The organism is Pseudomonas sp. EB271-G4-1, from assembly GCF_058791355.1.
This window is the reverse complement of record NZ_JBYTEO010000016.1, coordinates 57,672-114,408: the sequence shown is the minus strand read 5'-3', so window position 1 is coordinate 114,408 and position 56,737 is coordinate 57,672. Positions and strand designations below refer to the sequence as shown.

Here is a 56,737-nt window from a genome sequence, read left to right as displayed (position 1 = left end):
ACGGCTCAATTAACGCGTCGTCAGTGGAACGCAGAGCGTCCCTGGCGGCATTCCCACGCAGAGCGTGGGAACGATCAACCATAAGCCGCCGTTACCGCAGCAATGGATATGTACGCAGGCAACCAATTTCACACAGGGCTTCCTGTGACGCCCCGCATCACCGTCGCGCACGGCTCAATTAACGCGTCGTCAGTGGAACGCAGAGCGTCCCTGGCGGCATTCCTTTGCTGCGCGTGGGAACGATCAAACCCAATCTGTCGCATCGACCGGTTGAATTCACAATCAGGAGCGGCCCTTCGTGACATGCAAAAATCGGCCTTGGCAGTTGGTCGCAGGTGCTAACTGAATAAAATACGACCCAGGCAACGCGAGAGTCACTGGGTCTGGTTCGTCGGATAGAGACCGGCAAGCCGCGCTATCACCACGCCAACGTAGAAGACCCCTGAAAACTCCTCGACCATCACCAGTGAGCGGGCGTGGTTGGTCAACGGGAGCACATCACCGAAACCTGTGGTCGTGAGCGTCGTGAGGCTGAAATAGATCAGTTTGAAAAAAGTGCCGGGCTGTTCGAAGTCGAGGTGCGCAGGGCCGAATGAGCCAGCGCTGGAGATCTCGACCAGGGCATAGACGAAGGACCAGACAAAGGCCAGCATGATGTAACCCGCAAGCGCGCCATGCAGCTTGTCGGCTGTGATGGGGCCGCGCTTGAGGATATAGCGAAGCACTCCTGTGAACGAGACAGCAAGAGACGCCGCAAACACTATCCCGGCAACGAAAAGAATCGCGATACTTCCAGCCCACAACGCCGACCATTGAAGACCAACCCCAAGCAACGCCAGGCCCAGTTTGAGGATGAACCCCCGCCGCGTCTGCCTGGTGGCGAAAGCGCCCACGAGCAGCACGATTGAAAACAGAGTGCCGAGCAACGTGCGAGCAACTATGCCGTCCTCAAGAAAGGGAAACAGGAGGATCAATCCTAGTAGGAGCAGCAATAGATAGGTACAGGGTCCTCGCCCTATCACCATCTGACCTAAATCCTCGTCGGATTCGCCTTTATCTTGCGGATTCGTCATAGATGTTTCCCATGGACCGAAGCAACGCTCGAGACCTGTCGCTGCACGGTGGACAATCTGACCTGGCTTTTGGAGGGCCGACAGTGAAATTCTAGTCGCGAATGCCTGTGAGAGGCGTCAGCCTGACAGCTATGGGTTGATGCCTGCGGCTCGACAGAACTCGCCATTCAATCCCGGCAATCTTGTCATTTGCCAAGGCTTAGGGCAGGGTCGATACCAATGACATCTCTGCCAAAGGAGTCACTTCATGTCAAAGCTATATCCCAGTATCGATCCTGAGGGGCTGGTCGAGTACTCAGTGGTCTACACCGACCGCTCGCTCAACCACATGTCGCAGTCGTTTCAAGGCGTGATGAAGAACATTTCCAAGACCCTGAAACAGGTCTACAACGCCCAGGCTGTTGCGGTGGTCCCGGGCAGCGGCACATTCGGCATGGAGGCGGTGGCGCGACAGTTTGCCACCGACCAGCAGTGCCTGGTGATACGCAATGGCTGGTTCAGTTATCGCTGGAGCCAGATCCTTGAGATGGGCAACATCCCGGCAGCCACCACGGTGCTGAAAGCCCGACCGGTCGAGACGGGTCGCCAGGCTGCCTACGCCCCACCCCCTCTGGACGAAGTGCTGGCAGCCATTGCGGCGCAAAAGCCGCAGATTGTCTTCGCCCCCCACGTCGAAACCTCATCCGGGATTATCCTGCCCGACGACTACCTGCGGGCCGTCGGCGACGCCGTGCACGCGGTGGGTGGCCTATTCGTGCTGGACTGCATCGCCTCTGGCACGCTTTGGGTCGATATGCACAAATGCGCCGTCGACCTGCTGATCAGCGCACCGCAGAAAGGCTGGAGCGCGTCCCCTTGCTGCGCCCTGGTGATGTTCAGTTCCCTGGCCCTCGAGCGCATCGAGCAAACGCAAAGCAGCAGCTTCGCCTGCGACCTGAAAAAGTGGCTGCAGATCATGCAGGCCTACGAACAGGGCGGACATGCCTACCACGCGACCATGCCCTGCGATTCCCTGGCGCGATTCAACGAAGTGATGAAAGAGACGCAAGCCTACGGTTTCGACAAGGTCCGCGACGAACAACAGGCGCTGGGCGATCGGGTGCGCGCCATGCTGACCGGCAAAGGCATCAAGAGCGTGGCCGCAGCCGGCTTCCAGGCCCCTGGCGTCGTGGTGAGCTACACCGATGATGCCGACATCAAGAGCGGCAGGAAATTTGCCAACCACGGCCTGCAGATCGCCGCCGGAGTGCCGTTGCAATGCGACGAGCCGGCCGACTTCCAGACCTTCCGCATCGGCCTGTTCGGGCTCGAAAAGCTGAACAATATCGAGCGCACGGTCAATATCCTCGAGCAAGCACTGGACGAAGTGATCGTTAACTAAGCCCTCGCCTTGCCTGCAGCATTTACCGGTTTTGTGAATGCCAGGCAGTCATCCTGCCCTGGGCCCTGCCGGCCCAGGGCGTTGATCTTTGACCAATATGACCCTGTAACCCTGGGCAGAAATCGGCCAGGAGCAGATTAATCTCGAGAAGCGTTACTTGCCGCTGGCGTCGAGATAAAAGGTGGCCGAGAGCAGGCACTTTGGTCACGACTTCATCTTAAAAACAAGTGTTTTAATGGATCACCCTGACATCCATCTGATACGGTTTATTTTCGACCCCCTGAGCCGTTTTTCGTTAAGCAACAGTCTATAAAGTGCAAGCCCGATATACTTTAAAACAACAAAAAGCAGCCAAATGATTTTGGCGCTTGGGCACACTGACGCGCCCAAGAACTTAATTATCCAGGATCAGCAATAGAACCTGTTTCATCAGAAAGAAATGGGAAAAACTACTATTCACCCAATGTGGAGAGAGTGCCGTGCGAAAGCTTGGCTTGGGCTTCCTGGTCACTGGCGTTTTTGGGCAACTATCAGTACTCCTATGGACCTACACGTCCACAGGACCCACTTGTCAAAATAACGTCGACAATTCATACATCCAGCAAAAAGTGACACAGCTCGAACAACTACTCGATGAAACCAGTCATAAAGTGGCGAAAGAGCTCAGTACAAAACAGTTCAATGAGCTCGCCCCCATTGCGAAAAACGGATTCGATATACCCGATTCAACGGAGGCTGACGCCTTACAGCCGTTGTTCGAAAAACCAGCCGAATCACCCGTACTTACGCTGCCTTCATTGCCCACACCGTCTCACAAATGGACGATTGTGCTCAGCGGCCTGATTACGTTTACCGGCCTGCTCCTGGCACTCTTTGCCCGCAAAAAAACGTTTGACCCGCAATGGCATGTCTTTCGCACCGTGCCAGGATCGCTAATCACGCTGGAACGCCCGTGCTTGACTTGCGGCGGCTATATTTCCCACGCTGAAAAACCTGCCTTGGCCACGTCTTCATCCGGCCTGTGGGTGATTGAAATTGCGTTGAACACACCCAGCCGACATCGCGCCAAAGAAGCCATTCAACAGCTGGAGTTGCCGGTAGCGCGTAAAGAACACAACTTTGTAGTCATCGGCCCTTATAAACAGAAGCAGGACGCGGCCCGAGTCATGAAAGAGCTGAGTGAACATCATGGTGTGAGAGGATGGATGATGGCGGGAAATTGATAGCGTTCTATTAGCGCCTCATCGACCTCGAACAATCGGCTACTTATTTCAGGGCACAAGCGAGCATCGCAAAGGACGGTAGAGCCGAACTCGCCCGTGAAGAATTTCCTGACCGCCCATTACAAATTCAATTTGAACTCAGCGAGTCAAACTCCTGACTCGCTGAAAACTGCGAACTCTCAGAATAAAATTTGAGTTGAAGCGTGAAGTACACATAAATGAGATTGATGACTTCCCGAATGAGTGGCAGACCCAATAACGCCTGCAACTATCCAAGCTACTAACCCTCAATATTCAAACCCAACTTCAACACCGGGAATTATTTCCCAAAATACCCACCACCCTCCTCCCGGTTCAAACCGGCGCGTAACAATCCACTACACGCCGATACTGGCTGGGAGAAGCACCAATATGCTGACGGAAAAACCGTGTGAAATGACCTTGCTCGGAGAACCCGAGGTTCTCCGACAACAGGCCCAATGTTCCACTGCGCTCACGCTCAAGCCAGGCAAAAGCCCGGCGCATGCGCGCGTCGTTAAGCAAAAGGGTCGGCGTCATGCCAGTGTCTTTCTTGAACAGCGCAAAGAAGTGCGCCCGCGACAGTCCACACGCCCGTGCGGCGTTGTCGATCGGGTTCGGATCATCGAGGTGCTCAAGCAGCCAGGCGATGCCACGGCGCACGCGCGCGTCCCGGAATTCACCTGAGCTCGGCGCCCCCAGTTGCGACAAATGCCGCCAGCTGGAAAAGTCCTCGATCAGTTCGATCAGGAAATCGAACAGCATGAATTCCATGCGCTCTTTCGGCACGATCCCGCAACCATGCGCTTCGGCGACCAGGATGTCGGCCAGGGTGCGATTACGGCTCGACAGCTCAATGCACGGCTGGGCAAAAAAGTCCGGCCGACCGCTCAGCGCCAGCGACTGCTGGGCAGTGGCCAGCCAGGCGGGCTCGATGTAGAGCGCCAGAATGACGGTAGCACCGGCACCCGGCTGCGGATCATAGAAATGCGGCTCCCATGCGTTGACCAGCACCGCCGTGCGATCACTGAGCGGAACCCGCCGACCGTTAACGTTGAAGTAAGTGTCCTCGCCAGACACTTTGACCAGCACATGGCATTCGGAATGGGTATGGGTGACCAGCGAATGATCCATATTCAGCAAGGCGACCCGGCCAAACCTGCCGTGGAAAACCCGTTGGGCTATCGACATCAGATTCCTCCGCTCGCTTGAAGCGATATTGTTATCGGCCTCAATGCATTTCATCAGGGCGTCTATCTATTTCTCAAGCCCGTCGATCGGTCCATGGTTCAGCAACACTTGGCTGGCCACTATCGCGCGCGAATGACCAAGCGTCTACCTCGACTTTCGCAGCCCCCTCGTTCGTCGGAAAAACCGCCCTACAAGGCATGGCGTTCTTTGCCGTGATAAACGCGCAGGATATCGGCCACCACCGCCAGGGCAATTTCCGCCGGGGCCTTGCTGCCCAGATCGAGCCCGATGGGCATGTGCAAACGGGCGATCTGTTCATCCGTCAGACCACCGATGCGCTTGAGCCGCTCGGCGCGCTTGGCGGAGGTTGCCTGGGACCCCATGGCGCCAATGTAGAACGCCGGGGTGTGGACCGCTTCCATCAGCGCCAGATCATCGATTCGCGGATCGTGGGTCAGCGCCACCACCGCGGTCGCCGCGTGGCAACCCCCCGCGGCAATGAACATCGAGGGCAGCACGCGCTGCATCTCCACGCCTTCGAGCTGGACATGCAGCATCTCTTCCCGGGGGTCGCAGGCGATGACTTCGCAGCCGATGGCGCGGGCAAAACTGGCGCAAACTTCAGCGACCGGCGAGAGCCCTGCCAGAATCAGTCGCAAGGCCGGTCCAACGCTGATACGCACCCTTTCGTCGACGACTTGTACCCGTTCGCTGCCGTGTCCGGTGTCCGGGTCCAGGCGCAAGGCACCGCTGCTCAACTCGACGTGACGCAGCAGGCGGCGCTGCCCCAGTAACGCCGCTTGTAGACTCTCCAGGTGTGCGATCCATTCGAGACTGGCAGCGCGGTGCTCGACCAGCACAATCAGCACACCCCCACAGGGCAATCGTAGACGGTGGCGTTGCTCGACGCTGTCGCCATAACTGACGATCTGCGCCGGTTCGCGTAATTCACCACGCGTCAGGCTTTCGAGAAACTCCTCTTCGACGCAGCCACCCGACAGCGAGCCGACGTGTTCACCTGCACCATTGGTCACCAGCATCGCACCCGGCGCACGCGGCGCCGAGCCATAGGTGGAGAGCACCGTGCACAGCCACTGGGACTGTCCGGACCGTGCCCATTGCAGTGCCTGGTCGATCACCTGAACATCGAGATGGCGCATGTTTTCAGTACCTCAAGTAATGCGTGGTGCTGCATGCAGGGTTACGTTTACGGTAACCTGCGAGCAATCCTGTTCAATTGTTGGTTCAACATGTCGCCACAACAATTTTTGCAACTTGGGCCGGTGCAGCTGGAATATCGCCAACTGCCTGGGGCTGACCCATCGCGACCGACGCTGGTGCTGTTGCACGAAGGCCTGGGCAGCGCCAGCCAATGGAAAGACTTTCCCCTGCGCCTGGCCCAGACGAGCGGTTGCGGTGTGGTCACTTACAGCCGTCAGGGTTATGGGCAATCGAGCCCGGTGACCCTGCCGCGTCCGCTGGACTACCTGAGCAGCGATGGCCCTCGTGAACTGCGGCAATTGCTCGATGCCTTGCAACTGCCGCAAGTGGTCTTGCTCGGTCACAGTGACGGTGCATCCATTGTCCTCGCCTATGCCGCCGCCAACGATCCGCGCGTGTTGGGCAGCATCGCACTGGCGCCTCACGTGATTGTCGAGGCGCAGAGCCTCGATGGTATTCGCCACACCACTGAGGTCTGGCACCAGGGCGAATTGCGCGAACGCCTGGCACGCCACCACGGGACCAATGTCGACGGCGCTTTTCACGGTTGGAGCGACAGTTGGTTGCACCCGGACTTTTCCCTGGTCGATCTCGAAGCGCAGTTGGCTTGTATCGAAAAGCCGCTGCTGGTCATTCAGGGTCGCGAAGACCACTACGCCACACCCGAGCAACTGCTGGTCATCGAGCGACAGGTGCCTGGGCCGTGCCGTTGTGTGTTGCTGGATAACTGCCGGCACTTTCCCCAGACCGAAGCAACCGAGCGGACCTTGCAGCTGATCTGCGAATTCCTGGAGCGCCTCCCCGCCTGAATGCACCGAGCGTGACTTAATCATCGACCACCTCATCCAGCGTTGCTACGCGCTCCGGCAGTTCGCGCCAGCGACGCACGACCCCCAGTTCGATATCGAACATGTCCAGCACCCTTCCTACAGTGTGATCGACCATGTCTTCCAGGCTGGTCGGCCTGGCATAGAACGCTGGCACTGGCGGAGCGATCACTGCGCCGAGTTCAGATAACTCGGTCATGCTGCGCAGGTGATTGCGGTGCAATGGCGTCTCGCGAACCATCAACACCAGGCGCCGGCGCTCCTTGAGCACCACGTCGGCGGCGCGGGTCAGCAGTGTCGAGGTCACGCCGCTGGCGATCTCCGACAAGCTGCGTATCGAACATGGCGCGATGATCATGCCCATGGTCTTGAACGAGCCGCTGGCAATGGCCGCGCCGATGTCCTGATTGACGTAGCTGACGTCAGCAAGGGTTTTGAGCCGAGACCAGGACATCTCGGTTTCATGGGCCAAAGTAATCAGCGCTGACTTGCTGACCACCAGATGGGTTTCAATCGGCGTGTCGCGCAACAGCTCCAGCAGACGCACGCCATAAACGGCGCCAGAGGCACCGGAAATTCCTACGATCAGCCGCTGCGGCCGGCTACTTCCCGGAGCGCCCATGGTCGCCCTCCTCTATCGGACCTTCTTTGAAGAAATGGATGGTGTCGAGCGCGGTGGTCATGGTTTTGCCGATCATCTCGATGAACAGCATTGCCGCCGGGGTCAGTGGTCGACGCGCGTCGTGCACACACACCATGCGCCGGCTGATCCCGGGTGCGGCCAGCGGATAGGCGCGCAACGCGCCTTCGTGCAATCCGCGATGCAGGACGGTTGCCGGCAGCACGCTGACCCAGTCGCTGCGACGCAAGAAGTCCTCGATGACCGCCAGATCATCCACCTCCAACTGCGGGGTGACTTCAACGCCTTGGGCGGCAAGGTGTTGGTCGATCACCCTGCGCAACCCGTGACGACGCGAGGGCAGCACCAGTTTGAACCCCGCCAGACTGGTCAACGGCAATGGCAGCGCTCCGCTGAGGCGATTGGCTGCACCGGTGGCGACCAGTAATTCCTCATCGAAGATGTCGTGGCCGATCAGGTGCTCATACTGGAAGCTTTGGTTGATGACCGCGAAATCCAGCATGCCGTTCAGGACCTTCGCGATCAGTTCCTGGCTATAGCCCGAGGTGACGCAAAGTTCGACCTGCTGGTGATGCTCGACAAAATGCGCCAGGGTACTGGCCAACGCATTGTTGGCGGCAGACGCGATCAGCCCGGCGCTGATGCGACCGCCAATCTGGCCACTACGGTCGATCAGAGTCTGACGCGCCGCCAGCAGCTGGCCAAGGATCGGCATGAACAAGCGATAAGCCTGATCTGCGGCCTCGGTCGGCGCCATGCCTTTGGAGCTGCGCTCGAACAATGTCTGCCCGAGTTCTTCCTCAAGCCTGGCGATCTGCATCGACAACGCCGGTTGCACGATATTCAAGCGCTGCGCCGCCCGGGTGACGGAGCCCTCTTCGTAGAGGCAGGTAAAATACTTCAGATGGCGCAGCTCCATGATCACCCCCGCGTTCGCGCTCAACCAAGCGTGCCGACGTTCTGATAAATGTGTTTGAGCTCGCTGAAATCCAGCAGCGCATCGACGCCATGCAAGCGCCCCAGACCGCTCTTTCGGTAGCCACCGGTTTCCGCCTCGGCGAACAATTTGTTGTGGTCGTTGAGCCACACCGTACCGTTGCGCAGTGCCCGAGCGACACGCCAGGCGCGAGCGCCCTGCTCGGTCCAGACACTCGCGGACAGACCGAACTCGGTATGGTTGGCGCGCGCTACAGCCTCGGTTTCGTCTTCGAAGGACTCCAGTACCAGCAACGGGCCAAAAATTTCTTCCTGGCAAAAGAATGCGCTGCTGTCGCGATGGGCGATCAGCGACGGCGCGAGAAATGCGCCTTTGCTGAGTTCACCCTGCGGGCGACCTCCGGCCAGCAGCACTTCGTCACAGCTGTCCAGCGCCTCGCCAATGCGCCGCTCAACGCTGTCCCGCGATTGCCAGTCGATCAGCGGTCCCATGTTGTTCGCTGGATCGAGGCCATTACCCAAGCGGATCTGCCCCAGTGCGGCGCTCAGCGCGGTTTTCATTTCAGCAAAACGGCTGGCATGCACCAGCACGCGCCGGGCAGCAGTGCATTGCTGGCCAGAGATAATGGTGGCCGCCGCTGCCAGTTTCGGCGCGATGGCGGCAATATCGGCATCTTCAAAGACCAGGCAGCAAGATTTCCCGCCCAGTTCCAGCGAGAGCTTCTTCATAGTCGCCGCGCAGTCGCGCATGATGCGCTGGCCTGTCGCGGTCGAGCCGGTGAAGCTGAGCACGTCCACCCGTGGCGAAGCCACCAGATGCGCTGCCCCGGCATGCCCGCTCTCGGCAAATAGATTGACCGCCCCGGCCGGCAGGCCTGGCAATGCGAACAGTGGCTCGAGCATCGCCGCATTGAACAGCGCGGTTTGCGGCGCGGGTTTGATCACCACTGTGCAACCCGCCGCGATCGCTGGCGCCAGAGCACGAACCAGCAGCACCGCCGGGGCATTCCATGGAATGATCAGCCCGGCCACCCCGGCGGGTTCGCGCAGCATGCTGGAGAACTCACCGGGCGCGACTTCGAGCATGTGCCCCGGGTTGTGCCGGGCCAGGCCGGCGTAATAAAGAATCTCGGAAATCGCCCCGCCGATCTCCCCTCGGGACTGCGCCAATGCCTTGCCGTTCTCGCGGGTCAGCAATTGCGCGAGTTGCTCCTGACGCGCCTTCAGGGCGGCAGCCCACTCCAGCAATAGCTGCTGACGCAGGCGTGGATTCTGCGCCCATTGCGGGTTGTTGAAGGCTCGGGCAGCCGCTGCCACCGCTGCTTCAGCTTCGGCCTCGCCGCCGTCGGCAAAGCACCCGATCAGTTCGCCGTTTGCCGGGTCGAGACTGTCGGTCCAACGATCCGCTGAGGTCCATTGTCCATCGATGAAGTGTTGGCTTTGCATGAATCCTCCTTCAATCAATGGGTCACCGAACCGCCGTCGACCACAAGGGTCTGGCCGCTCATGAAATCACTGTCGGTGCAGGACAGAAACAGCAGCGCGCCGATCAGATCCTGTGGCACTGCTTCGCGTTTGATGCAGCGGCTGGCAATGTTGTTGCGCACAATATCCCCGGCCCAGGCGGCATTGGCCTGGACGTTGGCGCTCATGGTCAGGCCAGGCGCCAGGCAGTTGCAGCGGATGCCGGCGTCGCCGACTTCTCGCGCTATCGAGCGTGTCAGGGCAATCACCGCGCCCTTCGACGCGACATAAGCCGCCATCATCGGCGCGCCTTTGAAGGCCGTCGCCGAGGCAATGTTGACGATCTTGCCGTAGCCCTGACGGCGCATCACCGGCATAACCGCCTTCGCGCACTCGAAGGAACCGCGCACATTGACCGCCATGATCCGATCCCATTCCGCCGAGCTGGTCTGCTCGAACGGTTTGAGCTCCAGGGTGGCGAACAACGCGGCGTTGTTGATCAGCACGTGCACACCGCTGAACTGCGCAACGGCTTCCTCGACCATCGCTTGCACGGCGGCACCGTCGGTCACGTCACAAGCGATCGCCAGGGCCGTACCGCCCTTGTTGCGGATCGCGGCAGCGGTTTCGTCAGGCGCGTTCAAATCGCAAAGCACCACCGTCGCACCCTCGGCCGCCAAGGCCTGGGCATAAGTGGCACCGATGCCTTGCGCGGCACCGGTAATGATCGCGACTTTTCCATTCAATCTGCTCATTGCGTTTTCCTTTACTTGAAGTTGCCTTGGGTTTCCGGAATCACCACGCTGCCGATCAGGTAGATCACCGACAGGCCGGCGGCGAAAATCGCCAGCACCATCGGGATCTGCGCGGGACTGCTGCTGAACAGGGACACAAAGGTCGGCATGGTTCCACCGAGGGCGAAACCGATGTTCCAGGACAATCCTGTGCCGCTGGCGCGCAGCTCGGTGCTGAAGCGTTCGTTGAGGAAGATCAGGATCGGCGCGATGATCGCCCCGCCCATGAAGGCGATGCCCACGCAATACAGCGCAGTGCGGGTCAGCGAACCCGGCTCGGCGACACCGAGGAACATCATCGGCAAGCTCACCAGGTTAATCACACCCAGTAGCATGAAGGTCTTCTTGCGACCGATCAGGTCACTCAGGTAACCGAAGGCCAGTGCTCCGACAATGGTTGCCACCGACCCGTACATGAGCATCTGCGAAGTTTGCGTATGGGGCACTTTGGCGACCACGTTGAGCAAGGTCGGCAGATAACCGCAGGCCAGGTAATACGTTGCTCCGCCGCCGAATGTAATCAGCAGATTGACCAGCATCACGCTGCGGTACTCGCGACCAAACAGACGCTTGAGCGGCGACACGACCACTACCGCCGGCCCCTTGGTCTTGCGCGCTTGTTGCAGTTGCTGCCAGACCGGGGTTTCTTCCAGATAGCGGAACATCACCAGCCCGAAAAACGTGCTGAGCAGCCCGCAGAAGAACATGAAGCGCCAGCCCCAGACGTCAAATTCACCCCCGGGGAAAATTTCCGACAACACCAGGTAAGTGAACGACGCCAACAGCGCGCCCATGCCGGCACCGGCACCACCGATCAACCCGGACATCAGGCCGCGATAGCGCGGCGAGATGGATTCGGTGCCGATGGTGTGAGTGGAGGCCACGATGCCGCCAACGAAAATGCCCTGAATCACCCGCAATAGCAGAAACAGTATCGGGGCCAATATGCCGGCCTGATGAATGGTCGGCAGCGCGCCAAACAGTGCCGTGGAAATACCGACGCCGACCATCGACACCATCAACGCTCGCTTGCGGCCGTGCTTGTCGGCATACGCGCCGAAGATTGCCGAACCCAGGGGGCGCACCAGCAGGGCCACGGCGAATGAGGCGTATACCGCGGCCAGCGACAGTGTCGGGGTGTCCGAGGGGAAAAACATGCGGCCGATGATCGGCGCCACGTAGAGCAGAATGAACAGGTCAAACAAATCCAGCGCCCAGCCGAATGTCGAGGCAAATGCCGCCAGTAAGGCCTTGCCCGGTGGAATCTGCGGTGTATCGATAGCGGCGCTGGTTGGCGATGCAATTGTTGTTGTCGTGGTCATGGTTGCCTCACGCAAGACGTGTCTTGAGTTGGTTGGAACTATCGGAAACAGGCCGCCGAACTCCAGCGGCCACCGGGTTCAATCGTGCATCTGGAGCACGCGCTGCCAGTCCTGCGGCGCCGCGTGCGCCACCGTGTCGAGTTCGACTTCCTGTTGGCCTGGCACCTGGATTCGTTTGAAGCGCATGGTCGGTGCCGACAGCGGCACCGTGGCGTCATAGCCCATCTTCGAGCCGACACCGTCACGGGTGGAGGGGTCGAGCTTCGAGCCCTGGGACTCGTGGATCAGCACCAGGTCGCGGTCGGCCTGGAAACGGGTGGCAATCGCCCACTCGACTTCGGTGGGGTCATGAATGTCCACATCCAGATCCACCACGGTGACGTGCTTGATGTCGTAGTGACCGCCCAGCGCGCCGAGGATGACGTTCTTGCCCTCACCCTCGGAGCGTTTGTCGATCTGCACATAAAGGTGATAACGACACACTCCGCCCTTGCTCAGATGCACGTCACGCACGCACGGAAAGCTGCGGCGCAAGTGCGCGAGCATGGTCGCTTCGCGCGGGATGCCGCCGAGCAGCAAGTGCTCCAGGCCGCCGCCGACGATGGTGTGAAAAATCGGGTTGTGACGATGGGTCACGGCGTCGACTTCGATCACATGGCGCTCGGCGCGCTCGCCGTAGTACTGCGGAAACTCGCCAAACGGCCCTTCCATTTCCCGCGCCTTGGCCAGCAACCGGCCTTCGATGACGATCTCGGCATCGGCAGGCACGCGAATCTGGTTGGTGACACAGCGCGTCACCGCCAGCGGCCGGCCATGCAGCGCACCGGCAATTTCCAGTTCGTCGTGATCGATCGGCACGATGGCCTGGGACGCCAGCAAGGTCAGCGGATCAGCGCCAATGACCACCGCCACGTCCAGATCCTCTCCCAGCGCCTCGACTTCCTGAAAGAAGGCCAGCGCATGGCGTGGCAGCAGCAGTGCGCCCAGGCGATTTGGGCTGCTCACTTGCAAGCGGTGAATCGAAACGTTCTGTACCCCGGTGCGCGGGTTTCGGGTAATCAGCAGGCCAGCGGTGATGTAAGGGCCGCTGTCGTGCTCGTTGTGGGTGGGAATTGGCAGTAGTTTGTTCAGGTCGATCTCGCGATGCACCACTTGCTGACAAGCTGCATCGCCGACTTCGCGCCACGGCAGCGGATTGAGGCTGGCGACTTCGAAACGCGCCAACACTTCAGCGGACTCCACGCCCATGGCTTCGGCCATCCACTGCCGGTCGGACAGCAGGCCGGACACCACCGCAATCGAGTGGCCGCCAGGCTGGGGAAACAGTGAAGCGCTCTTGCCGTCCAGGCGATTGGCAATCGCTGCAACGCCGAAACGCAGGTCCACGCCGGGGCGTATCATTGCCAAGCGCTGCTGGCGCTGCAAATGGTCGAGCCAACCACGCAGGCTGGCGCCTGCTGGCAGGTCCCCGGCCATGTCGGCTTCGGGGGTGGAAAGAGTCACAGGCTGCATGGCCTTACCTCGTCATTATTGTTCTGGTGGCATGCCCGGTCACCCGACGGCACGCCCGTTGAAATCGCTGGGGTTCAGCTTCCGGTTGCGCTCGCACCGATGGGTTTGGCGCTGTCGGCTCGCTCGGGCTTGCCACCCCGCAGCAAGTGGCTCAGGGTCATGATCACGAGTGGCGTGGCCAGTGCGATGTAGGCGTTGTCGATGCCGTAGGGATTGCCCATCAGGAACCAGCCGATGGTGATGATCAGTGACGCGATGATGCTGATGAACGCACCCTGCCGCGTGCCGAATGTCGGCGCGTAAAACACCATCAGCACCAGTACCGCGAGTGAGGCACGCAAGGCCTTGGCGAGGAAAGTCACCACCAGAACGTCGGAGGCGTACAGCGCCAGCGTGATGGGCAGCAGGCCGGCGATGATGGTCGCGGTCCGGGCAAAATTGAGGTTCTTGCGATCATCACGTTGTGGGTTGAAGAACGGTTGATAGAAGTCCTTGAGCAACAACGTGGCGATGCCCATGGTGAGCGCGGCCATGGTGCCGAACAGCGCCCCGGCCAGTCCCGCAACGACGATCCCGGCCATCCATTCGTGCATGTGCCCGAGGATTTGCGGAAAGGCCTGCAACGAGGGAATCTGCGGAAACAGCACCGCACTGCACATCCCCACCATCGCGGCGATCAGGCCGTAGGGAATCAACATCAAGGCACAGTAGAAACTCGCGTGCTGGGCCTTGCGCCCGTCGCTGACGGTATTCACCGCCTGCACCACGTACTGGGTGGCGAACGTCGCGCCGATACCGGCCACCAGCCAGGCGAAAATCTTCGGCCAACCGACGTTACCGACTTCGAACATCGGCGCTGGCAGTCGCGCCACCAACTCGCCCATGCCGCCGACCTGGCTCAAGGCAAAACCCAAGGCGAGGATGATCCCGGCGTACATCATCAATGCGTGCAAGACATTGGTATAGATCACCGAGCGCATGCCACCGATGCCGACGTACAGCACCGAAACAATACCGACGATGATGATTGCCGACGTCCGCTCGATGCCCAGCAAGGTCGCCAGCACTGCCCCGCCGCTGGCATAAATCGAGACCGCAACGATCGATAGCGCGCAGATCATGATCACTGACGTGGCAAAGCGTACCGGCTCGCCGTAAGTGCGGGCCAGCGCCCCGGAAATGGTGTTCTCGCCGAGGTCCTTGTACTTCTTCGCCAACAGCATGGAGAAGATCACGAACCCGACGCCCAGGGCCGCGATGTTCCAGGCGGCGGAAATGCCATAGGTGTAGCCCGCCTGGGCTGTACCAATGCTCGCGGTGGTGCCGATGAACTCGGACATCATCAGAAAACCGATCAGCACCGCCGGGAAGTCCTTGCCTCCTGTTGTAAAGTTTTTTGCGCTTTGTGTAGAGCGTCGAACCCACAAACTGATCAACGCCAAGACCACCATGTAGGCGGCGACGATGGTTAGTACCAGCCAGCTAGAAGCCATAAGTGGAACTCCGATTTTTATATTTATTGGACGGATTTCGGTGCAGCCGATCTCACCCTAAGAGCCTCGCTACAGGTTTTCCATTAACGAATATTGATGCGCCCTATCAGTTTCAATGAAGGGGCGGCAGGCCCTGCTGCGCAGGGGCGCACGCCGTTACCGACGTGCTCCCGGGCCTGCTCGCCGGTACGCATTTACTCGCCGGTGAACACTGCCGCACGCTTGCTGTGAAACGCTTCCACGCCTTCCTTGAAGTCCTTGGAGCTACGCAGGCGGCTGTAGCAGTGACCTTCCATTTCGATCGCGACAGTCAGCGGCGCATCTTCGTTGTCGTTGATCAGTTTTTTTGCCGTGCGCTGAGCCAGCGGCGAGAAGCGACGCAGCTCATCGACCAAGGCATCGACGGTGCTTTCCAGTTCGGTGTCCGGCACGACCTCGGTAGCGATACCCCAGGCATAGGCCTGGTCGCCCGTGATGCGTTTGGCGCGCATTACCATGTGCTTGGTGCGGGTGATGCCGATGATTTTCTGCAAGCGCGCGGAGCCACCCGAGCCCGGGATCTGACCCAGGTTCTGCTCAGGCAAGGCGTAGCGCGTGGTTTGCGACGCAATGCGGAAATCGCAGGCCAGGGACAGTTCGAAACCGACGCCGAAGGTGTAACCACGGTTGGCCACGATCACCGGTTTTTCGCAACGTGCCGGTGCCGCGACGTTCCAGGCCAGCTTGGAAACGTGCTCTGGCGACGCTTCAAGAAAACCCTTGATGTCGCCGCCGCTGGAGAAGTGTTCACCCACCGAGCGCAGCACGATGACGCGCACGTCCTTGTGTGCATCGAGGGCTTCGAAGACCAGGCGCAGCTGATCGCGCTGTCCCATGGAAATGACGTTCAACGGCGCCCGGTTGAGGATGATGTCGGCGCGCTCGCGGGACACATCGACTTCTACCTGGAAGCCATCGAATTGAGTCTCGAGAAATTGCTGGATCGATTGTTGTTGCATGGGAGTGTCCTCTGGATGATTAGCTGATGGCCTTCAAGGCCTGTTCCTGGAATTGGGCCAGCAGCACGCGCCGCAGCACCTTGCCAACGGGAGATTTTGGAATCTGGTCGATGAACTGGTAACGCCGTGGCCGCTTGAATTTGGCCAGGCCCGAAGCAATGCAATGGGCATCGAGGTCGCATTCCGAGACTTCGGCGCGCAGCTTGATGAACGCGGCAATGATCTTGCCCCACTGCTCGTCGGGCAGGCCGACCACCACCACTTCTTCCACTGCCGGGTGCAGGGAGAGCATGTTTTCGATTTCCGCCGGGCTGACGTTTTCGCCGCCGGTGATGATCAAGTCATCGACCCGACCCGTAACGAACAGATCGCCCTCCAGATCGAAGTAGCCGATGTCACCGGTGAAATACCATCCGTCACGCAACGCCTTGGCGGTCGCTTCGGGGCGGTTGAGGTAGCCTTCGAACGCCTCGTCACTCGCCAGGTCGGCGATGATCTGGCCCTCCTCCAACGGATTGGCCTGCACGTCTGCCGTTTCTGCATCGAGCGGCACCACGCGCACTCGCTGGTTCATTGCACTACGCCCTGACGAACCGGGTTTGCGGCTGGCTTGCTGGTCGATGGTGAAGGTGTAGATTTCCGAGCTGCCGTAATGATTGACGAACAATTGCGGCTGGAACGCCGCCTCGACGCGACGCATCAAGCCGTCGCTCATCGGCGCACCGGCAAAGCCGATTTTCTCCACACTGGCGACTCGCTCGCGGGCGAAGGCCGGGTGTTCGATGAGCATGTGGTAGAGCGTCGGCACCAGGTACAGGTTGCTGACTTTTTCCCGCTCGATGGCCTGCAGCGTGGCTTCGACGTCGAACTTCGGCACACAGACAAAATGTCCGTCGATCAGCGCCATGGACAACAACGAACGCACGCCCATCGTGTGATAAAGCGGCATGACTCCCAGCGTGCACTCGCTCTGGCGGTAAAGGTTTTGCGCTACGTGGGCAACCGCCGCGGCGCGTTCGCATCGGTGGCGACGCAGCACGCCCTTGGGCTTGCTGGTGGTGCCGGAGGTGTACAGCAGCAGTGAAAAGTCTTCGGCGTTGGCCTGCAGAATGATTGCCGCAGGCGCTTGCGAACACAGTTCCTCGAAACTCAGGTCGGAGTCGGCGGCACGCAGACCGGCGGCGATCCGTGGCAGCCTTGTGGCGGCGCTGCAACCGGCTACGGCGGCCACGGTCGCGTCGTCGTAGGCCAACGCGCGGATTTGCGCATCTTCGATGCAGTAGCCCAGCTCATCGGCAGTCGAACGCCAGTTCAACGGGGTCATGACGATGCCCGCAAACTGACAGGCCCAATGCAGGGTCGCCATTTGCCAGCGGTTCTGCATCGCTACCAGCATTCGGTCGCCGCGTTGCAGCCCCAGGCGTTGCAAGCCCCTGGCTGCGCTCTGGATATCGACGAACCAGTCTTCATAGGTTTTCTTCAATGCACCGTCACTGACCGCCACGGCGTACGGTCGGCGTTCAACGGCTGCGAGGAAGCTGCGTCCGAGATCGAACATTTTTGTTATACCCCTTTGTTCGTTTGGCGCTGGGCGGCGACTTCGAGCACGGCCTGGACGATGCCGGTGTAGCCCGTGCAGCGACATAGATGCCCCGAAAGCATGTCGCGTACCTGGGTCTCGTCCGGGTTGGGTACCCGTTCGAGGAAATCCACGCAGGACATGAGAATGCCCGCAGTGCAAAAGCCGCACTGCAAGGCGTGATGACGGCGAAAAGCTTGTTGCAGGTCGCTCAGTGTGTCGTCGTCGGCCAGGGACTCGACGGTCTCGATACGCCGCTCGTGCCCCTGTACCGCGAGCATCAGGCAGGAACGCATGGCGACTCCGTCCACCAGCACCGTGCAGGCACCGCAGACACCGTGTTCGCATCCGACATGGACACCGGTGGCACCGAGGTCGTGGCGCAGGAAGTCGCAGAGTTGGGTGCGCGGCTCGGCCAGCGCTTCGCGGGAGCGGCCATTGAGTTCCAGGCGAATCGGAAAGGTTTGGTCGGCAGTTACACGCATGTCAGGCTCCTTCGATCAGCTGATGACCCAGCTCGCGAATCAGTTGGCGGCGATAGGCAGCACTGGCCTGCACGTCGTCTTGTGCATCGAGCGACCAGGCGGTTTGATTGAGCGCGTCGGGCAGCGCCGCACCACGTGGCAGACTGCGACGTTGCGGACGGTCGGCGACCCCGCCGATGCCGAGTTCGACCTGGTCCGTGCCGATGGCCGCGGCCAGGGAAACAATGGCGAAGTCACCGTGGCGCATGGCGATTTCACGGAAGCGATAGGTGATGCCTTCGCGCTTGAGCGGAAAGCGCACCTCGACGACCAGTTCATCCGCACGCTTGTCGGTGGTGAGAATGCCCTGGAAGAAGTCGGCAGCCTTGACGATGCGCTTGCCTTTTTTCGACTCCAGGACGATTTCGCCGCCCAGCGTCACAAGGCACAGTGGCAACTCGGCGCTGGGGTCGGCATGAGCCACCGAGCCACAGACGGTGCCGCGATTGCGCGTCTGGAAGTGACCGATCCAGGGCATGGCCAGTGCCAATAAAGGCACCTCGTCCATCAGGCTCGAACGCGCCAGCAACTGCGCCTGTCGCACCCCGGCACCGACAGCCAGGCAATCGTTGCGCAGCTCGATATAGGCCAGCTCATCCACATGATTGATATCGATCAGCAATTTTGGTTGAGCCAGGCGCATGTTCAGCACCGCCATCAGCGATTGGCCACCGGCGATGATGCGAGCTTCCTGGCCGTACTCGGCGAGCAACTCAACCACCTGACGACGGGTGTCAGCCCGAACGTAATCGAAAGCCGCCGGTTTCATTGCGCACCTCCCTTGCCAAACAGCACGCCGAGCGAGGCACGCAGCCGCGCCCACCAACCGGTGGAGATGGCTTGGCCGCTGACCCGTTGCGACAGGCGAGTAAATATTTGTCCGATGATCACTTTCGAGGCCCCTTGCAACATTCGGCCGCCGACTGCGGCGACTTTGCCGCTGACCGCCACCTGGTATTGGTATTCCAGGCGTGTGTGGCCATTTTCCAGTTCAACGAAACGCACCTGGGCCTGGCCTTGGGCCGATCCCATGGAGCTGCTGCCGGATCCCGACAGACGCAACGAATGCGGCGGGTCCAGATCACTCAGGGCAACCTTGGCCTCGAAGCGCGCGCGGATCATGCCGACGCCGACGGTGACGTCTGCGCGGTAACGGTTTTCGCCTTCGAGCACGAGGTCGTGGCAACCGGGAATGATCGCCGCCAGCGTCTGCGGGTCGAGCAAGGTATCGAACACCTGTTGCGGCGAGGCAGGAATCACCACCGAGTCGTTGGCCCGCAGTGCCGGTCCACCGGCGGCTGCGTCGAGGTTGTCATCGGCTTCCATACCGGCGGGCCGTGGCGGTTCGTCGATGCCAATGAGCGTGCGTACTTTCGATGGCGTCAGTGGCAGACGGATGTCCGAGCGACCGAGAGCGTCGGCCACCGCGTTGGCGATGCACACCGGCGTGCTCATATTGTTGCCCTCGCCCACACCCTTGGCGCCCAATGGGGTGAAGGGCGATGGCGTTTCCATATGCAGGATCACCGGTTCGATCACTTCCGGTGCGGTCGGCACCAGGTAATCGGCGAAGGTCCCGGAGAGGAAGCTGCCGTCCTCGCCATAGGCGAACTCTTCCATCAGCGCCGCGCCGAGGCCCTGGGTGAAGCCACCACGAATCTGTCCATCGACCAGTGCCGGGTTGAGCAGGCGGCCGGCGTCATGGCAGGTGACGTAGCGATCGATGTGGATCTCGCCGGTCATGCGGTCGATTTCCAGACCACAGATGTCGAAGACAAAGCCGTAGCACAGTGAGCTATTGACCTGATCCTGGTCGTCCGGCGCCACCAGTTGCGGCGGGCTCCAGAAGGCGGTTTCGCGCAGGCCGCCGCTTTCACCTTCCGGCAGCAGGCCCGGCGACCAGTGGGTCGCACCGGCAATCCGATGGAATGGCGCCACCGCCCCGCCATTGACCACAAAAATCTTGCCGCCGGCGAAACGAATATCTTCGGGACTGGCCTGCAACTGCTCGGCGGCAATTGCGGCGAGGCGATCGCGGATCTTCAGCGCGGCCTTGTAGACGGCACCGGCCACAGCGCCGGCGAAGCGGCTGGAATAGTTGCCCGAGGCAATCGACCAGGCGTCCTTCTGGGTATCCAGTTCGACGTTGACCACGATGGATTCCAGCGCCACCCCCAGCACTTCGGCGACGACCTGAGCGACAGTGGTTTGATGGCCCTGCCCCTGCGGTGCCGAGGACACGTGCACACTGACGTCACCCAATGGGCCGACGTTGATGGTGGCGGTTGCGACAGCACCGTTTTTCGGACCGGCCTTGCGCCGCTCTTCGGGTGTCATCGCGGTAGTGATGTAGCCCATGTTGGAAATCGAGGGTTCGATCACGGCGGCATAACCAATGCCATAGATTCGGCCTTCGGCACGGGCCTGATCACGACGCTTGAGCAACTCGTCGAGACCGCCATCAGCGACTGCCAAGGCAATGCCTGCCTGGTAATTGCCGGAGTCGAGCAACGCACCGGCGGCCGCGCGATAAGGGAAGGCATCGGCCGGCACCAGGTTACGGCGAATCACGTCCAACGGATCGAGTTGCAACTGCACGGCGATGTGTTGCAGCAGCCGCTCCAAGGCGAAATACACCTGCGGGCCACCGAAACCACGGTTCAGGCCGGAAGGGGTTTTGTTGGTCAGCACCACGCGGTTGCGCACTTGCAAATTGCGGATCGCGTAGGCCCCCGTCAGGTTGCCGTGCATGCGGTAGAACGTTGCCGGTTCGGGCGCTCTCAGGTAGGCACCACAGTCGTCGATCTGGTCATAACGCAACGCGGTGATACGGCCATCGGCTTCTACCGCCGCTTCAATCTCGGTCACCCGATTGGTCGCAGAAGAAGCCCCTTGAAGATGTTCCAGACGGTCCTCGACCCACTTCACCGGTGCGCCGACTTTGCGTGACGCCAGGCCCATCATCACGACGTAAGGGAACACGCCTTGCTTGATGCCAAAGCTGCCGCCGGAATCTTTCGGTGTGCGCAAACGCAAGCGGTTGCCAGGCACATTCAGTGCCCGGGCCATGACCGTGTGCAACGCATAGGGACCCTGGAAATTGGCCAGCACGTCATAGATGCCAGTGGCGCGCTCGTACTGAGCCAGCACCACATAGCATTCAATGGGTGTGCAGGAACTGCGCGGAAACTTCACTTTGAGCGAGACCTTGTGCGGCGCCTGCTCGAACGCCTGTTCCGGCTCGCCATAGCGAAAGTGCCGTTCGTTGACCACGTTGCTGCCGACCGCTTCGTGCAGGATCGGCGCCTGTTCGGCGGTGGCCAGTTCAGGATCGATGATCGGCGACAGCCGCTCGTATTCAACGCGCACACCTTCGATGGCGTCCTCCGCCAGATAGCGGCTCTCAGCGATCACCACGGCCACCGGCTCTCCGACATAACGCACCTTGTCGACGGCGACGCACCAGTGCTCCATCGGCTGACGTACACCTACCGGGAAAGGCAGCGCCCAGCGTTTGACGTCTTCGCCGACCAGCACGCCGTGCACGCCTTTCATCAGCAGCGCTTTGGAGAAGTCCACCGAGGTGATCCGCGCATGAGCGTGGGGCGAACGGATGATCGCCGCATGCAGCGTACCCGGAGGAATGGCAGCGTCATCGGCATAGCAGCCGAGGCCGCGCAACAATGCGGCGTCCTCGACCCGGGCCTGGCGGGCGCCGATGTGGCCGGTCTGGCTTTCGGTAGCAGGTTGGAAACTAGTCATTTTTTCGCGGCTCTTGTTGTTTTGCAGCGCGATAGCGTTAGAGCCGAGTGTGTGAGAAAGGCGCAGGGAGCGCCTTGCCTGGGGAGATGGAGTTCTGCGCCAGGGTCTGAAAATTTGCCTTAGCGTCTGATTTTCAGGATGGGGACCGGCCAGGCTAGCCGGTCAGGGATAGGCAAGCGGGATGACACAGGAACGCTTCGATTTCTGCACAGGGCATCGGTTTGGCAAAGTAATACCCCTGGAAGACATCGCAGTGACTGCCCGTCAGGAAATCCACTTGGGACGCCGTTTCCACCCCTTCGGCGACCACCGTCAGGCTCAGGTGGTGTGCCATGGAGATGATGCCCTGAGTGATGGCGGCATCATGACGATCAGTGCTGATTTCCTGAATGAACGAGCGGTCGATCTTGATCTTGTCTATGGGCAAACGCTTGAGGTAGCTGAGGCTGGAAAAACCGGTGCCGAAATCATCCAGGGCAATGCGCACCCCGAGCGCCTTGAGCCGGTGCAACGTGTCGATCGCCTGTTCAGCGTTATGCAACAGAATCGACTCGGTGATCTCCAGCTCCAGCTGCTCACGCCCCAGACCATATTTCTCCAGGGCGGCTTGGACACACTGGACGAAATTGCCACGCTGAAAATGCATCGGCGAAATATTCACCGCCATCGAAATGCCCGTGATGCCCTGCTCGCCTAGCTGGCGCAGATGCGCGCACGCCGTATCGAGCACCCAAAGGCTCAGCGGGATGATCTGGCCACTGTCCTCTGCCACCGGCACAAACACCGCCGGTGAGATAAATCCCTTTTCCGGGTGCTCCCAGCGCAGTAACGCTTCGATCCCGACCACCCGTCCCGTGCGCGCGTCTATCTGCGGTTGATAATGCAGCTTGAACGACTGGGTTTCGATAGCCTTTTGCAGGTCATTGCGCAGGCTCGCATGCTCACAAACGCGCTGATTCAGATCGCTGGTGTACCACTGAAAGTTGTTGCGCCCGTGCTGCTTGGCCTTGTACATGGCCATGTCAGCCTGCTGGATCAGCTGCATCGGCTGCTCGATGTAGCCATCGCTCAGGGTGATGCCGACACTTGCACTCACATGCAGGTCAATGCCCTGGATGCAGTAGGGTCTGGCAATGCTGGCCATCAAGCGCTCGGCCACCGGTACAACGTCCTCATCACGAAGCAGGTCCGGCAGCAGCACGATAAATTCATCACCGCCCATGCGCACGATGGTATCGCCGGGACGAACCTGCTGGGTCATGCGCTGCGCCACCTCGATCAGCACCTGATCGCCGAAGTAGTGCCCGATCGAATCGTTGATGGATTTGAATCCATCCAGATCGATGCACATTACCGCCAGACGACGCTTGCGCCGACGACTGATGTGACAATCCAGAATCAGCCGGTCTTCAAGCGAAACACGATTAAGCAAACCGGTCAGCCGGTCATGGCTGGCGTTGAAGCTCAGTTGGCGCTCGTAATGCTTCTGCTCGCTGATGTCCCGGGCTATGCCAAACACCCCGACGATCTCGCCGTTGACCATGATCGGCAGGTTAGAGATGTCCAGGGTCAGCAGTTTTTCACTCTCGTCGAATACCCGTGCCTCGAAACGTTGAGGTTCTCCGGCGCGGGCTGCGGAAAAATGCTGAGAGACCCGTTGCAGGTCTTCTTCGAGCACCAGATGGGAAAAGTGATGGCCAATGAAATCGGTTGCAGTCTGCGGTTTGAGCTTCAGGCCTGCAGGATTCACACTCTGGATGTTGCCGGCCAGATCGAGGGCGAACACCGGGTTGGGGTTGTAGGTGAACAATGAGCGAAAACGCTGTTCGCTGGCCTCCAGCCGTTGGCCGTCACGCTCATGGCGGATCGCAACGACTGCCAGTTGGGCTGCAAAGGCCAGTCGTTGAATCTGCGCCTCGTCCGGCGCATTGACGCGGTTCTGGTACAGGGCAAATGTACCCAACACGTTGCCTTGATGGGAGAGCAAAGGCACCGACCAGCAGGAGCGCAGGTTATGCCCCAGCGCCAGGCTGCGGAAACGCTCCCAGTTCGGGTCCCGGGCGATGTCTTCGGTGACCACAAGCTCGCGCCGGAACGCTGCGGCGCCGCAGGTTCCTTCCCGGGGACCAATGGCCATTCCATGAATCGCGTCACTGTATTCGACCGGCAGGCCGGGCGCCGCGCCGCTCAGCAAGTGTGTGCCCGCGGCATCAGTGAGCAGGATAGAGCAGAAGGTTTCGGGGGCCTGTGCGTCGAGCATCTGGCAAATGGCGCAGAGGATGTCGCCCAGATGATGGTCGGTCGCGATCATGCCGAGAATGTCACGTTGCGACTCGGCAAGTGTCTTGCTGTGAGAGCTAGGACGAGTATTCACGATTGTTCCTGAAGACTCTCGAGGTCGTCCGTCTTCAGAGAGCCTGAAATAGTGGGCGGCCGATCACTGTCCACTAGTGCGTCGGACGCGCACTCTATAGAGCAGCGACTCGCTAAAAAAAGACTCAGATCCAACATAAAAAACCGTATCAGATGACCGCCGTCTGGCTGACTTCGCTTTCTCGACGTGCGGCACTTTCTCGGCCAAGGCGAGGCCGCTGGCGCCAACGCGCACCAAGCGACAGACGGCCGTCCTGCTTAACATCCTGCGATCCTGTGCATTCCTTTGCGACTCAATGAAGTTGCCGTTGCCTCTGTAGTTCCCGCTTCAACCAGATGCTTGCCGGTTCTACACCTTGCGAACATCGAACCTCATAATTGCGTCCACTTATACTGCTTTTAGTGGCTGCAAGATCAATGAAGTCTTCTGCACTGTTCAACATGTTCTTGCCTTCGAGGTAATCCAGCTTCTTCTCCAGGTGCGCCCGAGCGCGGGGACCTGGGTATTCGCTTCCATTGCGCACAAACTGACACTCACTGCGTTCGACAAAATCCAGCAAGGCCTTTATCTCTCGAGTGGTTTGAGGTGTGACTTGAGCCTGCACACCCGTGACGATTGCGACGAGGCTGATACCCGCAGCCATCATCAATTGGCTGATAAGCCGCGCCGTGCCACCTACCCACATCCGCATGATTCATCCTGGTCACGAAAGTAAAATGAAGGGAGTGACCTCCAGTATTTTCTCGCTATAACATTTTCTCCAGCCCGATATTGCTGCTGAGCCACGAACTGAAGCGTCGCCACCACCCCCCCGGCTCAGTGGTCAACGTATGTTGTTTGCCGTCATCCTCGGTGACCCAGACCAGCTGTGTATTTTCCAGCAGGACATGATAACTGAGAGGGGGTGCCATGCCTTCCAGGGCCAGTTCGCGCACCCGTCCGGCGAGTTGCGGGTTATCCACCAACACCCCGACTTCGGTGTTCCACAATAATGAGCGCGAATCGAAGTTGTACGAACCAATGAAAGCTTTCTGCTGGTCGAAAATCATCGCTTTGCTGTGCAGGCTGGAATCGGAACTATTGGAGGATCCGTTGTGAAAAAGGTGTGGTCCGTTGTCGCTGTCTCCATTGTCGCCGGACTGGCGGCGTAATTCGAACAACTGCACACCATGCTTGAGCAAGGTTTTGCGATAAGGGGCATAGCCACCGTGCGCGGCAGGCACATCGGTGGCTTCCAGTGAATTAGTCAGCAAGCTGATCGACACGCCAGCGTCGGCACGACGGGTCAAGTACAGCAACCCCGGTTGGCCGGGCACCATGTAGGCAGAAACCAATATCAGCTCCTTGGTGACCCCGTTAAGCTCAGGTGCCAACTGGGTGGTCAACAGCAAGTGCGGGGCTGGTTCGCCCTTCGACAAAACCTTACTCGGTGCATCCCACATCGCCTGGTTCCAGGCCCAGATCAGCTCGCGGCGCCAGTCAGGCAGGCGCGGGTGAGTGGTGTAGGTCATCAACTGCTGGTACAGAGCAGGATTCTGTTTACGCGTTTCCTCGAGGGATTCGTCCAGTCGGGTCCGGGTATTTTTCAGGTCCCTGGTGGTTAGCCGGGTCGAGAGAAACTGCTCGATCGGCTTGCTCAGGGCACTGTTCCAGTACTGGTCAAAACTATGACCCAACTGTTCTGCAACCGGGCCGACACTGAGCATGTCAATGTCGGTGAAATTCTTGTTGGGCTCGGCATCGAAATACTCGTCCCCCAAATTGCGCCCTCCGACGATTGCCACGCTGTTGTCCACCACCCACAATTTATTGTGCATGCGCCGGTGTTGCTGCGACAGGTTCAACAGCCGGCCCATTGTTCGCGTCACGACAGTGCTGCGGCCCAAATGCAGTGGATTGAACACGCGGACCTGAATCTGCGGGTGGGCAGCCAGCGTCGCAATGATTCGTTCCAAGTCATCGCTGGTCGTGTCATCGAGCAAAATCCGCACACGGACTCCCCGGTCGGCGGCTTCGAGCAGCTCGCTCACCAGTATCCGCGTAGTGATACCGTCGTGGACGATGTAATACTGCAAGTCGAGGCTGCTTTGGGCGTTACGGATCAGCTCGGCGCGGGCTGTGAAAGCCTCTGCACTATCGGATAGCAAGCGAAAGCCCGATTGGCCCTGATGGGGGGCTACCTGGGCCTGAATAGAACGACCGAATGCCGAATCCCTCGCAGGCAACGCCTGACTGGGTTCGTGAGGGACATTGAGTGTCGTGCAGCCACCCGATAGCAAGGCGAGTAACAGGAGAGCTGGCAGCGGCTGTTTGATTCTCACGGAACGTACACCGGGTGCTGGCGATCAGGGATGCCGGATCCCGCAGAATGGACAGTGGGTATCCATCAGCATTCGGGTCGTATCGACCTTGCACACTGTTTCTTCGATCTGCAGTGTTGTTTTTGGAGCGTAGTTCATCCGCTGGCGATTGAAGTATTTGCCTCAGGCGAAAAAGATCGCACCGTCAGCAGTCGGTAAGAAACAAACTGACTGCCAAAGATTATGAAAATGACACCGCGACGCATTTTCGTACTCACTCTCTTCATTCAGAAGCTGGCGTCGAAGCCACAGCAGTGGTTAATCCGACGCTTGAGCCAATAGAGGAAAAAGGCAACGCCTTTTGTTGAACAGATCGACCCATTGCTTCTTCAGATTGCCTTAAGGCTTGGCAGGCAGGGTACTGGCTCTTTCGAAGCATCCATCTGTCGAGGCCACCATGACACGCCACTCAACGCCACAGCACTACGGACAACTGACGATCACCCTGCACTGGCTAATGCTGCTGTTGTTTCTCGGTGTATACGCTTGTATCGAAATCAAGGGGTTGATGCCACGCGGTGGCCATTTGAGGAGTTTTTTTCTGGGGCTGCATGGATTGTTCGGCCTGAGCATCTTCGCCCTCGTCTGGGTTCGTCTGCTCGCACGCCGTCTTGCGCCGCGCCCGCCTATCGCACCGGCTTTGCCCGCCTGGCAAACCGGCATGTCACACTTGATGCATACGATGCTGTACATACTGATGATCGCCACACCCCTATTGGCTTGGCTGCTGCTATCGGCAGAAGGCAAACCGATGCCCTATTTCGGTTTTTTCCTGCCCTCGCCGATAGAAGTTGATCCGTCATTGGCCAAGCAGTTCAAGCACTGGCACGAACTGCTTGGGAGCACCGGTTATTGGTTGATCGGACTGCACGCGGCGACCGGGTTGATTCATCATTACTGGGTGGGTGACAACACGTTGATCCGCATCCTGCCCAGACGTTGATTCAGCGCCAATCCAGATAGCGAAACAGCTCCTCTTCCTGATCAAAATGCATTCGCACAAGCGTATCCAGCCGAATCAACTGGTGCTGAATCTCATCTGCCGATGCCGTTTCGGGGGCGGCACAGAAGTCACGGCTCATGCGCGCCAGCAGATGGATCAGGCGAAAGATCTCCCGGTGTGCGTGGCTCATGGCTGACATGGGATCCTCGCCTGGCATGCTTTGCGTCAGTTGCGGATACAGTGTGTTTTCGTCTTCACGTTCATGGCGTGCCAGGGTTGTTTGCAGCTTGTTGACCAGCGCCTGCAAATCCGACTGTGCTTGTGCCAATGGACGCCGGGCAAAATCAATGGCCAGTTGATGCAGGTCGCTGAGTACTGAAGACAATGCCTTGTGCTCGTCCTGCAGGTGATCGATCTGTTGCGCTGCCAGCCTTTGTTGGCGCACTCCGCGCAGCGGCCCCAATGCACGCAAGGCGTTGATGATGATCGCCACATCGATGCCCTCTTGCACAACGGCACCGATAAGCGGCGGCAGATAACCCAAAGCCGCCACCACCATGGCCAGCAACGACATGCCCATGCCGACCAGCACACCCTGGCGGGCGATGTGGCGGGTTTGGCGGGCAATGTCCAATGCCTCCACCAGACGATCGAGACGGTCTACCAGCAGCACCACACCCGCGGCTTGTGCAGAAGCCGTGGCACCACTGGCCCCCATGGCCACGCCGACGTTGGCCGCCGCCAACGCGGGGGCATCATTGATGCCATCGCCGACCATCAAGGTGCTGGCGCGCAAACACCCTTCCTGCACCGCTCGCACTTTGTCCTCGGGAATCAGCCCTGCTCGCAGCTCGTCAATCCCGGCGGACAGCGCAACCATTTCGGCGGTTTCCAGGCGATCGCCAGTGAGCATGACGATCCTCTCTATGCCCCTGGCGCGCAGGCGGCGCAGGGTTTGCGGCGTTTCGCGACGCACGTTGTCCGAAAACACCAGCAGGCCGGCAAGTTCTCCATCCACGTCAATAAAGCTTCCACTGCACGCCAGGTAATCCATATGGCGTAACATGGCTGCACCCCAATCGGATGCAGGTGCGTCGGCATGAGCAAAAGACAACGTGCCGAAACGCACCCGCCTGCCATCGACCACCCCGCAAAGGCCGGCGCCCGGACTCTCATCCACCTGTCGGGGGATGCTCAGAGGCAATTGACGCTGGTGCGCGGCGTCGACAATGGCCTGGCAGATGGGGTGCGTCGAGGCCTGCGCCAGCGAAGCGGCCAGGCCAAGCAAACCCAGGGGGTCGGCAAGTCCATTGACCTCGATTGATTGCAGACGGGCATGGCCGCTGGTCAGTGTTCCGGTCTTGTCGAGAAACACCTGTTTGACACCGGCCAACGCCTCCAGGGTCGCGCCGTCCTTGATCAGTATTCCGCGCCGCGCCGCCCTCGAAATACCTGACATGATCGAAATCGGTACTGCCAGTATCAACGGACACGGCGTGGCCACCACCAATACCGCCAGCGCTCGCAAGGGATCGCCACTCAGTTGCCAGGCCGCTGCGGCAATCAGCAAGGTCAACGGGATGAAGAACAACGCATAACGGTCGGCCAAGCGCACGAATGGCGCGCGTGAACGTCGCGCCTCCTCGGCCAGCCGAACGATCCCGGCATAGGTGCTCTGTGCGGCCGTTCGCGTGGCGCTCAGCAGGAGGGGTGCACCGACATTGGAAACACCACTGTGCAGTTGCTCGCCTTCTCGACGAGTGACGGGCAACGATTCGCCGCTGAGTGCCGATTCATCCAGTTCGGCGGTGGGGCTCAGCAGGCGCCCGTCGACCGGTACCACCTCCCCCAGGCGCACCAGCAATGTTTGATTGGGCTGGATCTGTTCTACGGGGATCTCGCGCAACCCGCCCGCCTCCTGCAACCAGGCAAAACGTGGCGCCCGGTCGATGAGGGCACGAAGCTCACGTTCGGCGCGTTGGCTGGTAAAAAACTCCAGGGTACGTCCGCTTGCGAGCATCAAGGCAATCACCGCTGCCACCAGTGTCTGCGCAAAGGCCAGGGCGGCGGTGATCGACAGCAACGCGATCATGTCTACACCGGCCTCGCGCCGGGCCAGACGCCTGACGATCTCGACCAACAGTACCAAGGCCATCACCACGCTTCCTGCGGCCCAGCACATCGACGCCCAGTCCGGTCTTTGCCAAAGGTGTGCAACACCCCCCGCCAGCAGCGTCATGGCGCTGAGCAGGAGCAGCGCGGGATCCAGCCATTTACTGAACATGGAGGTGATTTCCTCGAAGGGCAATTCACGTTGTCGAAGCAAAAACGCCCGCGGCCCATTGAGGTAAAGCTTAGGTCTCGATTGTCTATCGTGTCCGTTTTGGTTGATGGACAGAGGCCTTGGCCAGTGACGAGGTGACAGCGGTATCGGAGCAAACCGTTTTTGCCCTCTTTCTGATTTATATCAAGCGAGTTTTGGGCATTCCCATGGACATTAGAGTCAGCGTTCGCACCATCGCATGGGGTGAATGACGCTGGCTTTGAAAGGTCAGCGCCGGGTTGATTTTTTCAGGGCGGACGGGTGTACGGACTGTTTTGAGCCTGCCCTTTAACCAAGAGGAGTCGTGAAAAATGAGCAATTCCGTGAAAAAAATGCCGATCCAGACCGAAGACAAATCAAGCCAGCATCCAGCGACCTCAGACTTTTGGCGGCCCCTGGAAAAACTGCGGCAACAGGTCGATCACCTGTTCGACGAGTTCAATCGCGGTTCTGGGCTATCGCCCTTCAGCCGTGGGTTGTTTGATGTCGAGCCCTTCTGGCGGCGCGAACTGAGCGGCCATGGCCTGCCTGCCGTGGACATCACCGAGAAAGACAAGAGCTTCGAAATCACTGCCGAACTCCCCGGCATGGATCAAAAGAACATCGAGCTCAAACTGTCCAACGGCAACCTGATCATCAAGGGGGAAAAGAAAGAGGACAAGGAGGAGAAAAGTAAGGGCTATCATCTTAGCGAACGTCACTATGGTTCCTTCGAGCGCACGTTCAGCCTGCCCAAAGGGGTCGATGCCGAGAAGATCGAAGCGAGTTTCAGCAAAGGCGTGCTGAGCATCTCGTTGCCGAAAAAGCCCGAAGCCATGAAGGCCGACAAGGTCGTGCCGATCAAGGCCGATTGACCGCGTAGCTGCCCCCCTGCCGGGAAACCGGCCGGGGGGTTTGTTCTTCGGTCGCTTGACCACGACCCTTGTACGCCAGTGCATCAGGATTGGCGTAAGCTGAGCGTGAATACACCTTCATCCGGCGGTTGCCTCCGAGGTCACGGTACATGCGCTTTCTTTTCGAAGTTTCAGGTAAGGCGCATTTCCTATCCCGCCTCCAAGGAGCCGCTGCATGCTGACCCTGCCCCCGCTTCTTTTTGCCCTCAAAGGCACTGAAATCTACGCCGGCCGCGTCGCTCAACGGCTTGGTTGCCAACTGGCACGCCACGAAGAGCGTGACTACGAAGACGGCGAACATAAATGCCGCCCGCTGGATCCGGTTGGCGGTCGTGACGTCGTGGTGTTCCATTCCTTGTATGGGGATGGCCAACAGAGCGCAAACGATAAGCTGTGTCGCTTGCTGTTCTTCTGCGGTGCGCTCAAGGATGCCGACGCTCGTCATGTGCAAGTGGTGACGCCCTACTTGTGCTACGGGCGCAAGGATCGCCGCAACCAGCCTCAGGACCCGACCATAACGCGTTATGTAGCCGCCCTTATTGAAGCCAGTGGCGTGGATCGCCTGATCGCCCTGGACGTGCACAATCCGGCAGCGTTTGACAACGCCTTCCGCATTCCAACCAGGAACCTGCAGTGCACCGAATTGTTCGCCGGGCATTTCGCCGGGCTGGTCGACGACGCCGAAGTGGTTGCGGTTTCCCCCGACTCAGGGGGTAGCAAGCGCGCCGAGCAGTTTCGTCAAGCCCTGGAACGGCAACTGGGGCGTCCGGTTGGCAGTGCCCTGATGGAAAAGCACCGCGATCACGCCACGCTGACGGGCACTCTCTTGATCGGTGAAGTCTCAGGCAAGACAGCCATTGTTTTCGACGACCTGATCAGCACGGGTGAAACGCTGACGCATGCCGGCCTCGCCTGCCAAACGGCGGGTGCCGCCCGACTGTTCGCAGCCGCTACCCATGGTTTGTTTACCGCAGGCAGTCGGCTGTTCGACCGGCCTCTTTTTGAACACATTGCGATCGCTGACTCCGTGCCGCCGTTTCGCCTGCCACCTGACTGCGCCACGCGTCACCTGCAGATACTCGACAGCACGACCCTGACCGCCGCCTTGCTGGCGGAAAATGCTGCCTTTGATCCTGCCTGAGCATTTGCCCGCCCCACCAGGCGAGCGGAACCCCGAGACGACTTCAAACCGCCAGTACGCTGCAGGGCACTTGATACAGGATATGTTCGGTCGTACTGCCCAGAGGGTGCTCCAGGCCTTGGTACTGGGCTCTGCCCATCACAATCACATCCACATGATTCTGGCTGGCGAATTCACTGAGTGCCGTGACGGGGTGACCCAAGACGAAATGCCGGCGGTCGGCGGGCACACCGTATTGCCTGGCGAATGCAAGAAACGACTTTTCCAACGCTTTGCGCACCCCTTTACTCAACGCTGACAGCTTCAAGCTATCGCTCAACTCTTCCAGGTAGTCCTCTGACATTTCATGGGCATAGAGCAAGTGCAATTCGGCATCACACTGGATGGCCAGGCTGGAGGCCTGTTGAATGATGCGGCCGTTGAGTTCGCTGTGCCCAGATTCGCCAGCCGACACGTCCACTGCCGCCACCACCTTGCGGGGCAAGGCGTGACCGGCCCCGCCTACCAGATAAACCGGTACTGGACACTGGTGCAGCAGGCGCCAGTCCAGCGAGTTGAAGAGCGCGCGTTTGAGCACGGATTCCTGTTGAATTTCCTTGATCAACAGGTCGGGCTGTAATTCTGCGACGTATTCCAGAATGCCTTGCTTCATTTCATCAGCCCAGGCCACCTCGCTGGTCACGTCGATTCCTTTGCCGCGCAGTAGTTTTTCCTGATCCTTCAGCCAATCGCGATGGTCCTGCAGGTAACGTTCCCGGGCCTTTTCCCGGTCGCTATCTTCGAGCAGCGACAACAATTTCAACGATGGAACCAGGGCCGCGATATGCAACCCTGCGCCACTGGCCCGGGCCAATGCCGCAGCATGGGTGATGGCCGGAGAATGACCCAAGGCAAGGTGGATGATGAGTAACAACCGTCGATACTGGCTCATGATTCGACTCCGGGGGTGAGGTCGACGCTATCGCGATACTCCGGCACCGACACCGACCACCCAAGTTCCAGGCTGATACGGCGGCGCAGCGCATCCGATGCGTTTGGCTCGCCATGCACCACAAATGTGTGCCTGGGGGGGCGCTTGAAGCCACGCAACCACTGCATGATTTCATCGGCGTCAGCATGCGCCGACAGCGTTTGCATCGGCACCACCTCAGCGTTTATCGGCACCTCCTTGCCATGGATACGCACCGTTCGAGAGCCCGCTACAATTTGAGCCCCCCGAGTGCCACCGGCCTGAAAGCCCGGCATCAACAGCGTGTTAAGCGGATTGGGAGCCAGCGCCTTGAGGTGGTGGACAACGCGCCCTCCGGTCGCCATGCCGCTGGCGGCGATAATGACCGCCGGGGTGCGTTGCTGATCAAGCGCTCTCGAATCCTCGACCGTGCGGACGAATTGCGCCACATGGCACATACCCTCGCAGTCCTCCAGGGATAACCTGTGCTCGCTGCGAAACCGCTGGTACAGGCCCGTGACGTCGGTGGCCATCGGGCTGTTCAGGTAAATGGGAATATCAGGAATCGCACGTTGGCGTTTCAACTGATAAAGGTGGTACATCAGCAATTGGGCGCGTCCCACCGCGAACGATGGCACCAGCGTAATACCGCGGCGCAACGCGGTTCGGTTGATGACCTCAGCCAATTGCTGTTGCGGCGATTCGTCTGGATGTCTACGGTCGCCGTAAGTCGACTCCACCAGCAGGTAATCCGCCTGTTCGACGGTTTGCGCAGCGAACATCAAAGGATCGTCAGGTCTGCCCAAATCCCCTGAAAACACCAAGGTCTGGCTATCGGCAATCACTTCCACCGTCGCTGCCCCCAGAATGTGCCCGGCGCCCCGCAGCTCAATGGTCATGTCAGGGACAATCTGGATACTGTGGTTCAGCTCCACCGGCCGTAACAACTTCAGTGCATGCTCAGCATCTTGCTCGGTGTAAAGCGCCAATGCCGGGCTGTGCTTTGAAAAGCCATGCCGGTTGGCGAACTCAGCCTCTTCTTCCTGCAACCGGCCACTGTCCAGCAGCAGGATTTTCACCAGCTCACAGGTCGCTGGCGTGGCATAGACCGGGCCGCGATAACCATTGCGCACCAGTACGGGCAGATAGCCGCTGTGGTCAAGATGGGCATGGGTCAACACAATGGCGTCGAGGTCGTTGACCGGAAGCTGGAACGGGTCGCGGTTGTGTAATCGCAGTTGCTTGTAGCCCTGGAACAGACCGCAATCGATCAACACATGTTGGTTACGATGTTCCAGTAAGTACTTGCTGCCCGTGACCGTGCCCGCGGCACCCAGAAATGTGATTCGCATGGCCGTTTCCTTGCGCTTGCAGGGGAGCGCTATTGATCGCGCCTTTTGCACCCAGGCAAGTTGATTTTTATCAACTGTGAGCGACAGTGCCCCTTTCAGTCCGGTGGGGGTGATGGCTTGACGATCATCAAACTGCACGGGGCCCTGTTCAATACACGCTCAGCAGTACTGCCAATGAACGGGTCTTTGCCGTAGTGATAAACGGTGCCCAACACCACCACGTCGAATGCATTCTGTTGCGCGAAAAGCACGATGACCTTGTGGGGGATACCGGTCAGCGAGTGTCGGCACGTTTCTTTTATGCAATAGCGCTCAGCAAGCGCTTCGAAGGCTTCTTGCTGCGCATCTTCGATCGCGTCCCTCAAACTGTCATCAAGACTGTCTATCGGCACACTCAATGGTGCATCGCTTATTACAGACCAATGGCTGACGTTGAGTACGTGCAGCGCGGCACCACAGCTTGCCGCCAAGGTAGACGCCACATCGAGTATTCGGTCATTGAGGCCCTGCGTCAGCTCTTCCAGATGGGACAGATCGATCGCTGCGAGGATTTTCAACGGCTTGGGGTGCGCGGCACTGGTCACCAGGTGCAAGTGCGCAGGACATGCGCGCAGCAAGTGCCAGTCCAAAGGTCGATGAAAGGCCCGGTCGAGTGCCGGCACGTAATGAGTATCCTTGATCACCAGATCCGGATGAAAGTCATTCACGTACTCAAGCACATGCGTCAGGCTCGATCTGGCCCAGACTACTTCGGTGGTCACCTGCATGCCGATGCATCGTTTGAAGCGGGCTTGTTGCTCCAGCCACTGCCGATGCACTTGCAGATAACCTTCCCGCGCCTGGGCCATCGCCTCATGGTCGAGCAGACCCGCCATCGCCAGTGCCGGGACATAATCGAACGCGACAATATGCAAAAAGGCACCGGTCGCACAGGCCAGTGCATACGCACGCTCAAACGCCGGGGTAAGGGTCATTTCGCCGGGGGCTATCAACAGAATGCGTTTGAGTTTGAGCATCACGTGCCTCTCCCTGAAACGTTTACTGCAAATGCAGTGACCCAAGTATCGGGCGCTACACATTGGGAGCACTGATTTTTGTCAAATAAATCGCTGGCAGTGCGCCCCTCCCGTGCTCATGGAGAGATTGTTGATTTACCTCAACCATTTTCCTGCGCCCAGGCGTAGAAAAATACTGACCGGCCATCATCGTTCGTCCCTGGTCGATGCCACGACGCAGAGCCACGTCCATGAAAAAGAATCACCAATGGAACCTGTCTTACTTCGCGATAGCGTTTGTCGTGCTGACCCTGGTTCAAATTGTGTTTTTCGAACGCAATGTCGTGCAAAGCATTCCGTACAGTCAGTTTGTGCAATTGCTCAGCGAGCAGAAGCTCAGCGATCTACGGGTCGAGAAAGATCAGATCAGCGGCAAACTGCAAGAGCCTATCAACGGGCATAACCAGTTTTCCACGGTGCGGGTGGATCCGGCGTTAGCGGCGGAACTGGGTCGTTCGGGCGTCGGATTCACCGGGGTCAACGAAAACACGTTGCTCAATGGCCTGCTGGGCTTGCTGCTGCCTTTTGTCCTGATCATGGTGATCTGGCATTTCCTGTTTCGCGGGCTGGCGGAAAAGCAAGGTGTCGGAGGATTGATGAGCATCGGCAAGTCCCGGGCCAAGGTATTTGTGCAGCGCGAGACCGGCGTGACCTTTGCCGATGTGGCCGGCATCGATGAGGCCAAGGCCGAACTGGTGGAAATCGTCTCTTTCCTCAAGGACAAAGCCAAATACTCACGCCTGGGGGCGCATATCCCCAAAGGCACTTTGTTGGTCGGCCCTCCGGGAACCGGCAAGACCTTGGTGGCCAAAGCCATCGCCGGTGAAGCCGGCGTGCCTTTTTTCTCGATATCGGGGTCCGAGTTTGTCGAAATGTTCGTGGGCGTAGGCGCCGCCCGAGTGCATGACCTGTTCGAACAGGCGCGCCAGGCGGCACCTTGCATCATCTTCATCGACGAACTGGATGCACTGGGCAAAATGCGCGGCGTCGGTGCGTTTGGTGGCAATGACGAAAAAGAGCAGACCCTCAATCAATTACTGTCAGAACTGGACGGGTTCGATCCCCGTGAGGGCGTCGTGCTGCTGGCCGCGACTAACCGGCCAGAGATTCTCGACCCGGCGCTGCTGCGGGCCGGACGGATCGATCGGCAGGTGCTGATCGATCGCCCCGATCGAAAAGGCCGCCAGGCAATCCTCAAGGTCCATCTGCAAAAAATCACTGTGGAACCCGCGATCAATGCCGAACAGATTGCCGACCTCACCACCGGCTTTACCGGTGCTGACCTGGCCAATCTGGTCAACGAGGCCGCCATCGTCGCCACCCGTCGTGGAGCGCAAGCGGTCGGTCTCGACGACTTTACGGCCGCCGTGGAACGCATCGTTGCCGGGATTGAACGCAAGAGCAGTGTGCTGCGCCCCGAGGAACGCCAGGTGGTGGCGTATCATGAGATGGGGCATGCCCTGGCTGCCAGCAGTCTTCCGGCCATGGATCCGGTGCACAAAGTGTCCATCGTGCCTCGCGCGATTGGCTCGCTGGGGTATACCCTGCAGCGTCCAACCGAAGATCACTTCCTGATCAGTTGCCAGATGCTCAAGGACCGGATCGTTGTCCTGATGGCCGGGCGCGCTGCCGAATACCTCGCTTATGGCCAGGTTTCCACTGGAGCTGCCGATGACCTGGCCCACGCAACAGATATCGCCCGGCAATTGATCACCCGGTTTGGCATGAGCGCCGAGCTCGGACAGTCCGTGCTGGAGCGACAAAACACCACGTACCTGGGTGAACGCATGCCGGCGCAGGGTGATAAAGACTATTCGGAACAGACAGCCAGGGAAGTCGACCTGGGTATTCGCGCCCTGCTCGATGAAGCCTATGGACGAGCCAAGGCTTTGCTCGAAAGTCGTCGAGCCGATCTGGACGCCGGTGCCCATCTGTTGCTTGAAAAGGAAACCTTGTCGCCTGAAGACTTTCCAGCGCTCATACCTGTACAGCGTCCTCCCGATTCATCTTAAATACCCCGTAAAAATGGAGTCTTGCCATGCTGGCAGTCACGCTGATCAATACGCTGGTGGTCATCATCGTTGTAGTGATCCATTACGAATGTCTGTTGCGCTTGAACGATTGGCTGCCTCGGCTCAAGCTGTGGAGCCGCTTCAGAATTGTCGTCGGGGTATTTGGTGCCCTGCTGGCCCATGCGGTAGAGGTCTGGTGCTTCGCGCTGGTTTATTACCTGATGGTGCACTCCGGCCAATGGGGCGGCCTGACGGGCAACTTCGACGGTACGCTGATGGACTGCGTTTACTTTTCCTTCACGACCTACACGACGATCGGCTTCGGCGATATTTCACCGGTGGGCAACCTCAAGTATTTGACCGGCTTGCAGGCCCTGACCGGGTTGGTGCTGATCACGTGGACCGCATCCTTTCTGTTTCTTGAAATGCAGAAGTACTGGAAGCGCAAGTAATGGTTTTGTCGCCGACCTCCAGTCAGTTGGTTACTCTCGGTGTCCATTGCCAGTTGAGGATTTCGGGCATGTCCTGTCCATGCTCAATGAGGTAGAGCTTGTGTTTTTCCAGGATCGACCAATAGCGTGAGCGCGCGTCTTGCAACTGATCGTGCAACCGGGGCACCCGCTCGATGACGTCCAGCGCCAGCCGAAAACGATCCAGGTTGTTGAGCACTGCCATGTCGAACGGCGTCGTGGTCGCGCCCTCCTCAATGAAGCCCCGCACATGAAAATTCTCATGATTGGTGCGCTTGTAAATCAACCGGTGAATCAGCGCGGGATAGCCATGGAAGGCGAAGATGACCGGTTTGTCGACGGTAAACAGTTCGTTGAATGCCGTGTCCGGTAAACCATGGGGATGCTGGAAGGAAGGCTGAAGCACCATCAAGTCGACGACATTGATCACCCTCACCCGCAAATCCAGTACGTACTCGCGCAACAAAGTCACTGCGGCCAGGGTTTCCAGGGTTGGCACGTCGCCGGCGCAGGCCATCACGACGTCCGGGTCGTCGTCCTCGTGGCAGGCCCAGCCCCATCGGCCGATACCCGCCTGGCAATGGCGCAGGGCAGCGTCGATTTCCAGCCACTGCCATTCCGGTTGTTTACCGGCGACGATGACGTTGATGTAGTCGCGGCTTTTGAGACAGTGGTCAGCCACCGAGAGCAGGCAATTGGCGTCGGGTGGCAGGTAGATGCGCACCACGTCCGATTTTTTGTTCGCCACCAGATCGATGAAGCCCGGGTCCTGGTGGGAGAACCCATTATGGTCCTGGCGCCAGACATGGGAGGTCAGCAGAAAATTCAGCGAGGCGATCGGTTTGCGCCATGGCACCTCGGCGGCGGTTTTCAACCATTTGGCATGCTGGTTGACCATCGAATCGACGATGTGGATAAAGGCCTCGTAACAGGACAGCAATCCATGGCGTCCCGTCAGCAGATACCCTTCGAGCCAACCCTCGCACACTTGTTCACTGAGAATTTCCATCACACGACCATCGGCCGCCAGATTGAGGTCCTCAAGCTCCAGCGGGTCCATCCACGCCTTGGCGCTGACGTCATAGACCGCATCGAGTCGGTTCGAGGCGGTTTCATCCGGGCCAAACAACCGAAAGTTGCTGGCGCCCAGGTTGTTTTTCATGACGTCGCGCAGGTAGGTGCCCATGACCCGTGTCGCTTCGGCCCGCAGGGTGCCGGGGGCGTCAAACTTCACCGCATAGTCGGTAAAACGCGGCAGGTTCAAGGGTCGCAACAACAGGCCGCCATTGGCATGGGGATTGGCGCTCATGCGCCGCTGTCCGGTGGGCGCCAGGGCGGCCAGTTCGGGGAGCAAGGTGCCGTTGGCATCGAACAATTCATCAGGCCGGTAACTGTTGAGCCATTCCTCCAGCTGGCGCAGGTGCAGCGCCTGGCGGAAATCGGCCAGCGGGACCTGATGTGCCCGCCAAGTCCCCTCGACCCGGTGACCGTCGACAAACTTCGGCCCGGTCCAGCCCTTGGGCGTGCGCAGTACCAGCATCGGCCAGAGTTGGCGCTCCGATGGCTCATCCTGCGGATGCTGGCGCGCAACGCGCTGAATCTCGGCAATCTTGAGCGTGATCGTGTCCAGTGTCCTGGCCAGCGCCTGATGCACCGCCATGGGGTCATCGCCTTCGACAAAATAGGGATCGTAGCCATAGCCATACATCAGCGCCGACAGCTCGTCCTCGCTGATTCTGGAGAGCACCGTGGGGTTGGCGATTTTGTAGCCGTTCAGATGCAGGATTGGCAGCACCGCGCCGTCACGCGCGGGGTTGAGGAACTTGTTGGAGTGCCAACTGGCCGCCAGCGTCCCCGTTTCGGCCTCGCCATCACCGATCACGCAAGCGACGATCAAGTCGGGGTTATCGAACGCCGCACCGTAGGCATGGGCCAGGCTATATCCCAGTTCGCCGCCCTCATGAATCGACCCTGGGATTTGCGCCGACACATGGCTGGAAATGCCATACGGCCAGGAAAACTGCCGAAACAGACGGACCAGGCCATTACTGTTGCGCTCCACCGAGGGATAGCACTCGGTAAAAGTGCCTTCCAGATAAGTCTGCGCCACCACCGCCGGCCCGCCATGGCCAGGACCGGCGATGAACAAGATGTTCAGGTCGTGCTGGTTGATCAACCGGTTGAGGTGCGTGTAGATCAGGTTCAATCCCGGCGTCGTGCCCCAATGGCCCAGTAACCGTGGCTTGATGTGCGCCAGGGCCAGCGGCTCCTTCAGCAACGGGTTGTCCTTGAGATAAATCTGCCCGACCGCCAGGTAATTGGACGCCCGCCAATAGGCATCCAGCCCTTCCAGTTGCTCGGTACTCAGACAGTCGCTCATCGCAATTCTCCAGTCGTATCCCGTACACCGATCAATAGGTTGATTCTGTGGGTCTGCAAGCGTTCAGACTTGATTTACCTCAAGTTTCAACGCCGCTCTGATTCTTATCTGTAACAAAGCCGGATCAGGGTCCATTCGTCTGATCACTCAGTTCCAGGCGTCTATTCTCAACGCCCAGCGGCAATAGACACTATGCTCAATAGGCTGATATCGAGGGCTTCCATGTGACTGAAACTCGATCGTATCGCGATCAACATCTCAAAACGGCGTGCTCCAGTTGCAGCGTATTGGAGCTGTGCCTGCCGTTAGGCTTGACCGGTGCGGAAATCGAGCGCCTGGACACGCTGATCATTCAACGGCTCAAGGTCAAGAAGGGCTCGGCACTCTACCGCGCAGGCGATCCATTGCGTTCGCTGTATGCCGTGCGACTGGGTTCATTCAAGACCAGCGTGCTTTCCATCGACGGTCGCGAGCAGGTCACCGGGTTTCAGATTCCAGGTGAAATGCTCGGCCTGGACGCCATCAGCACAGAACTGCATACCTGCGATGCGGTTGCCCTGGAGGACAGCGAGGTCTGCCCCATCCATTTTGCCCACCTGGAAAAACTTGCCCGAGAGTTGCCTTCATTGCAGCACAACCTGAACAAAATCCTCAGCCGGGAAATCGTGCGTGATCACGACATGATGATGATGCTGGGCAACATGAACTCGGATGAACGGTTGGCCGCTTTTTTGCTGAATATGTCGCAACGCTTGAATTCCCGTGGTTATTCGTCGCGCAATTTCGTGCTGAAAATGCGCCGGGAGGAAATCGGTTCTTATCTGGGCCTGCGCCTTGAAACCGTTTGTCGGGGCATCGCTCACCTGCGTGACCAAGGTTTGGTGGAAATAACCGGCCGCGACGTCAACATTCAGAACATGGATGGACTCAAGCAACTGATAGTGGGCTGTCATCGTCACCTGAGTTGAAACCTGCCGCCTGGAGTGTGTTCATGCGTGCCATGGTCCTGCATCGCCCCGGCCAGTCACTGCAATTGCAAGAGCGCCCCATTCCCACGCCCGACTCACAGCAGCTGCTGATCAAGGTCCTGGCGTGCGGCGTGTGCCGCACCGATCTGCACCTGGTGGATGGCGAATTGCCCCAAGCGCGGCTGCCACGCGTGCCGGGGCATGAAATTGTCGGCGAAGTCACGGCCGTCGGTGCCGACGTCGCTGCCGAGTGGATTGGCCGGCGGGTAGGCGTGCCCTGGCTGGGCTGGACCTGCGGGCACTGCGTATTCTGCCGTTCGGGACGAGAAAACCTCTGCGATAAGGCCCGGTTCACCGGCTGCCATCTGGACGGAGGGTATGCCGAGTACACCGTAGCCGACGCACGCTTTTGCTTCCCGATCCCTGAGGCACTTTCCGACACCCAGGCCGCACCGCTGCTGTGCGCCGGGCTGATTGGCTTTCGGGCCCTGCAAATGGCCCGAGGCGCCCACCATCTGGGCCTCTATGGTTTTGGCGCGGCGGCACACCTGGCCATTCAGATCGCCCGTGGACGTAAACAGAAGGTGTACGCCTTCACCCGTCCAGACGACAGCGAAGGCCAGGCTTATGCCCGGTCGCTGGGTGCCGAATGGGCCGGGCCCTCGGATCAGCCTCCGCCGCATCTGCTCGATGCCAGCCTGATTTTCGCCCCGGTTGGTGCCTTGGTGCCACTGGCACTGGCGGTCACCGTCAAGGGAGGCTGCGTGATTTGCGCCGGCATCCATATGAGTGACATTCCCGCCTTTCCCTATCGGCTGTTGTGGGGCGAGCGCAGCGTTCGATCGGTCGCCAACCTGACCCGTGAAGATGGCACAGCGTTTTTCGAGGCACTGCAGCACACGCCCGTTCACTCTGACGTCACCTGTTTTGCCCTGGACGATGCCAATCAAGCGCTGGAACGGTTGCGGAGCGGGCAGTTCAACGGCGCAATCGTACTCATACCCTGACGCGCTGCCTGACCGCCAGGATGCTCCCTGGCACCGAGTACAGCGCCCGCTCGGTATTGCTGCCGATCAGCCGGTCGATCCCAACCCGATGCACAGTGCCCATCACCACCACGTCAGCCAAATACTCCTCGACGAACCCGCTGATCACCGGTACCGGCAACCCCATGACGAAATGGCGTCGTTCCGGCGGCACGCCATAGCGCTCCGCCAATGTCACGAACGCCTGGTGCAAGGACTGACGCAGCTCCTCGATAACGTCCACGCCCCACCCTCCCCCGGCCAGTGGCGCATCGCTGTTGAAGAGGGGTGACAGGTCATAGGCGTACAGCAGGTGTAACGGCGCGTCGCATTGCAAGGCCAGGGCATTGGCGGTCTGGATGATGGTGTCATTCAAGCCGCTGATTTGAGTCGCTGGATCGAAGGGGTCCACGGCTGCCACGATTCGATGCGGCAAGCTGTAGCGGACATGGTTGACCAAGTGCACGGGGACCGGGCACTCACGCAACAGGTGGCAATCGAGTGGCGTGATGAATACTCGCTTGAGCACCGGTTCAAGGCTGACATCCTTGATCAGCAGGTCGGGCTTCAGATCCTCGACCGTTTTCAGTATGTCCAGCAACGGATGGGTGGTGAAGACGGCTTTGACTGTCACATCCAGCCCCATATCGTTGAGCCGATCGAGCTCTTCGGCCTCCCAGCGGCGGTAGCGACGCATATAGCGTTGATGCTCTGTGTCGTCGACTTTCTCGGCCCACAAATGAACCACTGGCACCGGTTCGGCAAACACCCGTACATCCAGGACTGCGCCGGCGGCCTTGGCCAGCGCGACGGCACGCTGTTCGGCGGGAGAGCGTTGCAGGTTTTGATCGACGATCAGCAGCAACCGTTGATATTGACTCATCACACACCTCCATTCGATCCCGGTCATCACTCGCCGGCATGCTTCAACACTGCGCCCTGATCCCTCTCGCGTGCTTGATGTAAATCAACCCGCACGCACTGACGCGCCTGACGCCTGTCTCTGATCCAGATCAAATTCCAACCTGGACAGCAGGGTAAAAAGAACTCGAGCGCGGATTTTTTGCCGCCCGCACGTCCTTGAAACTGCACTGGAGGAATACCCCATGCTCACTGTCAAAGACCACAATGATCGGGCTGCAGCCGCCTATGCCGCCGTCGATGGCCAATACTGGATTGAAGCACTCAGGGACGGCCGCCACGTGTTGATCCGGCCACTGACGGAACAGGACCGCGACCGTGAATATGACTTCATCAAGCGGCTGTCTCCCGAATCCAGGCACATGCGTTTTCTCGCACAGATCAACGAGCCCGGCACGACGATGCTCAACCAATTGATGGACACCGACAACAAACAGCGCGTGGCCTATATCGCCCTGGTCCACGATAACGGGCAACTGATCGAGGTTGGCATCAGTCGTTATGCGGCCACCGGGGAACATGAATGCGAATGCGCCGTCACGGTCGCCGATCTGTGGACGCACCTGGGCCTGGGCACATTGCTGATGACGCATTTGATCGAGGCCGCCCGCCGCAACGGCTTTCGCCAGATGTATTCCGTGGACGCCGCCAGTAATGCGCCCATGCGCGACCTGGCCAAGGCACTTGGCTTCGAGAGACAGTGTGATCCTGACGACAGCCGCCAGGTCATCCATCGTCTTCACCTGTAGAAAAGTCGCCCCGCGATGTCTCGGCCAACGGCTCATCGCGGGGCGTTCCCCACATCAGGATTGCAGCATTTGTCGCGGCTTGATCGCCAATACACTGCACGGTGCCTGATGCAGCAGGTGCTCGGCCGTGGTGCCCAGCAACTTGCTCAAACCCTTGTGCTGCACCGTGCCCATGACAATGACATCGGTGCGGTGTTCGGCGGCAAACTCACAGATACTGGGCACGGGCGCGCCTTCCCTGAAGAAACGATGCTGCACAGGCACGCCGTGGCGTTCAGCGATGGCCGCAAACGCCTCCTGCTGAGCCGTTCCCAACATTTCATACACCCCGTTAGCCAGTTGCAATGCGCCAAAGCCCATGTCCTGGGCATATACAACCGTCCAGTCATACACATGCAGCAGGTCAAGATCGGCATCGCAGATCGCGGCCAGTTTCGCCGCTGCGTCGATAATGTGGTCGTTGAACACCCGGTCCTGATCCTCATCGCGCATTACATCGATGATGGCCAGCACATGACGCGGCCGCGGATTCAGCGGCGTGGTCACCAGATGCACCGGCACCGGGCAATCACGCAGCAGTTGCCAATCCAGCGGCGTGAAAAACACGCGCTTGAGCGCCGATTCTTCATGGGCGTCCTTGATGATCAGCGTCAGTGGCATCTCGTTGATAAAGTTGAGGATCTCTGCATAAGGATCCTGTACCCACACCACCTCGCTGGTGACCTCGACGCCATGCTTGCTCATCAATCCGGCCTGATCCGCGAGCCATTGCCGATGAGTTTGCAGATAGCCATCCCGGGCCAGGCTGAATTGCTCCGGGGCAAACAACCCGGCTACCGCCAACGCCTGTGAGTAGTCGAACGCCACGATGTGCAACGGCAAATGCATCGCCTGCGCCAACGCCGCGGCCCGGTCGAACGCCGGGGTATGCTTCATGGTTGAAGGGGCGATCAGGAGTAAACGTTGAGTCTGCGACATGGGGCACCTCGGCGCGCGGCCATTTCAATCCGGTAGTAGATGCTCAGATTGATCGATTGTTGTTGCGCCCCCTTGATATTTGTCAGTGATACGCACGATGTCCGTCAGTTCAGGCTCATCCCCGCCCACATTGCCAGTGTCAGCAACACCTGGCCCGGAATCACGTAGGCGGCGAAACGACGTCCGCCGCTGACCCACGCCACCACGCATTTGCTGACTGAGTTGCTGCTGATCGCTATCAACAGGGGCCCGACGATAGCGTCGAACGGTAAACGGCCGGACTTGGCCAACGTGGCAATCGACGCCGTCGAGGAATGTGCATCGGCAAAACCCGAGATCGTGGCGGTGAGCATGACCCCCAGCTGGCCAAAATGGCTAAGCATCATGGATGAAACAAAGGTGATACCGGTCATGGCCAACGTGACGATCAGGGCCAGCTTGAGGTTGAACGCACCTCCGACCTTGATCGGCTGGTTGGCGCCGGCCGTCGGCTTGGGGAGCATCAGGCATAAGCCATATAACGCTGCCGCGACAGCGCCGCCGATCAGGGGCCCCCACATGTGGCGCAGCAGACCGGTGTCGACCGCCCCCAGGATCAGGCCGACCTGGGTAACGGTGGCCATGTTGGACAGGATCGCGGCCGCGCTCAGGAGCTTTATGTCGTCGGGCTGCCGGGCGACGAGATGGCCCATGGCGGCGATCGTCACGGCGCTGGAGGCAAACCCGGAGGCAATGGCGCTGATGGGGTAACCGTAGCGGATACCCAGGGTACGCACTGCAATATGCCCAATCGCCCCCACTGCCATCAGCAACACGGTCAGTGTGCAAATGGTGCGCAAATTGATCGCAGCATAGGGGCCGATAAAACGATCCGGCGCCAAGGGCAGCACGACCAGCGCAGCGGTCAGCAGGATCAGGCCGTCACCCAGCTCGGCATCGGTCAATTGACTGCGGGCGAAGTAGTGCAATTTCTGTCGATAGGCCAACAATCCCGCGATGGCCACGCCAATGGCAATCGCCAGCGTCGGCCAGGCACCACACAGCCCACCCAGTATCAGGACACTGAGCAGGGCCACTTCACTGGTCACACCGGGATCGTCGCCAACGCTGCGCCAGTACGCTACGGTGAAGAGCACGCCGAGGATGATCGCGACGATGCTTATCAGCAGGTTGCCACCGAGCTGCATCGCCACATAACCCAGCAATGCAGTGATCGCATAGGTGCGCAAACCGGCACACGCACGGTTCTCCTCCTGCCCTTTGTGCCGTTCGCGCTCAAGGCCGATGAGCATGCCAATTCCCAGCGCAGCAGCGGCTCCCGCCATCCCGAAGGTTTCATTCATTGGGTTGTCACCTGCACAAGCCCGGCCCCGTGCTGGCCCACGTCCTGCTGACTACACGAGATCGGTGCGAGCCTGCGGTATTCGGCTGGCACGGGCTGCCGAGTCTCGAGCATTCGGCCAGGCATGGGGGGCTTCGATACGTGCCTTGAGCTGATCAACGAATGCCTGCGCTTGCGCCAGGCTATTGAAATTCACTTCCAGGGCATCAATGCACACGCCCCAACAATGGCTGGCGGGTTTCTCCGTGATATCAATGAACATAAATACCTCCATCCGACAACGAGAATCACCCCGTGCGCAATCGGGCACAAATTGGCAATGGCGTCCGGCACCAGCACGCAATCCAAAGACTGCACCGCCGTGACAGGAGAAGGATTGATAATGGTCAACTAATTCTTCACTGGACGCGGCTTTGGGCAACCGCACGTCGAGCGATAGCGTCCGTCCCCCTCTCATTTGACAAAGATCAAGTCCACCCTCCCGGCCGCAAGCACCATGATTGCAAGGTTCAACTGCCCAAGGCCTCGGTTATTTGGGGCAAGCCAACGCGCGATTACCGACCGGAGATCCGTCATGTCTGATCAATCACGTTTCATGCTGATCGTTTCACCGTTGATGGAAAACAGCCCTGCCTTCGACCGGGCCGCCGCATTGGCCAAGGCCTCGGACGCGGCACTGCACATCGTAGCGTTCGATTACCTCGAAGGGCTGGCGACGGCTGGAATGGTCAACGAACAGGCGCTGGAACAGATGCGGCTGGGTTATGTCGAGCGCCATCGCCAATGGCTTGAAGACCAGGCTAGACCGCTGCGCAAAATTGGCGTTCACGTCACCACGGAAGTGGTCTGGGTGGAGAGGCCCTTGCAGGAAATCCTCATCCATCTCAAGGAACAGCCGATGGCCGTATTGATCAAGGCGCTCGAACATGAGTCCCTGCTGTCACGCCTGATGTTTACCCCATTGGATATCCACCTGTTGCGTGAATGCAAGGTGCCGCTGCATTTTGTCAGCCATATGCACCATGCTTTGCCGCGCAAAATCGTCGCTGCAGTCGACCCTTTTCATCGTGATGACCAATATGAAGGTTTCAACGACAGTATTTTGCACGAGGCGTCAAAACTGGCCGCCATTTGCAACGCCGAGCTCGACGTGGTCTACGCCCACGATCTTTCATCCATCAGCGCAGATGAATTTGGCTTCAGTAATGGTTCGGCATTTTTTTCTTCGAGCAAGGCCAAAACCCTTTTCGATGCGCAAGCTGAAGCGTTCCGCGAGCTTTCTCAGCGCAACGGTATTGGGCCGGAGCGCCAGCACATGATCATGGGTAATCCGGCCAAGGTGCTTTCCAGCTATGTCGGGGCCTATGACACTGATGTCATTGTCATGGGGCGCGTCGGCCACGGCGCCATGGAGCGTTTGGTTGGCAGCACTGTGGAACATCTGCTGTACAAGATGCCCTGCAGCGTGTGGGTGATTTCACCCGAAGACATCTGAACGATGGATCTTTGCCGATCAGAAGAAACACCTGACGGGAGAAAGAGGAATGAGCGCTCAACCGATTAAAGCCGCCCACCTGCTTCTTGTCTGCCTGCTTTCCCTGGTATCCGCCGTCGCGGGAGCCGACACGCTTGAACGGGTGCGCAACAGTCACTCGGTAGTGCTGGGGTATGTGCCTGACTTCGCACCGTTCAGTACCCAGGACGGTGATAAGGCCAGCGGATATGCGATCGATCTCTGTCAGGGCATCTTCAACGCACTGAAAACCGAGTTGAACCTGCCTTCACTACAAGTTCGTTATCAGCCCGTTGGATTGGGCGAAGAAACCAGCGCCGTGAGCACTGGAAAAGTCGACATTCTCTGCACCCCGACGCCGGCAACACTGGAACGTCGGAAAACAGTCAGCTACTCCATTCCTGTCTACACGGCCGGCCTATCGGCCGTGGTCAACAAAAAGGCGCCTAATGCGCTACTCAGGGTGCTGAAAGGCGACGTGGTCAAAACCGGCCCAACCTGGCGTACAGACGTCAATCGCGCATTGGCCAACATGACGTATGCCACGATTGCTGGCGGCGTCACCGAGCAGTGGATCAATCAACAGATACGATCCCTGGGCGTGGTCGCCACACTCGTCACGGTGCAAGACGCGGCCGCGGGCCTCAAGCGTGTTGCCGATGGCAAGGCAGATGTTTTCTTCGCTGAACGCACAATGCTCAAACATGAGCTCACCGACCAATACGTCACCGGAAATCTCGTATTGCTTGATCGCATCTTTGAGTACTCAACGACCTCGATGATGCTCGATCGTGATGATGAAAACTTCCGACTGTTAGTTGATAGCGCGCTAAGCGAGATGTATCGCAGTGGTGAGATTGAGCGCCAATATGACAAACACCTGGGAGGCGTCAGTGATACCTCCCGAATGTTTTTCAACCTCTATGCCCTTCCTTGATGACGACAGGGGTCAAGGGGAAGCTCACGGCGGCGGGAGCTTTCCAGCCAGCGGGTGTTTAACAGGCGCGTCCAAGCCACAGACGCGCCAGGTTAACTGTCTAACGCGCCATCGCCATTACGGCTTCGTCCCCGGCAGCAGTTCAAAGTCCGGGGTGAATGGGGTCATGGCGGCCATCAGTTGGGCGAACGGTTTGCGATCGCCTTCAAAGGTTGCCTTGCCGTCCGCGACGAGCTGATCGAAGCTGGTCTGCCTGGCCATCACGCCTTCAAGCGCCGAGCGATCGAGGGTGAGGGTCAGGTCGGGTTTTTTTGCCTGCTGGCCCTTGATGCTGGTCAGCGTTGAATTGCTCAGCTCCACCACGAATTGTTCGCCATTGTCCGGGGTCTTGAGGTTCAGGACGAAATGCAAGTCCGCAACCTTGCTGCCATCCAGGCTGATGCCAAGATATTCGAGCCACAACTCCGTGCTCATGGCGCGGATAAAGTCCGGCCCGCCAGATCTTGGCGCCCGGCCCTTGGGCATGCCGTTGCGCAACTCATAGGCCGCCGCCAGGAAGCTGTTGCGCACGCCGGCACTTTCCTTCTGATAGCCCACCTGCTCATAGACGTCCGCCAGCAGGTCCTTGGCCTGGGTGTTTTGCGGCTCGGCGTACACCAGCTTATTGAGAATCTCATAGGCTTCACGGTATTTGCCTTGATCGTACAAGGCTTTGCCCTTGGCCATGATCTTTGCAGCCCCGCCCATCATTTCAACGTACAGCGGAGCCGAATCCTTCGGTGACAGCGGCATCAGCGTGGCCGGGTTGGCATCCCAATAACCCAGGTAGCGGTTGATTACCGCGCGGCTGTTGTGTTCTTCCGAGCCGTGATAGCTATGCGTCGCCCAAGTGTTCTTGAGGCTCTCGGGCAACTTGTAGACATTGTGGATCTCGTTGATGGTGACGCCCTGGTTCGCCGCATGCAGGACGGCGTTGTTCAGGTTGGCATAGGCGTCGCGTTGCGCGCGCATCACTTCCTGGATTCGTTCATTGCCCCAGCGCGGCCAATTGTGCGCGGCAAGCATCACATCCGCCTGCTGGCCGTAGCGATACAGGGCGTTGTTGATGTTCTTCGACCACACCAGCGGATCGCGCACCAAGGCACCGCGCAGGGTGTAGATGTTGTGAATGGTGCCGGTGACGTTCTCGGCCGCCCAGAACGCCTTGAACTGCGGGAACCAGGTATTCATTTCCGACGGTGCTTCGGTGCCTGGCGTGTTCTGGAACTCCATTTGCACCCCGTCGATGGTCACGCTTTCGAAATCCTTTTCGATGTATCGATTAGGTTCGATCAAGCCGATGTTGCCGGAGGCGGCGTTTTTGCCGATCGCCATGTCGACATGACCGTAGGGACTGCGTGGCAACAGCAGGCCGTATTGAAAGAACGCGCGTCGATTCATGGCATTGCCGGCGTATACGTTTTCAGCGACCGCATGCTCCATGAAGCCCACGGGGGCGATCAGCGCGACCTTGCCGCTGCGCACGTCCGCTTCCTCGACTACGCCACGGACACCGCCAAAGTGGTCCGCATGGGAGTGAGAAATCACCACGGCCACGACCGGGCGCTTGCCCAGTTTTTCATTGATGAAATCCAGCGCCGCCCTGGCGGTTTCCTTCGAGGTCAGGGTGTCGAAAACGATCCAGCCGGTGTCGCCCTTGATGAACGTGATATTGGCCAGGTCAAAGCCGCGGATCTGATAGATCCTGTCCGGAACCACTTCATACAGACCATAGGCCATGTTGAGCACGGCCTGCCGTTGCAACGAGGGATTGACCGTGTCGAAGTCCTTGCCCGCGAGCAGGAAATCGTAGCTGCCCATGTTCCAGGCGACGTTCCCTGCATCGGCCATGATCTTGTTGTAGGCCGGCGCTGCGATGAAGCCTTTCCTGGCTTCTTCAAAATCGCGCTTGTCTGCAAAAGGAAGCGTGTTGCGCACACCTTTCTGAAATTCGACGGTGTAGGTCGAGGGCGGTTTGCCCTTGTTGTCGAAATGGTTATCGACATGCTCAATCGCGGCCGGTACGGCAGTTGTCTGAGCAGCAAAAATGCTGGGGTTGAAGCCCGTGGACAGTGCGATGGCCAGCGCGCAACTGAGGGTCTTGTTGTTCATGAAATGTTCCTTCGCCAGAGTATCGATGCCTTGATGGCGCGGGTTTGCTCTTGTTCGTCTTGACCCGCCCGGCAAGGAATAGCATATTCATTTGATTACGAAAAATTCCGTTTTACTTGATATCGATAACATTAAGGTTATGACATGACCCCGCGCCGCCTACGCCAATTCCTGGCATTGATCGAACATGCCCATTTCGGCCAGGCGGCCAAAGCGTTGGGCGTTTCGCAACCTGCGCTCAGTAAAAGTATCCAGCTGCTGGAGCAGGAGCTTGGCGTTACGCTGTTCGATCGACGCAGCGATGGTGTGACCCTGACGGCGTTCGGCCAGGTGCTGCAGGGCAAAAGCCAGCGCTTGTTGATGGCCGAAGAGGACCTTCGGCGAGACATCGCCCTGCTGGCGGATGGCAACATCGGCACACTCAAGGTGGCCTTGGGGCCGTACCCCAGTGTCATCAGCGGCTATCGCGCCATTGCCCGGTTGCACGCCCGCCATCCCAACCTCAAGGTGACGGCCCATGTTGCCGGTTGGCGAGAAGTTGCGCAGCAGGTCGCCAACGGTGTGGTGGATCTGGGGATCGCTGAAATCAGCGCGTTGCAAGGCGAAAAAGAATTCAACTGCGAGCTGTTGGGTGAACATCAGGGGCGCCTGTTTTGCCGACCCGACCATCCGCTGCTTGCGCAACGCTCCCTGAAGCGGGCGCAAGCACTCGATTACCCTTGGGTGGCGTCGCGTATTCCGTCCCGCCTGGCCGGCCTTATACCGCCCGCGACATTAGGCTGCGCCGGTGCCTATGACACAGTGACAGGCGATTTCGTGCCGGCGATTGAAATTGACGTCCCCATGCAAATCGTTCAATTCGTGGTGAACAGCAACGCGCTGGCAATCGGCACGTTGACGGCCTTTGAGCGCGAGTTGCTGGCGGGTGAAATCATACCGCTGCCGCTCCACGATCAGGCGTCGTATATGCATTACGGTTTTATCTCCCTCAAGGAACGCTCGCTGCCGCCCGCCGTCGAGGCTTACATGCGCGAAGTGCGGGCGGTGGAAGAGGACGTCACGCGGCGGGAACGGGAGCTGGCCGCGTTGATGATGAAGTAGCGCAAAATCAGTAATTGAAGTCATGCGCCAACTCTTTTTGCATCCACTGCGCCAAGGCCCACCCCGATCGTTTCCATCAGATGGGTATGGCCCCTGAGGGCTTCGCGCCGCGCCTATGACTTCATCTGCATAGCGATTGCCAAGGAGAACCTCAACGTCAAGATACTTAAGCGTGAAGCCCACATTCGCAAAGTCTGGCATGACAGGATCCAATTCGAGGTCACGGGTGAAGCTGACAAAACCGTAATCTTCAGCTCAGTCTTCTGAAAGGTCACACCCATTACTCTCTTCATCGAACGTGGCAACATCTCCTGATTGCTCCGTCTTCCGACTGACAGGGAACACAGCGTCATGCGACCTGAAACTTCTAGACGAACCTTTGTGAAGGGGCTCGCCGCCACCGGGATTCTCGGCGGCCTCGGGCTATGGCGCACACCTGTCTGGGCGATTACCAGCCCGGGCGAGGCGAATGTCCTGGCCGGTACCGACTTTGACCTGTTCATCGGCGAAACCCCGGTCAACATCACCGGCAACCGGCGCACCGCGATGACCATCAATGGCGGTATTCCCGGCCCCCTGCTGCGCTGGCGCGAAGGCGACACGGTTACGCTGCGGGTGAGGAACAAACTCAATGCCGATACCTCCATTCACTGGCACGGCATCTTGTTGCCGGCCAACATGGACGGCGTACCGGGGCTGAGTTTTCACGGCATCGAACCCGGTGGGATGTATGTCTATCAATTCAAGGTCAGGCAGAACGGCACGTACTGGTATCACAGTCATTCGGGGCTTCAGGAGCAGTCAGGCGTCTACGGCCCGTTGGTGATTGATGCGAAGGAGCCGGAGCCGTTTGAGTACGACCGCGATTATGTGGTGATGCTGACCGACTGGACCGACGAAGACGCGGTCGGCCTGATGAAGACGTTGAAAAAACAGTCGGATTACTACAACTACAACAAGCGCACCGTGGGCGACTTCATCCACGACGTCAGCGAGAAAGGCTGGGGCTCCACCGTCGCAGATCGAAAGATGTGGGCCGAAATGAAGATGAATCCCACAGACCTGGCCGACGTCAGCGGCGCGACTTACACCTATTTGTTGAACGGCCAGGCGCCTGACATGAACTGGACCGGTGTATTCCGTCCCGGAGAGAAACTGCGCCTGCGCTTTATCAACGGCTCCGCCATGACCTATTTCGACGTACGCATTCCCGGCCTGAAAATGACGGTGGTCGCAGCGGACGGCCTGCATGTCAAACCGGTGAGCGTCGACGAGTTTCGCATCGCGGTGGCAGAGACGTTCGATGTGATCGTCGAGCCGACCCAGGATGCCTACACCCTGTTTGCCCAGTCGATGGATCGTACCGGCTACGCCCGCGGCACGCTGGCGGCGAAGGTGGGTTTGTCCGCGCCGATCCCTGCCCTAGACCCGAGACCACTGGTGACCATGGATGACATGGGCATGGGCGGTATGGATCACGGCAGCATGGGCGGCGACATGGCGGGCATGGATCACAGTCAGATGACCGGCATGGACCACAGCTCAATGCAAGGCATGGCCGGCATGGATCACAGCGGCATGACCGGCATGGGCGAAATGCAGTCCCATCCCGCAACGGAAAACAACAATCCACTGGTGGACATGCAAGCCATGACCACTTCACCCAAACTCGATGACCCTGGCCTCGGCCTGCGTGACAATGGTCGTCGCGTCCTGACCTATTCCGACTTGCGCAGCACCTTCGCAGACCCGGACGGCCGCGACCCCGGCCGCACCGTGGAACTGCACCTCACTGGCCACATGGAAAAGTTCGCCTGGTCGTTCAACGGCGTGAAGTTCTCCGACGCTGAACCGCTGCGCCTCAAGTACGGCGAGCGAATCCGCATCGTATTGGTCAACGACACGATGATGACGCATCCCATTCACCTGCATGGCATGTGGAGCGACCTTGAAGACGCGAACGGCGAGTTCATGGTGCGCAAACACACCATCGACATGCCGCCAGGCTCACGGCGCAGTTATCGGGTGACTGCCGACGCGCTCGGCCGCTGGGCCTATCACTGCCACCTCCTGTACCACATGGAAATGGGCATGTTCCGTGAAGTTCGCGTGGAAGAATGAGGCGCTACCCATGATCAGGATTACTCCGATTTTTCTGGCGCTCGTGACCGCGAGCCTGACACTGTCATCGGCAATGGCCGCCACAAACGATATGCAGGGCATGGATCATAGCCAGATGCAGGGCATGGATCATAGCCAGATGCAGGGCATGGATCATAGCCAAATGCAGGGCATGGACCACAGCCAGATGCAAAGCATGGACGACGGCCAGATGCAGCCTGCCGCGCCTGCCGAAAGCCGCACGCCGATTCCGGCGTTGACCGATGCCGACCGCGCCGCCGTGTTCGTCAGCCCCCATGGCCATAACGTCCATGACTCCGCACTCAACTATTACTTGCTTGCCGACAAGCTCGAATGGCAGGACGCTGATGATGGCAGCACCCTGGCCTGGGATATCTCGGGTTGGATCGGCGGCGATATCGACCGCCTGTGGCTGCGCTCGGAAGGCGAACGCACCAATGGCAAGACTGAAGATGCGGAGGTCCAGGCACTGTGGGGCCACGCCATCTCCCCGTGGTGGGACGTAGTGGGCGGCGTTCGCCAGGATTTCAAACCCGGCGACCCACAAACCTGGGCGGCGTTCGGCGTGCAAGGCATGGCCCTGTACAACTTCGAGACCGAAGCCACGGCCTTCATCGGTGAAGGTGGCCAAACCGCCGCGCGCCTGGAAGGCGACTACGACATCCTGCTGACCAACCGACTCATTTTGCAGCCAACCGCCGAACTTAATGTCTACGGCAAAAACGACCCGCAACGAGGCATCGGTTCCGGCCTGTCCAACACTGAAGCGGGCCTGCGCCTGCGGTATGAAATCCGCCGGGAGCTTGCCCCTTACATCGGCGTGACCTGGAACCGCACCTACGGCAAGACAGCCGATTATGCCAGGGAAGAAGGCGAGGATCGCAGTGAGGCACGCCTGGTCCTTGGTGTTCGGCTGTGGTTCTAGTACACGTTAACTACAATCAAAAAAATGACCGCTTGAAGCGGTGAGAGGCCTTGTATGCGATTGATCAAAACCAACGCTGTTGCCATCGCACTTTCCAGCGCGCTGCTGATGAGCACCTTCGCTCAGGCGCACCCGAAATTGCTCTCCTCCACCCCGCAGGAAGGTGCGGTCGGCCCGGCCCCCGCCAAGATCGAACTGCACTTTTCCGAAAACCTCATGACCCAGTTCTCTGGCGCGAAACTGGTCATGACCGAAATGCCGGGCATGGCCCATGCCCCGATGCCCATGAAGGCCAAAGTCTCTGGCGGCAGCGACCCGAAAACCATGGTTATCACGCCGCTCTCTCCATTGCCCGCTGGTAGCTACCAAGTCGATTGGCGCGCGGTGTCGTCGGACACTCATCCGATCACAGGCAACGTTTCGTTCAAAGTGAAATAACTGATGAGCGACTGGGCCAGCATTGCCCTGCGCTTCGGCTTGTACATGGATTTCATGCTGCTCTTTGGCATGGCACTTTTCGGGTTGTACAGCCTTGAAGGACGAAAGCGAGTGTCGGGGGCCGTGTTGCCGTTTCGGTCCATGCTGGCGGGGACGACGGTGCTGGGTGTACTCATGTCTGTCGCCAGCATGGTACTAATGGCGAGCGCCATGAGTGGGGAGTCGGACTTCGCCGAGCTGCACCCGCATATTGAAATGATGGTATTGGAGACGGACGTAGGCTTTGCCTGGGTCGTGCGCATCATCGCGTTGGTTGTTGGCGGTTCAGTGGTGCTGCTCCACCAACGTGCACCTGTCGTTAGCTTGTCAGTCGCAACTATTGCCGGTGGTATAGCCCTGGCCAGTCTCGCCTGGAGCGGTCATGGGGCGATGGATGAGGGCAGTCGTCGTTATTGGCATTTTGCGATGGACATACTGCACCTGCTGGCGGCAGGCGCCTGGCTGGGTGCATTGGTCGCCTTTGCCAGGATGGCAATGCTCGACACGCTGCAAACAGCAGAAAGCATCAAGTTGCTGGCCCGGGTCGTCAACCGATTCGAATCGGTGGGCGCTTTGATCGTAGTCGTGATCACGGTCACAGGCGTCGTGAACTACCTGTTCATCGTGGGTCCAGAACTCGATGCCGTGCTGCTAAGCACCTACGGGACTTTGCTGCTCATCAAAGTGGTGTTGTTTGCCGGGATGTTGGTGCTGGCCGCGTTGAACCGATTTCACCTTGGCCCGCTTTTGCAACGGTCGTTGCGGGAGGGGGAGTATCGAGTGGCGGCTAATGCGTTAAGGCGCAGCGTGTTGGTCGAGTTATCGGCAGCGGTGTTGATTGTGGGGCTGGTGGCCTGGTTGGGAACGTTAAGTCCTGATATGGAGACCGCAGTAACCTGAGCAGGGAGTGAGGCCGGAAAAATGCAGAGGGGCAGGATGTTTTACCCGCCCCTCCCCGGTTGCCTAACCCCGCACGAAAGCAAGCAAATCGGCGTTGATGGTTTCGGGGAACGAATTGGAGATTGCTGAACGGCAGCTGACGGAACTACTTACGGGTTGCGTCCTGCGCATTATCGCAAGAGACGGCCTGAGGGCCGACCTGACTTCAAGTGATCACAATGCGCAGCACTGGTTTGTCGATCCGAAGAGCGCACATGCGCACTTGAACCTCAAGCCATGATGCGAGGCTTGCAGCGGGGCTGTGCAGGCTACGTCAGCTCAAAGCGCTCTAACGCGTAATCCTTGCCGGCCAGGGTCAGTTCAAAAATGGTGGAGCCGAACGTCCCCCTTGTGACTTT

At 59.2% G+C, this 56,737-nt stretch carries 47 protein-coding genes and 1 pseudogene (1 of these 48 running past the window's edge); 19 read left to right on the top strand and 29 right to left on the bottom strand.

Annotated features, from left to right (window positions below; all coding sequences use genetic code 11):
• Nucleotides 1-374: 374 nt before the first annotated feature.
• Nucleotides 375-1,073, bottom strand: a complete 699-nt coding sequence (locus AC3WWR_RS10815) for an ion channel (RefSeq protein WP_020800278.1) — start codon at nt 1,071-1,073, stop codon at nt 375-377.
• A gap of 247 nt (nt 1,074-1,320) precedes the next feature.
• Between AC3WWR_RS10815 and AC3WWR_RS10810 the strand changes: the two genes are divergently transcribed.
• Nucleotides 1,321-2,454, top strand: coding sequence for an aminotransferase class V-fold PLP-dependent enzyme (locus tag AC3WWR_RS10810; RefSeq protein ID WP_020800279.1), 1,134 nt, complete (start codon nt 1,321-1,323; stop codon nt 2,452-2,454).
• A gap of 479 nt (nt 2,455-2,933) precedes the next feature.
• On the top strand, nt 2,934-3,677 hold the full coding sequence (locus AC3WWR_RS10805) for an SPOR domain-containing protein (protein ID WP_492598691.1): 744 nt from the start codon (nt 2,934-2,936) through the stop codon (nt 3,675-3,677).
• Between the two features lie 354 nt (nt 3,678-4,031).
• Here AC3WWR_RS10805 and AC3WWR_RS10800 read toward each other — a convergent pair whose 3' ends face one another.
• The gene (locus AC3WWR_RS10800; RefSeq protein WP_110754600.1) at nt 4,032-4,886 is read right to left on the bottom strand and encodes a helix-turn-helix transcriptional regulator; all 855 of its coding nucleotides are present in this window, start codon (nt 4,884-4,886) and stop codon (nt 4,032-4,034) included.
• A gap of 188 nt (nt 4,887-5,074) precedes the next feature.
• On the bottom strand, nt 5,075-6,046 hold the full coding sequence (locus AC3WWR_RS10795; protein ID WP_033040282.1) for an XdhC family protein: 972 nt from the start codon (nt 6,044-6,046) through the stop codon (nt 5,075-5,077).
• Nucleotides 6,047-6,136: 90 nt separating this feature from the next.
• Here AC3WWR_RS10795 and AC3WWR_RS10790 point away from each other — a divergent pair, with 90 nt between their 5' ends.
• Nucleotides 6,137-6,916 (top strand): alpha/beta fold hydrolase, encoded by a 780-nt coding sequence (locus tag AC3WWR_RS10790; RefSeq protein ID WP_492598690.1) that lies wholly within the window; start codon nt 6,137-6,139, stop codon nt 6,914-6,916.
• 16 nt (nt 6,917-6,932) lie between these two features.
• Here AC3WWR_RS10790 and AC3WWR_RS10785 read toward each other — a convergent pair whose 3' ends face one another.
• The 15 genes from AC3WWR_RS10785 to AC3WWR_RS10715 all read right to left on the bottom strand — a co-directional run bounded on the left by AC3WWR_RS10785 (nt 6,933) and on the right by AC3WWR_RS10715 (nt 26,653).
• Complete coding sequence (locus tag AC3WWR_RS10785; RefSeq protein ID WP_020800285.1) at nt 6,933-7,556, bottom strand: UbiX family flavin prenyltransferase; 624 nt, start codon at nt 7,554-7,556, stop codon at nt 6,933-6,935.
• On the bottom strand, nt 7,537-8,493 hold the full coding sequence (locus tag AC3WWR_RS10780) for a LysR family transcriptional regulator (protein WP_248679434.1): 957 nt from the start codon (nt 8,491-8,493) through the stop codon (nt 7,537-7,539). Before AC3WWR_RS10780 ends, AC3WWR_RS10785 begins: the two co-directional genes overlap by 20 nt.
• Nucleotides 8,494-8,513: 20 nt before the next feature.
• A complete protein-coding gene (locus AC3WWR_RS10775; RefSeq protein WP_492598689.1) occupies nt 8,514-9,956 on the bottom strand; it encodes an aldehyde dehydrogenase family protein in 1,443 nt (480 codons plus the stop codon).
• Between the two features lie 14 nt (nt 9,957-9,970).
• On the bottom strand, nt 9,971-10,729 hold the full coding sequence (locus tag AC3WWR_RS10770) for an SDR family NAD(P)-dependent oxidoreductase (protein WP_151141318.1): 759 nt from the start codon (nt 10,727-10,729) through the stop codon (nt 9,971-9,973).
• Between the two features lie 11 nt (nt 10,730-10,740).
• Nucleotides 10,741-12,090: an MFS transporter gene (locus AC3WWR_RS10765; protein WP_492598688.1), complete on the bottom strand. Its 1,350-nt coding sequence runs from the start codon at nt 12,088-12,090 to the stop codon at nt 10,741-10,743.
• Nucleotides 12,091-12,168: 78 nt separating this feature from the next.
• Complete coding sequence (locus AC3WWR_RS10760) at nt 12,169-13,602, bottom strand: UbiD family decarboxylase (protein WP_492598687.1); 1,434 nt, start codon at nt 13,600-13,602, stop codon at nt 12,169-12,171.
• A 74-nt stretch (nt 13,603-13,676) separates the two neighbouring features.
• A complete protein-coding gene (locus AC3WWR_RS10755; protein ID WP_492598686.1) occupies nt 13,677-15,095 on the bottom strand; it encodes a sodium:solute symporter family protein in 1,419 nt (472 codons plus the stop codon).
• A 194-nt stretch (nt 15,096-15,289) separates the two neighbouring features.
• On the bottom strand, nt 15,290-16,093 hold the full coding sequence (locus AC3WWR_RS10750) for an enoyl-CoA hydratase/isomerase family protein (RefSeq protein ID WP_020800292.1): 804 nt from the start codon (nt 16,091-16,093) through the stop codon (nt 15,290-15,292).
• Between the two features lie 19 nt (nt 16,094-16,112).
• Entirely contained in the window at nt 16,113-17,651 is a 1,539-nt protein-coding gene (locus AC3WWR_RS10745) for an AMP-binding protein (protein ID WP_492598685.1), read from the bottom strand.
• Between the two features lie 5 nt (nt 17,652-17,656).
• Nucleotides 17,657-18,157 carry a (2Fe-2S)-binding protein gene (locus AC3WWR_RS10740; protein WP_008060977.1) on the bottom strand — a complete coding sequence of 167 codons (501 nt, stop codon included), beginning with the start codon at nt 18,155-18,157 and terminating at the stop codon, nt 17,657-17,659.
• A 1-nt stretch (nt 18,158) separates the two neighbouring features.
• Nucleotides 18,159-18,965, bottom strand: coding sequence for an FAD binding domain-containing protein (locus tag AC3WWR_RS10735; RefSeq protein ID WP_083348596.1), 807 nt, complete (start codon nt 18,963-18,965; stop codon nt 18,159-18,161).
• The gene (locus AC3WWR_RS10730; protein WP_083348595.1) at nt 18,962-21,958 is read right to left on the bottom strand and encodes a xanthine dehydrogenase family protein molybdopterin-binding subunit; all 2,997 of its coding nucleotides are present in this window, start codon (nt 21,956-21,958) and stop codon (nt 18,962-18,964) included. The genes AC3WWR_RS10735 and AC3WWR_RS10730 overlap by 4 nt, the downstream gene beginning before the upstream one ends.
• Nucleotides 21,959-22,112: 154 nt before the next feature.
• Entirely contained in the window at nt 22,113-24,332 is a 2,220-nt protein-coding gene (locus tag AC3WWR_RS10725; protein ID WP_432669285.1) for a putative bifunctional diguanylate cyclase/phosphodiesterase, read from the bottom strand.
• A gap of 292 nt (nt 24,333-24,624) precedes the next feature.
• Entirely contained in the window at nt 24,625-25,023 is a 399-nt protein-coding gene (locus AC3WWR_RS10720) for a YfeK family protein (protein WP_020800297.1), read from the bottom strand.
• A gap of 55 nt (nt 25,024-25,078) precedes the next feature.
• On the bottom strand, nt 25,079-26,653 hold the full coding sequence (locus tag AC3WWR_RS10715; protein WP_492598684.1) for a phospholipase D family protein: 1,575 nt from the start codon (nt 26,651-26,653) through the stop codon (nt 25,079-25,081).
• A 436-nt stretch (nt 26,654-27,089) separates the two neighbouring features.
• On the opposite strand from AC3WWR_RS10715, the gene AC3WWR_RS10710 reads away from it, so the two are divergent.
• Entirely contained in the window at nt 27,090-27,635 is a 546-nt protein-coding gene (locus tag AC3WWR_RS10710; protein WP_033040253.1) for a cytochrome b, read from the top strand.
• A gap of 1 nt (nt 27,636) precedes the next feature.
• On the opposite strand, the gene AC3WWR_RS10705 is transcribed toward AC3WWR_RS10710, so the two are convergent.
• A complete protein-coding gene (locus AC3WWR_RS10705) occupies nt 27,637-29,919 on the bottom strand; it encodes a heavy metal translocating P-type ATPase (protein ID WP_492598683.1) in 2,283 nt (760 codons plus the stop codon).
• A gap of 350 nt (nt 29,920-30,269) precedes the next feature.
• On the opposite strand from AC3WWR_RS10705, the gene AC3WWR_RS10700 reads away from it, so the two are divergent.
• Both AC3WWR_RS10700 and AC3WWR_RS10695 read left to right on the top strand, forming a co-directional pair.
• A complete protein-coding gene (locus AC3WWR_RS10700) occupies nt 30,270-30,812 on the top strand; it encodes an Hsp20/alpha crystallin family protein (RefSeq protein ID WP_020800305.1) in 543 nt (180 codons plus the stop codon).
• Nucleotides 30,813-31,026: 214 nt separating this feature from the next.
• The gene (locus tag AC3WWR_RS10695; protein WP_432669283.1) at nt 31,027-31,992 is read left to right on the top strand and encodes a ribose-phosphate diphosphokinase; all 966 of its coding nucleotides are present in this window, start codon (nt 31,027-31,029) and stop codon (nt 31,990-31,992) included.
• A gap of 43 nt (nt 31,993-32,035) precedes the next feature.
• Here the strand turns inward: AC3WWR_RS10695 and AC3WWR_RS10690 are convergent, their stop codons facing one another.
• The 3 genes from AC3WWR_RS10690 to AC3WWR_RS10680 form a co-directional block, all read right to left on the bottom strand.
• Nucleotides 32,036-32,923, bottom strand: coding sequence for a universal stress protein (locus AC3WWR_RS10690; protein WP_492598682.1), 888 nt, complete (start codon nt 32,921-32,923; stop codon nt 32,036-32,038).
• Nucleotides 32,920-34,293 carry an MBL fold metallo-hydrolase RNA specificity domain-containing protein gene (locus tag AC3WWR_RS10685; protein ID WP_033044935.1) on the bottom strand — a complete coding sequence of 458 codons (1,374 nt, stop codon included), beginning with the start codon at nt 34,291-34,293 and terminating at the stop codon, nt 32,920-32,922. Before AC3WWR_RS10685 ends, AC3WWR_RS10690 begins: the two co-directional genes overlap by 4 nt.
• Nucleotides 34,294-34,388: 95 nt before the next feature.
• Nucleotides 34,389-35,309, bottom strand: a complete 921-nt coding sequence (locus tag AC3WWR_RS10680) for a universal stress protein (protein ID WP_492598681.1) — start codon at nt 35,307-35,309, stop codon at nt 34,389-34,391.
• Nucleotides 35,310-35,539: 230 nt separating this feature from the next.
• On the opposite strand from AC3WWR_RS10680, the gene ftsH reads away from it, so the two are divergent.
• Together ftsH and AC3WWR_RS10670 are read left to right on the top strand one after the other, a co-directional pair.
• Nucleotides 35,540-37,360 (top strand): ATP-dependent zinc metalloprotease FtsH, encoded by a 1,821-nt coding sequence (ftsH, locus tag AC3WWR_RS10675; RefSeq protein WP_492598680.1) that lies wholly within the window; start codon nt 35,540-35,542, stop codon nt 37,358-37,360.
• Between the two features lie 26 nt (nt 37,361-37,386).
• Nucleotides 37,387-37,812, top strand: coding sequence for a potassium channel family protein (locus tag AC3WWR_RS10670; RefSeq protein ID WP_020800311.1), 426 nt, complete (start codon nt 37,387-37,389; stop codon nt 37,810-37,812).
• A 22-nt stretch (nt 37,813-37,834) separates the two neighbouring features.
• Here AC3WWR_RS10670 and AC3WWR_RS10665 read toward each other — a convergent pair whose 3' ends face one another.
• The gene (locus tag AC3WWR_RS10665; RefSeq protein WP_492598679.1) at nt 37,835-40,210 is read right to left on the bottom strand and encodes a phosphoketolase family protein; all 2,376 of its coding nucleotides are present in this window, start codon (nt 40,208-40,210) and stop codon (nt 37,835-37,837) included.
• A 224-nt stretch (nt 40,211-40,434) separates the two neighbouring features.
• Here AC3WWR_RS10665 and fnr point away from each other — a divergent pair, with 224 nt between their 5' ends.
• Nucleotides 40,435-41,178, top strand: a complete 744-nt coding sequence (fnr, locus tag AC3WWR_RS10660; RefSeq protein ID WP_492598678.1) for a fumarate/nitrate reduction transcriptional regulator Fnr — start codon at nt 40,435-40,437, stop codon at nt 41,176-41,178.
• A gap of 23 nt (nt 41,179-41,201) precedes the next feature.
• Nucleotides 41,202-42,185: a zinc-dependent alcohol dehydrogenase family protein gene (locus AC3WWR_RS10655; RefSeq protein ID WP_033044944.1), complete on the top strand. Its 984-nt coding sequence runs from the start codon at nt 41,202-41,204 to the stop codon at nt 42,183-42,185.
• Here AC3WWR_RS10655 and AC3WWR_RS10650 read toward each other — a convergent pair.
• Nucleotides 42,175-43,086 (bottom strand): universal stress protein, encoded by a 912-nt coding sequence (locus AC3WWR_RS10650; protein ID WP_151141294.1) that lies wholly within the window; start codon nt 43,084-43,086, stop codon nt 42,175-42,177. The two genes, AC3WWR_RS10655 and AC3WWR_RS10650, sit on opposite strands and share 11 nt — an antisense overlap.
• Before the next feature lie 223 nt (nt 43,087-43,309).
• Between AC3WWR_RS10650 and AC3WWR_RS10645 the strand changes: the two genes are divergently transcribed.
• Nucleotides 43,310-43,873, top strand: a complete 564-nt coding sequence (locus tag AC3WWR_RS10645) for a GNAT family N-acetyltransferase (RefSeq protein ID WP_083348581.1) — start codon at nt 43,310-43,312, stop codon at nt 43,871-43,873.
• 54 nt (nt 43,874-43,927) lie between these two features.
• Here AC3WWR_RS10645 and AC3WWR_RS10640 read toward each other — a convergent pair whose 3' ends face one another.
• The 3 genes from AC3WWR_RS10640 to AC3WWR_RS10630 form a co-directional block, all read right to left on the bottom strand.
• A complete protein-coding gene (locus tag AC3WWR_RS10640; RefSeq protein ID WP_083348580.1) occupies nt 43,928-44,851 on the bottom strand; it encodes a universal stress protein in 924 nt (307 codons plus the stop codon).
• A gap of 104 nt (nt 44,852-44,955) precedes the next feature.
• The gene (locus AC3WWR_RS10635; protein ID WP_188265022.1) at nt 44,956-46,194 is read right to left on the bottom strand and encodes an MgtC/SapB family protein; all 1,239 of its coding nucleotides are present in this window, start codon (nt 46,192-46,194) and stop codon (nt 44,956-44,958) included.
• 51 nt (nt 46,195-46,245) lie between these two features.
• Nucleotides 46,246-46,455: a hypothetical protein gene (locus AC3WWR_RS10630; protein WP_020800319.1), complete on the bottom strand. Its 210-nt coding sequence runs from the start codon at nt 46,453-46,455 to the stop codon at nt 46,246-46,248.
• 312 nt (nt 46,456-46,767) lie between these two features.
• On the opposite strand from AC3WWR_RS10630, the gene AC3WWR_RS10625 reads away from it, so the two are divergent.
• A complete protein-coding gene (locus AC3WWR_RS10625) occupies nt 46,768-47,688 on the top strand; it encodes a universal stress protein (RefSeq protein WP_151144033.1) in 921 nt (306 codons plus the stop codon).
• Between the two features lie 49 nt (nt 47,689-47,737).
• Entirely contained in the window at nt 47,738-48,643 is a 906-nt protein-coding gene (locus AC3WWR_RS10620) for an amino acid ABC transporter substrate-binding protein (RefSeq protein ID WP_020800321.1), read from the top strand.
• Between the two features lie 117 nt (nt 48,644-48,760).
• Here AC3WWR_RS10620 and AC3WWR_RS10615 read toward each other — a convergent pair whose 3' ends face one another.
• Nucleotides 48,761-50,794: an alkyl/aryl-sulfatase gene (locus AC3WWR_RS10615; protein ID WP_020800322.1), complete on the bottom strand. Its 2,034-nt coding sequence runs from the start codon at nt 50,792-50,794 to the stop codon at nt 48,761-48,763.
• A gap of 144 nt (nt 50,795-50,938) precedes the next feature.
• Here AC3WWR_RS10615 and AC3WWR_RS10610 point away from each other — a divergent pair, with 144 nt between their 5' ends.
• The 6 genes and pseudogenes from AC3WWR_RS10610 to copD all read left to right on the top strand — a co-directional run bounded on the left by AC3WWR_RS10610 (nt 50,939) and on the right by copD (nt 56,339).
• A complete protein-coding gene (locus tag AC3WWR_RS10610; protein WP_492598677.1) occupies nt 50,939-51,895 on the top strand; it encodes a LysR family transcriptional regulator in 957 nt (318 codons plus the stop codon).
• A gap of 50 nt (nt 51,896-51,945) precedes the next feature.
• A pseudogene (locus tag AC3WWR_RS10605) lies at nt 51,946-52,063 on the top strand (transketolase family protein); the annotation flags it as partial.
• Between the two features lie 183 nt (nt 52,064-52,246).
• The gene (locus AC3WWR_RS10600; RefSeq protein WP_033044952.1) at nt 52,247-54,016 is read left to right on the top strand and encodes a copper resistance system multicopper oxidase; all 1,770 of its coding nucleotides are present in this window, start codon (nt 52,247-52,249) and stop codon (nt 54,014-54,016) included.
• 10 nt (nt 54,017-54,026) lie between these two features.
• A complete protein-coding gene (locus tag AC3WWR_RS10595; RefSeq protein WP_492598676.1) occupies nt 54,027-54,962 on the top strand; it encodes a copper resistance protein B in 936 nt (311 codons plus the stop codon).
• Between the two features lie 54 nt (nt 54,963-55,016).
• Nucleotides 55,017-55,400, top strand: a complete 384-nt coding sequence (gene copC, locus AC3WWR_RS10590; protein ID WP_033044954.1) for a copper homeostasis periplasmic binding protein CopC — start codon at nt 55,017-55,019, stop codon at nt 55,398-55,400.
• Nucleotides 55,401-55,403: 3 nt separating this feature from the next.
• The gene (copD, locus tag AC3WWR_RS10585) at nt 55,404-56,339 is read left to right on the top strand and encodes a copper homeostasis membrane protein CopD (RefSeq protein ID WP_020800327.1); all 936 of its coding nucleotides are present in this window, start codon (nt 55,404-55,406) and stop codon (nt 56,337-56,339) included.
• Between the two features lie 308 nt (nt 56,340-56,647).
• Here the strand turns inward: copD and AC3WWR_RS10580 are convergent, their stop codons facing one another.
• Nucleotides 56,648-56,737: the end of a hypothetical protein gene (locus AC3WWR_RS10580; RefSeq protein ID WP_033044955.1), read on the bottom strand. It continues 492 nt past the right edge of the window; only the last 90 of its 582 coding nucleotides appear in the window; the start codon falls outside the window, past its right edge; the stop codon is at nt 56,648-56,650.

What these genes read in the sequence shown, in the direction of transcription:
- AC3WWR_RS10815 (WP_020800278.1), bottom strand. Translation starts at nt 1,073, where the DNA reads ATGACGAATCCGCAAGATAAAGGCGAATCCGACGAGGATTTAGGTCAG.
- AC3WWR_RS10810 (WP_020800279.1), top strand. Translation starts at nt 1,321, where the DNA reads ATGTCAAAGCTATATCCCAGTATCGATCCTGAGGGGCTGGTCGAGTAC.
- AC3WWR_RS10800 (WP_110754600.1), bottom strand. Translation starts at nt 4,886, where the DNA reads ATGTCGATAGCCCAACGGGTTTTCCACGGCAGGTTTGGCCGGGTCGCC.
- AC3WWR_RS10795 (WP_033040282.1), bottom strand. Translation starts at nt 6,046, where the DNA reads ATGCGCCATCTCGATGTTCAGGTGATCGACCAGGCACTGCAATGGGCA.
- AC3WWR_RS10790 (WP_492598690.1), top strand. Translation starts at nt 6,137, where the DNA reads ATGTCGCCACAACAATTTTTGCAACTTGGGCCGGTGCAGCTGGAATAT.
- AC3WWR_RS10785 (WP_020800285.1), bottom strand. Translation starts at nt 7,556, where the DNA reads ATGGGCGCTCCGGGAAGTAGCCGGCCGCAGCGGCTGATCGTAGGAATT.
- AC3WWR_RS10780 (WP_248679434.1), bottom strand. Translation starts at nt 8,493, where the DNA reads ATGGAGCTGCGCCATCTGAAGTATTTTACCTGCCTCTACGAAGAGGGC.
- AC3WWR_RS10775 (WP_492598689.1), bottom strand. Translation starts at nt 9,956, where the DNA reads ATGCAAAGCCAACACTTCATCGATGGACAATGGACCTCAGCGGATCGT.
- AC3WWR_RS10770 (WP_151141318.1), bottom strand. Translation starts at nt 10,729, where the DNA reads ATGAGCAGATTGAATGGAAAAGTCGCGATCATTACCGGTGCCGCGCAA.
- AC3WWR_RS10765 (WP_492598688.1), bottom strand. Translation starts at nt 12,090, where the DNA reads ATGACCACGACAACAACAATTGCATCGCCAACCAGCGCCGCTATCGAT.
- AC3WWR_RS10760 (WP_492598687.1), bottom strand. Translation starts at nt 13,602, where the DNA reads ATGCAGCCTGTGACTCTTTCCACCCCCGAAGCCGACATGGCCGGGGAC.
- AC3WWR_RS10755 (WP_492598686.1), bottom strand. Translation starts at nt 15,095, where the DNA reads ATGGCTTCTAGCTGGCTGGTACTAACCATCGTCGCCGCCTACATGGTG.
- AC3WWR_RS10750 (WP_020800292.1), bottom strand. Translation starts at nt 16,093, where the DNA reads ATGCAACAACAATCGATCCAGCAATTTCTCGAGACTCAATTCGATGGC.
- AC3WWR_RS10745 (WP_492598685.1), bottom strand. Translation starts at nt 17,651, where the DNA reads ATGTTCGATCTCGGACGCAGCTTCCTCGCAGCCGTTGAACGCCGACCG.
- AC3WWR_RS10740 (WP_008060977.1), bottom strand. Translation starts at nt 18,157, where the DNA reads ATGCGTGTAACTGCCGACCAAACCTTTCCGATTCGCCTGGAACTCAAT.
- AC3WWR_RS10735 (WP_083348596.1), bottom strand. Translation starts at nt 18,965, where the DNA reads ATGAAACCGGCGGCTTTCGATTACGTTCGGGCTGACACCCGTCGTCAG.
- AC3WWR_RS10730 (WP_083348595.1), bottom strand. Translation starts at nt 21,958, where the DNA reads ATGACTAGTTTCCAACCTGCTACCGAAAGCCAGACCGGCCACATCGGC.
- AC3WWR_RS10720 (WP_020800297.1), bottom strand. Translation starts at nt 25,023, where the DNA reads ATGCGGATGTGGGTAGGTGGCACGGCGCGGCTTATCAGCCAATTGATG.
- AC3WWR_RS10710 (WP_033040253.1), top strand. Translation starts at nt 27,090, where the DNA reads ATGACACGCCACTCAACGCCACAGCACTACGGACAACTGACGATCACC.
- AC3WWR_RS10705 (WP_492598683.1), bottom strand. Translation starts at nt 29,919, where the DNA reads ATGTTCAGTAAATGGCTGGATCCCGCGCTGCTCCTGCTCAGCGCCATG.
- AC3WWR_RS10700 (WP_020800305.1), top strand. Translation starts at nt 30,270, where the DNA reads ATGAGCAATTCCGTGAAAAAAATGCCGATCCAGACCGAAGACAAATCA.
- AC3WWR_RS10695 (WP_432669283.1), top strand. Translation starts at nt 31,027, where the DNA reads ATGCTGACCCTGCCCCCGCTTCTTTTTGCCCTCAAAGGCACTGAAATC.
- AC3WWR_RS10690 (WP_492598682.1), bottom strand. Translation starts at nt 32,923, where the DNA reads ATGAGCCAGTATCGACGGTTGTTACTCATCATCCACCTTGCCTTGGGT.
- AC3WWR_RS10685 (WP_033044935.1), bottom strand. Translation starts at nt 34,293, where the DNA reads ATGCGAATCACATTTCTGGGTGCCGCGGGCACGGTCACGGGCAGCAAG.
- AC3WWR_RS10680 (WP_492598681.1), bottom strand. Translation starts at nt 35,309, where the DNA reads ATGCTCAAACTCAAACGCATTCTGTTGATAGCCCCCGGCGAAATGACC.
- ftsH (WP_492598680.1), top strand. Translation starts at nt 35,540, where the DNA reads ATGAAAAAGAATCACCAATGGAACCTGTCTTACTTCGCGATAGCGTTT.
- AC3WWR_RS10670 (WP_020800311.1), top strand. Translation starts at nt 37,387, where the DNA reads ATGCTGGCAGTCACGCTGATCAATACGCTGGTGGTCATCATCGTTGTA.
- AC3WWR_RS10665 (WP_492598679.1), bottom strand. Translation starts at nt 40,210, where the DNA reads ATGAGCGACTGTCTGAGTACCGAGCAACTGGAAGGGCTGGATGCCTAT.
- AC3WWR_RS10655 (WP_033044944.1), top strand. Translation starts at nt 41,202, where the DNA reads ATGCGTGCCATGGTCCTGCATCGCCCCGGCCAGTCACTGCAATTGCAA.
- AC3WWR_RS10650 (WP_151141294.1), bottom strand. Translation starts at nt 43,086, where the DNA reads ATGAGTCAATATCAACGGTTGCTGCTGATCGTCGATCAAAACCTGCAA.
- AC3WWR_RS10645 (WP_083348581.1), top strand. Translation starts at nt 43,310, where the DNA reads ATGCTCACTGTCAAAGACCACAATGATCGGGCTGCAGCCGCCTATGCC.
- AC3WWR_RS10640 (WP_083348580.1), bottom strand. Translation starts at nt 44,851, where the DNA reads ATGTCGCAGACTCAACGTTTACTCCTGATCGCCCCTTCAACCATGAAG.
- AC3WWR_RS10635 (WP_188265022.1), bottom strand. Translation starts at nt 46,194, where the DNA reads ATGAATGAAACCTTCGGGATGGCGGGAGCCGCTGCTGCGCTGGGAATT.
- AC3WWR_RS10630 (WP_020800319.1), bottom strand. Translation starts at nt 46,455, where the DNA reads ATGTTCATTGATATCACGGAGAAACCCGCCAGCCATTGTTGGGGCGTG.
- AC3WWR_RS10625 (WP_151144033.1), top strand. Translation starts at nt 46,768, where the DNA reads ATGTCTGATCAATCACGTTTCATGCTGATCGTTTCACCGTTGATGGAA.
- AC3WWR_RS10620 (WP_020800321.1), top strand. Translation starts at nt 47,738, where the DNA reads ATGAGCGCTCAACCGATTAAAGCCGCCCACCTGCTTCTTGTCTGCCTG.
- AC3WWR_RS10615 (WP_020800322.1), bottom strand. Translation starts at nt 50,794, where the DNA reads ATGAACAACAAGACCCTCAGTTGCGCGCTGGCCATCGCACTGTCCACG.
- AC3WWR_RS10610 (WP_492598677.1), top strand. Translation starts at nt 50,939, where the DNA reads ATGACCCCGCGCCGCCTACGCCAATTCCTGGCATTGATCGAACATGCC.
- AC3WWR_RS10600 (WP_033044952.1), top strand. Translation starts at nt 52,247, where the DNA reads ATGCGACCTGAAACTTCTAGACGAACCTTTGTGAAGGGGCTCGCCGCC.
- AC3WWR_RS10595 (WP_492598676.1), top strand. Translation starts at nt 54,027, where the DNA reads ATGATCAGGATTACTCCGATTTTTCTGGCGCTCGTGACCGCGAGCCTG.
- copC (WP_033044954.1), top strand. Translation starts at nt 55,017, where the DNA reads ATGCGATTGATCAAAACCAACGCTGTTGCCATCGCACTTTCCAGCGCG.
- copD (WP_020800327.1), top strand. Translation starts at nt 55,404, where the DNA reads ATGAGCGACTGGGCCAGCATTGCCCTGCGCTTCGGCTTGTACATGGAT.